The sequence below is a fragment of the Embleya sp. NPDC001921 genome, assembly GCF_053594475.1.
On sequence record NZ_JBSFEO010000027.1, the window covers coordinates 1 to 57,671 of the forward strand.

Annotated in this window: 47 protein-coding genes, 2 tRNA genes and 1 pseudogene (1 of these 50 running past the window's edge); 7 read left to right on the plus strand and 43 right to left on the minus strand. The window is 70.7% G+C overall.

The features are described 5' to 3' along the window. Positions 1–374: 374 nt before the first annotated feature. Entirely contained in the window at positions 375–1,514 is a 1,140-nt protein-coding gene (locus tag ACWCPW_RS28325) for an LLM class flavin-dependent oxidoreductase (RefSeq protein ID WP_395862830.1), read from the minus strand. A 129-nt stretch (positions 1,515–1,643) separates the two neighbouring features. Here ACWCPW_RS28325 and ACWCPW_RS28330 point away from each other — a divergent pair, with 129 nt between their 5' ends. Continuing rightward, complete coding sequence (locus tag ACWCPW_RS28330; RefSeq protein ID WP_395862832.1) at positions 1,644–2,219, plus strand: helix-turn-helix transcriptional regulator; 576 nt, start codon at positions 1,644–1,646, stop codon at positions 2,217–2,219. A gap of 105 nt (positions 2,220–2,324) precedes the next feature. Here the strand turns inward: ACWCPW_RS28330 and ACWCPW_RS28335 are convergent, their stop codons facing one another. The 9 genes from ACWCPW_RS28335 to ACWCPW_RS28375 form a co-directional block, all read right to left on the minus strand. Then, positions 2,325–2,966: a histidine phosphatase family protein gene (locus ACWCPW_RS28335; protein ID WP_449764547.1), complete on the minus strand. Its 642-nt coding sequence runs from the start codon at positions 2,964–2,966 to the stop codon at positions 2,325–2,327. Further along, positions 2,963–3,376 (minus strand): ribosome silencing factor, encoded by a 414-nt coding sequence (rsfS, locus tag ACWCPW_RS28340; protein ID WP_020549744.1) that lies wholly within the window; start codon positions 3,374–3,376, stop codon positions 2,963–2,965. Before rsfS ends, ACWCPW_RS28335 begins: the two co-directional genes overlap by 4 nt. A gap of 158 nt (positions 3,377–3,534) precedes the next feature. Next, positions 3,535–5,697 (minus strand): LCP family protein, encoded by a 2,163-nt coding sequence (locus ACWCPW_RS28345; protein ID WP_449764431.1) that lies wholly within the window; start codon positions 5,695–5,697, stop codon positions 3,535–3,537. Further along, positions 5,694–6,296: a nicotinate-nucleotide adenylyltransferase gene (nadD, locus tag ACWCPW_RS28350; protein WP_395862838.1), complete on the minus strand. Its 603-nt coding sequence runs from the start codon at positions 6,294–6,296 to the stop codon at positions 5,694–5,696. Before nadD ends, ACWCPW_RS28345 begins: the two co-directional genes overlap by 4 nt. Positions 6,297–6,317: 21 nt before the next feature. Further along, positions 6,318–7,151 carry a carbohydrate ABC transporter permease gene (locus ACWCPW_RS28355; RefSeq protein WP_449764432.1) on the minus strand — a complete coding sequence of 278 codons (834 nt, stop codon included), beginning with the start codon at positions 7,149–7,151 and terminating at the stop codon, positions 6,318–6,320. After that, on the minus strand, positions 7,148–8,080 hold the full coding sequence (locus ACWCPW_RS28360; RefSeq protein ID WP_449764433.1) for a carbohydrate ABC transporter permease: 933 nt from the start codon (positions 8,078–8,080) through the stop codon (positions 7,148–7,150). Before ACWCPW_RS28360 ends, ACWCPW_RS28355 begins: the two co-directional genes overlap by 4 nt. Beyond that, positions 8,077–9,363 carry an extracellular solute-binding protein gene (locus ACWCPW_RS28365; RefSeq protein WP_449764548.1) on the minus strand — a complete coding sequence of 429 codons (1,287 nt, stop codon included), beginning with the start codon at positions 9,361–9,363 and terminating at the stop codon, positions 8,077–8,079. Before ACWCPW_RS28365 ends, ACWCPW_RS28360 begins: the two co-directional genes overlap by 4 nt. Before the next feature lie 186 nt (positions 9,364–9,549). Then, positions 9,550–10,998, minus strand: coding sequence for a TerD family protein (locus ACWCPW_RS28370; protein WP_449764434.1), 1,449 nt, complete (start codon positions 10,996–10,998; stop codon positions 9,550–9,552). A 139-nt stretch (positions 10,999–11,137) separates the two neighbouring features. After that, positions 11,138–11,287: a hypothetical protein gene (locus ACWCPW_RS28375; RefSeq protein WP_449764435.1), complete on the minus strand. Its 150-nt coding sequence runs from the start codon at positions 11,285–11,287 to the stop codon at positions 11,138–11,140. A 159-nt stretch (positions 11,288–11,446) separates the two neighbouring features. On the opposite strand from ACWCPW_RS28375, the gene ACWCPW_RS28380 reads away from it, so the two are divergent. Then, the gene (locus tag ACWCPW_RS28380; RefSeq protein ID WP_449764436.1) at positions 11,447–12,517 is read left to right on the plus strand and encodes a M48 family metallopeptidase; all 1,071 of its coding nucleotides are present in this window, start codon (positions 11,447–11,449) and stop codon (positions 12,515–12,517) included. A 7-nt stretch (positions 12,518–12,524) separates the two neighbouring features. Here the strand turns inward: ACWCPW_RS28380 and ACWCPW_RS28385 are convergent, their stop codons facing one another. From ACWCPW_RS28385 to ACWCPW_RS28395, 3 genes are all read right to left on the minus strand, one after another. Further along, positions 12,525–13,574, minus strand: coding sequence for an SCO2583 family membrane protein (locus ACWCPW_RS28385; RefSeq protein ID WP_449764437.1), 1,050 nt, complete (start codon positions 13,572–13,574; stop codon positions 12,525–12,527). Positions 13,575–13,639: 65 nt separating this feature from the next. After that, on the minus strand, positions 13,640–14,305 hold the full coding sequence (locus ACWCPW_RS28390; RefSeq protein ID WP_449764438.1) for an SCO2584 family spore wall biosynthesis protein: 666 nt from the start codon (positions 14,303–14,305) through the stop codon (positions 13,640–13,642). A 203-nt stretch (positions 14,306–14,508) separates the two neighbouring features. Beyond that, positions 14,509–15,771, minus strand: a complete 1,263-nt coding sequence (locus ACWCPW_RS28395) for a glutamate-5-semialdehyde dehydrogenase (protein WP_449764439.1) — start codon at positions 15,769–15,771, stop codon at positions 14,509–14,511. Between the two features lie 127 nt (positions 15,772–15,898). Here ACWCPW_RS28395 and ACWCPW_RS28400 point away from each other — a divergent pair, with 127 nt between their 5' ends. Beyond that, complete coding sequence (locus tag ACWCPW_RS28400; protein ID WP_449764440.1) at positions 15,899–17,449, plus strand: acyl-CoA synthetase; 1,551 nt, start codon at positions 15,899–15,901, stop codon at positions 17,447–17,449. Between the two features lie 205 nt (positions 17,450–17,654). On the opposite strand, the gene ACWCPW_RS28405 is transcribed toward ACWCPW_RS28400, so the two are convergent. From ACWCPW_RS28405 to ACWCPW_RS28450, 10 genes are all read right to left on the minus strand, one after another. Beyond that, entirely contained in the window at positions 17,655–19,394 is a 1,740-nt protein-coding gene (locus tag ACWCPW_RS28405) for an ABC transporter ATP-binding protein (protein WP_449764441.1), read from the minus strand. After that, entirely contained in the window at positions 19,391–21,103 is a 1,713-nt protein-coding gene (locus tag ACWCPW_RS28410) for an ABC transporter transmembrane domain-containing protein (protein ID WP_449764442.1), read from the minus strand. Before ACWCPW_RS28410 ends, ACWCPW_RS28405 begins: the two co-directional genes overlap by 4 nt. A 175-nt stretch (positions 21,104–21,278) precedes the next feature. Continuing rightward, positions 21,279–21,608: a hypothetical protein gene (locus ACWCPW_RS28415; protein ID WP_449764549.1), complete on the minus strand. Its 330-nt coding sequence runs from the start codon at positions 21,606–21,608 to the stop codon at positions 21,279–21,281. A gap of 117 nt (positions 21,609–21,725) precedes the next feature. Continuing rightward, complete coding sequence (gene proB / locus ACWCPW_RS28420) at positions 21,726–22,829, minus strand: glutamate 5-kinase (protein WP_395863458.1); 1,104 nt, start codon at positions 22,827–22,829, stop codon at positions 21,726–21,728. A 118-nt stretch (positions 22,830–22,947) separates the two neighbouring features. Beyond that, positions 22,948–24,390 carry a GTPase ObgE gene (obgE, locus tag ACWCPW_RS28425; RefSeq protein ID WP_449764443.1) on the minus strand — a complete coding sequence of 481 codons (1,443 nt, stop codon included), beginning with the start codon at positions 24,388–24,390 and terminating at the stop codon, positions 22,948–22,950. Positions 24,391–24,501: 111 nt separating this feature from the next. Further along, a complete protein-coding gene (rpmA, locus tag ACWCPW_RS28430) occupies positions 24,502–24,756 on the minus strand; it encodes a 50S ribosomal protein L27 (RefSeq protein WP_020550744.1) in 255 nt (84 codons plus the stop codon). An 11-nt stretch (positions 24,757–24,767) separates the two neighbouring features. Continuing rightward, positions 24,768–25,082 (minus strand): 50S ribosomal protein L21, encoded by a 315-nt coding sequence (gene rplU, locus ACWCPW_RS28435; RefSeq protein ID WP_078977259.1) that lies wholly within the window; start codon positions 25,080–25,082, stop codon positions 24,768–24,770. 209 nt (positions 25,083–25,291) lie between these two features. Next, positions 25,292–28,903 (minus strand): Rne/Rng family ribonuclease, encoded by a 3,612-nt coding sequence (locus ACWCPW_RS28440; RefSeq protein ID WP_449764444.1) that lies wholly within the window; start codon positions 28,901–28,903, stop codon positions 25,292–25,294. A 149-nt stretch (positions 28,904–29,052) separates the two neighbouring features. Beyond that, a complete protein-coding gene (locus ACWCPW_RS28445) occupies positions 29,053–29,925 on the minus strand; it encodes a TIGR03936 family radical SAM-associated protein (RefSeq protein ID WP_449764550.1) in 873 nt (290 codons plus the stop codon). Between the two features lie 71 nt (positions 29,926–29,996). Then, the gene (locus tag ACWCPW_RS28450) at positions 29,997–30,815 is read right to left on the minus strand and encodes a hypothetical protein (protein ID WP_449764445.1); all 819 of its coding nucleotides are present in this window, start codon (positions 30,813–30,815) and stop codon (positions 29,997–29,999) included. 267 nt (positions 30,816–31,082) lie between these two features. Between ACWCPW_RS28450 and ACWCPW_RS28455 the strand changes: the two genes are divergently transcribed. Continuing rightward, positions 31,083–31,580 (plus strand): hypothetical protein, encoded by a 498-nt coding sequence (locus ACWCPW_RS28455; RefSeq protein WP_449764446.1) that lies wholly within the window; start codon positions 31,083–31,085, stop codon positions 31,578–31,580. A 122-nt stretch (positions 31,581–31,702) separates the two neighbouring features. Here ACWCPW_RS28455 and ACWCPW_RS28460 read toward each other — a convergent pair whose 3' ends face one another. The 10 genes and pseudogenes from ACWCPW_RS28460 to ACWCPW_RS28505 all read right to left on the minus strand — a co-directional run bounded on the left by ACWCPW_RS28460 (position 31,703) and on the right by ACWCPW_RS28505 (position 45,497). Then, the gene (locus ACWCPW_RS28460) at positions 31,703–33,643 is read right to left on the minus strand and encodes a TIGR03960 family B12-binding radical SAM protein (protein ID WP_449764447.1); all 1,941 of its coding nucleotides are present in this window, start codon (positions 33,641–33,643) and stop codon (positions 31,703–31,705) included. A gap of 142 nt (positions 33,644–33,785) precedes the next feature. Beyond that, positions 33,786–35,036: a rod shape-determining protein RodA gene (gene rodA, locus ACWCPW_RS28465; protein WP_449764448.1), complete on the minus strand. Its 1,251-nt coding sequence runs from the start codon at positions 35,034–35,036 to the stop codon at positions 33,786–33,788. Then, positions 35,033–37,267, minus strand: a complete 2,235-nt coding sequence (mrdA, locus tag ACWCPW_RS28470) for a penicillin-binding protein 2 (protein WP_449764551.1) — start codon at positions 37,265–37,267, stop codon at positions 35,033–35,035. Before mrdA ends, rodA begins: the two co-directional genes overlap by 4 nt. 49 nt (positions 37,268–37,316) lie before the next feature. Further along, a pseudogene (mreD, locus tag ACWCPW_RS28475) lies at positions 37,317–37,823 on the minus strand (rod shape-determining protein MreD); the annotation flags it as partial. Between the two features lie 4 nt (positions 37,824–37,827). Beyond that, positions 37,828–38,877, minus strand: a complete 1,050-nt coding sequence (mreC, locus tag ACWCPW_RS28480) for a rod shape-determining protein MreC (protein WP_449764449.1) — start codon at positions 38,875–38,877, stop codon at positions 37,828–37,830. 123 nt (positions 38,878–39,000) lie between these two features. Further along, positions 39,001–40,020 (minus strand): rod shape-determining protein, encoded by a 1,020-nt coding sequence (locus ACWCPW_RS28485; protein ID WP_026218256.1) that lies wholly within the window; start codon positions 40,018–40,020, stop codon positions 39,001–39,003. A gap of 450 nt (positions 40,021–40,470) precedes the next feature. Then, positions 40,471–40,881, minus strand: a complete 411-nt coding sequence (gene ndk, locus ACWCPW_RS28490; RefSeq protein WP_020550731.1) for a nucleoside-diphosphate kinase — start codon at positions 40,879–40,881, stop codon at positions 40,471–40,473. Between the two features lie 118 nt (positions 40,882–40,999). After that, positions 41,000–41,335: a DUF4233 domain-containing protein gene (locus ACWCPW_RS28495; protein WP_449764450.1), complete on the minus strand. Its 336-nt coding sequence runs from the start codon at positions 41,333–41,335 to the stop codon at positions 41,000–41,002. Positions 41,336–41,337: 2 nt separating this feature from the next. Beyond that, complete coding sequence (gene folC / locus ACWCPW_RS28500) at positions 41,338–42,867, minus strand: bifunctional tetrahydrofolate synthase/dihydrofolate synthase (protein ID WP_449764552.1); 1,530 nt, start codon at positions 42,865–42,867, stop codon at positions 41,338–41,340. Further along, the gene (locus ACWCPW_RS28505; RefSeq protein WP_449764451.1) at positions 42,864–45,497 is read right to left on the minus strand and encodes a valine--tRNA ligase; all 2,634 of its coding nucleotides are present in this window, start codon (positions 45,495–45,497) and stop codon (positions 42,864–42,866) included. The genes folC and ACWCPW_RS28505 overlap by 4 nt, the downstream gene beginning before the upstream one ends. 355 nt (positions 45,498–45,852) lie before the next feature. Between ACWCPW_RS28505 and ACWCPW_RS28510 the strand changes: the two genes are divergently transcribed. Next, positions 45,853–46,578 carry a hypothetical protein gene (locus ACWCPW_RS28510; protein WP_449764452.1) on the plus strand — a complete coding sequence of 242 codons (726 nt, stop codon included), beginning with the start codon at positions 45,853–45,855 and terminating at the stop codon, positions 46,576–46,578. Positions 46,579–46,823: 245 nt separating this feature from the next. Next, positions 46,824–47,486, plus strand: coding sequence for a hypothetical protein (locus ACWCPW_RS28515; protein ID WP_449764453.1), 663 nt, complete (start codon positions 46,824–46,826; stop codon positions 47,484–47,486). A gap of 95 nt (positions 47,487–47,581) precedes the next feature. On the opposite strand, the gene clpX is transcribed toward ACWCPW_RS28515, so the two are convergent. The 5 genes from clpX to ACWCPW_RS28540 form a co-directional block, all read right to left on the minus strand. After that, entirely contained in the window at positions 47,582–48,862 is a 1,281-nt protein-coding gene (gene clpX / locus ACWCPW_RS28520; RefSeq protein ID WP_360304477.1) for an ATP-dependent Clp protease ATP-binding subunit ClpX, read from the minus strand. A 152-nt stretch (positions 48,863–49,014) separates the two neighbouring features. Continuing rightward, positions 49,015–49,677: an ATP-dependent Clp protease proteolytic subunit gene (locus tag ACWCPW_RS28525; protein ID WP_395862922.1), complete on the minus strand. Its 663-nt coding sequence runs from the start codon at positions 49,675–49,677 to the stop codon at positions 49,015–49,017. A gap of 139 nt (positions 49,678–49,816) precedes the next feature. Continuing rightward, positions 49,817–50,389: an ATP-dependent Clp protease proteolytic subunit gene (locus ACWCPW_RS28530; protein ID WP_020550724.1), complete on the minus strand. Its 573-nt coding sequence runs from the start codon at positions 50,387–50,389 to the stop codon at positions 49,817–49,819. Positions 50,390–51,392: 1,003 nt separating this feature from the next. Beyond that, positions 51,393–52,817, minus strand: coding sequence for a trigger factor (tig, locus tag ACWCPW_RS28535; RefSeq protein WP_449764454.1), 1,425 nt, complete (start codon positions 52,815–52,817; stop codon positions 51,393–51,395). A gap of 115 nt (positions 52,818–52,932) precedes the next feature. Continuing rightward, positions 52,933–53,008 (minus strand) — tRNA-Pro (locus ACWCPW_RS28540). A 96-nt stretch (positions 53,009–53,104) separates the two neighbouring features. Here ACWCPW_RS28540 and ACWCPW_RS28545 point away from each other — a divergent pair. Continuing rightward, positions 53,105–53,178, plus strand: a tRNA-Gly gene (locus ACWCPW_RS28545). Between the two features lie 103 nt (positions 53,179–53,281). Here the strand turns inward: ACWCPW_RS28545 and ACWCPW_RS28550 are convergent. The 5 genes in view from ACWCPW_RS28550 to ACWCPW_RS28570 are tightly spaced (each overlapping or abutting the next) and all read right to left on the minus strand, a layout consistent with a single transcriptional unit that may run on beyond the window. Continuing rightward, positions 53,282–54,469: a tyrosine-type recombinase/integrase gene (locus ACWCPW_RS28550; RefSeq protein WP_449764553.1), complete on the minus strand. Its 1,188-nt coding sequence runs from the start codon at positions 54,467–54,469 to the stop codon at positions 53,282–53,284. Continuing rightward, the gene (locus tag ACWCPW_RS28555; protein ID WP_449764455.1) at positions 54,469–54,699 is read right to left on the minus strand and encodes an excisionase family DNA-binding protein; all 231 of its coding nucleotides are present in this window, start codon (positions 54,697–54,699) and stop codon (positions 54,469–54,471) included. Before ACWCPW_RS28555 ends, ACWCPW_RS28550 begins: the two co-directional genes overlap by 1 nt. Next, positions 54,696–56,291 carry a replication initiator gene (locus ACWCPW_RS28560; protein WP_449764456.1) on the minus strand — a complete coding sequence of 532 codons (1,596 nt, stop codon included), beginning with the start codon at positions 56,289–56,291 and terminating at the stop codon, positions 54,696–54,698. The genes ACWCPW_RS28555 and ACWCPW_RS28560 overlap by 4 nt, the downstream gene beginning before the upstream one ends. Then, on the minus strand, positions 56,288–56,623 hold the full coding sequence (locus tag ACWCPW_RS28565) for a hypothetical protein (protein WP_449764457.1): 336 nt from the start codon (positions 56,621–56,623) through the stop codon (positions 56,288–56,290). Before ACWCPW_RS28565 ends, ACWCPW_RS28560 begins: the two co-directional genes overlap by 4 nt. After that, a protein-coding gene (locus ACWCPW_RS28570) for an FtsK/SpoIIIE domain-containing protein (protein WP_449764458.1) crosses the window boundary here: on the minus strand, positions 56,620–57,671 show its 3' portion. The gene runs 319 nt beyond the window's last position; the window shows 1,052 of its 1,371 coding nt (coding positions 320–1,371); its start codon lies beyond the right edge, outside the window; its stop codon occupies positions 56,620–56,622. Before ACWCPW_RS28570 ends, ACWCPW_RS28565 begins: the two co-directional genes overlap by 4 nt.

The following is a 57,671-nucleotide window of genomic DNA, read 5'->3' on the forward strand; positions in this document are numbered from 1 at the left end:
CGACGATCTCGGCGATGGGCCCGTGCGCGCGCGAGGTCACGGTCAGGCCGTCCTCGGTCTCGGCGACGTCGACGATCAGCGCCGGCGACGCGTAGTGGAGAGAAAAAGGCGGCGCCTCGCGAGCCGGCGACGAAGTCGCCCGACAAGCAGCAACGCCACCGAACACGACTCCGGCCCGCCACGCCCCACCCACGACCCCGACCCGCCACACCACGCCCCCACCCACGACCCACCCCAGCCCCAGCCCCAGCCGGCGACGAAGTCCCCAAAAAGCACAACCGGACCCGGTCCTCCGCACCGGATCCGGCCGCGCTTTCCTCGTCCGAGGCGACCACGGGGTGCGTATCACGCCCCGGACGAAGTCTCGATCCCCGTCAGGCCCCGTACTTGGCCCGGAAGTGCGGGATGACCTTCTCGCCCCAGATCCGGATCGTCTCCATGCAGTCCTCCTGCGGGATCGTGCCCATCTGGATCAGGCACATGATCTCGTCCGCACCCGCGTCGATCAGCTTCTGCACGTAGCCGATCGCGTCCTCCGCCGTCCCGTAGGCGTGGTTGATGTTGTACGTCGCGGTCGCGTTCACGGTGACCGGGATCTTCGCCTCGTGCAGCATCGCGACCTGCTGCTCGGCGGCCTCGTTGATGATCGCCACCTCGTCCCGGCCCTCGACCACGGCCTCGTCCGGGATGCCGGACTTGCCGCCGGAGAACCAGTGCGCGATCGACTGCGCGAAGAAGCGCTGCCCGCGCGCGCCGACCTGACGGGCGCGGGCGCCGTCCTCGGAGACGATGGTCGGGCACAGCGCGACCAGGTGGTCGTTGGTCACGGTCGACACGAACCGCTCGCCGGTGCGCTCCTTGATCGCGTCCCGGTAGATCTGGTTGAGGTTCGCCACCTCCTCGGGACCGGCGAAGCCGAGCACCAGCGCGCCGACGCCGTACTCCGCGGCCTCGACCAGGCTCGGCTGCTTGCTGCAGGCCAGGAACAGCGGCGGGTGCGGGGTCTGCACCGGGCGCGGCAGGATCGGGTGCGAGCCCTCGATGTCGAGCACGTCGCCGTGCCATTCGAGTTCGTCCCGCTGCCACGCGGCGCCGATGATCCGCAGCGCCTCCTCGACCTGGGCCTTGGTCTGCTCGATGTCCACGCCGCACAGCGTGGACTCCTGGAGCGTGCCGCCCCGGGCCGCGCCGACGTCGAGCCGCCCGCCGGAGAGCGTGTCGAGCATGCCGATCCGCTCGGCGACCCGGGCCGGGTGGTTGAAGTTGAACGGCATGCAGACCGCGCCGTGCGCGATCCGGATCCGGCTGGTCCGCGCGGCAACCCAGGTCAGGAAGATCTCCGGGGCGCTCATGTGCGAGTACCACTTGGTCGAGTGGTGCTCGACGGCCCAGATCCGGTCGAAGCCCATCTGCTCGGCGTATACGGCCTGGTCCACGGAGTTGAGGATGACCTCGCGCTCGTGTTCCGCCGTGGGGTTGGCCATCTGGGCTTCGAAGATCATCGAGAACTGCATGCCGTACTCCTGGTGCGCGTGGCGTGGAATACTCCAATTAGATGTATGACGACCAGTCAGGTCAATAGCCGGCTGACGTAGAATCAGAAAAAGTTGACGCGTACCGAACGCGCACCGATGGAGGCCACGATGACGGGGGATCCGCTCCCGAAGCTGCCCGCTACCGCGTGGGCCGTGCTCGGCCTCTTGTCGTTCCCGGGCGAGCGCTCCGGCTACGACCTCAAGAAGTGGGCCGACGCTTCCCTGCGCTTCTTCTACTGGAGCCCGGCGCTGAGCCAGATCTACAGCGAGCTCAAGCGCCTGGAGCAGCTCGGCTTCGCCGTCTCGCGCATCGCCTCCCAGGACGAACTGCGCAACAAGCGGCTCTACCGGATCACCGATTCCGGTCAGGAGGCGCTGGCCACCTGGGCCCGGGACACCCCGGCCGGGCCGCCGGTGCTCAAGCACGGCGTCGCGCTCCGGGTCTGGCTCGGCCACCTCAGCGAGCCGGAGGAACTGCGCAAGACCCTGGTGGAGCACCGCGACTACGCGGCGACCACGCTGGACGAGGTTCGGGCGAGCGAGGATTCGGCGCAGGACCGCTGGCCGTTCCCGGCCCTGGTGCTCAAGTGGAGCGAGCGCTACTGGCAGGCCGAGCGTGATCTCGCCGACGGCATGCTCGCCGATCTGGAGGAGCTGTACCGCAAGCAGGCCGGCGAGGAGTGACCGCACGCCTCACCTGAAGGCGCGGATGAAAAAACGATCCCGGAGTCGAGGGGCGGCACCCGTCGGGGCGCCGCCGACTCCGGGATCGTCGTGGTCGTGCGTGGATCAGTCGTCGTCGCCGATGACCGGCTCGGGCAGGGTGCCGGCGTTGTGCTCCAGCAACCGCCATCCGCGTACGCCCGGGCCCAGCACCGACCAGCAGCAGTTGGACAGCGCGCCGAGCGCGCCCCAGGTCTCCCGGGGCAGGCCCAGCAGCGCGCCGAGTCCGCAACGGATCGCGCCGCCGTGCGAGACCACCACGAGCGTGCCGTCCTCCGGCAGCTTCTCCACCGCGAGATCGATCGCCTGGGCCATCCGGTCGGCGACCTCGCTCTCCAGCTCGCCGCCGCCGCGCCGCACCGGCTCACCGCGCCGCCAGGCACCGAACTGCTCGGGGAAGGTCTCCTCGATCTCCCGATTGGTCAGCCCCTGCCACTCCCCCGCGTACGTCTCGCGCAGCGCGGGATCCAGCGTCACCGGGACGTCGACGAGCCGGGCCAGTTCGGCGGCCGTGTCCACCGCGCGGATCAGGTCCGAGGCGATGATCGCGTCCGGGCGCAGCGCGGCGAGCAGCCGGGCCGAGCGCCGGGCCTGGCCCAGGCCCGCCTCGGTCAGCGGGATGTCGGTCTGACCCTGGAAGCGTCGCTCGACGTTCCACGTGGTCTGGCCGTGCCGCCACAGCAGGACACGGCGCCCCTTCCCGCTCAGAGCGCGCCCTCCGCCGCCTCGGCGGCCTTCGCCTGCTCGTTGCCGAGCCGCACCGATTCCGGCAGCTCGATCCGCGGGCAGTCCTTCCACAGCTTCTCGAGCGAGTAGTAGGCCCGCTCCTCCGCGTGCTGGACGTGCACCACGATGTCGATGTAGTCGAGGAGGATCCAGCGCCCTTCGCGCTCGCCCTCGCGCCGGACCGGCTTGGCGCCGAGCCCGCGCAGCGCTTCCTCGACCTCGTCCATGATCGCCTTGACCTGGCGGTCGTTGGACGCGGAGGCCAGCACGAACACGTCGGTGATCGTGACGACCTCGCTCACGTCGTAGGCGACGACGTCGGTGGCGAGCTTCTCTGCACATGCCACGGCAGCCGCGGTGGCGAGCTCCAGGGCGTGGGGGGTTGCGGTCACGATTCGCTTCCTGCGGACGACAAGGGGATTACCGTTCAGGGTCTCACACGCGGGGCCTCGGACGGCCACCCGTTATTTCGCTGATCCCACGGCGGTCACCCGCCCGGGCGCGCCGCGGTCGTCCCCGAACCGGGAGTCGGGGACGACCGCGGCGGCGGCTACGGCTTGTCCGGGTTGTAGTCCTGCCCGAGCGTGACCACCACGTCGGCGAGCATCTCGCCGGTGGCCTTCTTCACCGCCGTCGCCGGCAGGGCCAGGGTCAGCGCCACCTGTTCCGCGTCCGCCTTTCGGGCGTCGTCGGCGTACTGCACCGTCGACGTCGGCTGGGTGCGCTTGCCCGAGGCGCCACCCGGGACGTACGTGACGCCCGCGTTGAGCAGCCGCGCCTGCGCGTCCGGACCGGAGGCGGGCTTGCCGCTCGCGTCCTCCACCATCACCCGGGCCGGGCCCGCCTCGACCTTGCCCTGGCGCACCGTGCCGCCGAGCAGTTCGCGCACGATGGGCAGCGCCGCGGCGGTGTCCAGGATGCCGTCCGCGGACACCGGGAGGGCCCGGACCTGCATCTGCTTCGCCTGGGTGGCCTTGGCCAGGTTGGCGAGCAGGACGCTGAGCTTGTCGTCCGGCAGCGAGGGGTCGGGCACGTTGGCCATGTTGGCCAGCAGCGACAGGACCGCGTCCGGCTGGGTCGGGAACGCGGTCAGCAGGCCCTGGAGGACCCGGCCGAACCGATCGCCGACCACCGCGGGCGCCTCGTTGGGCTGCTTGTAGCCGGCGAAGGCCAGCGCCGCGACGCCGTTCGCGGGATTGCGGCCCTGTCCGACCAGCACCTTGCCGTCCGGACCCTTGACCTCGACATCGGCATTGAGCTGGATGCCGCCGGCCAGGTCGACCAGGCCCTGCAGGACCGGCTCCGAGATCACCCACGAACCGTCCAGCCTGACGCCGAGCAGGTCGGAGAGCGCGTCCCGGGACGCGCCCGGGCCCTCGTCCGCCATGAGCTGACCGAGCGGGAACGAGCTGTTGTCGGAGTTGACGATGGTGACCGAGGACACGCTGACCATGGACGCGGTGTTCTTGGCCGGGTCGACGGTGAGCAGCACGTTGGCGGCGGCCTTGCCGTCCTTGGCGCGCAGTTGCACGAGCACGCCGCCGTTCTTGCCTGGGGCCGCGACCGACTTCTCGTCGCGCATCCAGGTGTCCCACGCGAAGTACCCGCCGACCCCGAGCAGGGCCACCGCGAGCACCACCGCGAGCGCGATCAGCCGCTGTCGGATCGCCCGACGCTTCTCGTCCCGGCGCTCGGAACGGGTCTCGGCGAAGGACAGCCAGTCGATGACGTCCTCGGCCTGCTCGCTCTCGTCGTCGACGAACGCGAACTCGTCCGAGCCGTAGCCGGGTCGGCCCGGTCGGCCGGGCCCCGGCTTGCGCGTCCTCGGCGGCGGCACCCGGCCGTCCTCGGTGGAGGCCGCGGACCGGCCGGACCCGGACCCGCGTTCGGTCGAGGACGAGGCCGAGGACGTGCGCGAGGACGTGGGGGAGGCCGTGGGCGACGGCGAAGCCGCGGGCGCGCCGGTCGCCTCCGACCGCGAGCGGGCCGGACGGGCCGGACCGGCCGGCCGCACCGGGATCGAACCCGCCGCGATCCCGGTCGAGGCGGGGTCCGTTCCGGCCGACGGCAGCGGCGCCGCGGACCCGGGCGCGGTTCGGCTCCCCGGCACCACAGGCGGCACGGGAGGCACGGGAGGCGCGGGAGGCGCCGCAGGCTGCTCGTAGTACGCCGTGGGCTGCTGCTGTTCGTAGTAGCCCTGCTGCGGGTCGGCAAACCCGCCCGCACCGCCCTGCGGCGGATACGCCTGTCCGCCCGTCGGGTCGTAGCCGTTGGGGTCGTACGCGTTCGGGTCGTAGGCGTTGGCGTCGTAGCCGCCTTGGCCCGCGCCGCCGTAGCCGTTGGGGTCGTACGTCCCCGCGCCGGTTCCCGGGTCGTACGCGTTCGGGTCGTAGCCGGTCGACTCGTAGCCGCCCGGCGCGTAGGTTTCGGGCGGATACGCGTTCGGGTCGTAGGCGTTCGGGTCGTACGGGTACTGCTGTTGCGGGGCGAAGTACACCGGCTCCAGCCCCTGCGGGCCCGACCCCGGCGCCGCCGGTGGTTGCGGGTCGTATCCCGTGAAGCCGCCGTCGGGCGCGTACGAGCCGTATCCCGGCTGTTGCCCCTGGACCTGTCCGCCGTCGCCTCGTTCGGCGCCGTAGGGCTCCTGCGCCTGTCCGCCGTCCCCTTGCTCGGTGCCGTAAGGCTCCCACTCGCGCCGGTCGTCGTTGCTCACGAAGCTCCCCGGTACAGCCGCCGCTTGCTGATGTATTGGACGACCCCGTCCGGTACCAGGTACCAGACCGGATCACCCCCGGCCACCCTTGCACGGATGTCGGTCGACGAGATGGCCAGTGCGGGGACCTCCACCAGGCTCACGCCCCCGTCCGGGAAACCCGGGTCGGACAGAGTGTGCCCCGGACGGGTGCAACCCACGAAATGCGCGAGCTCGAACATCTCGTGCGCGTTGTGCCAGGAGAAGATCTGGGACAGCGCGTCGGCGCCGGTGATGAAGAATATCTCGGTCCCCTCGGGCGAGGACTCGCGCAGGTCGCGCAGGGTGTCGAGAGTGTACGTCTCGCCCTCGCGGTCGATGTCCACCCGGCTGACCGAGAAGGTCGGGTTGGACGCGGTGGCGATCACCGTCATCAGGTAGCGGTCCTCGGGCGAGGACACGTCCTGCGCGAACTTCTGCCACGGCCGCCCGGTCGGCACGAACACCACCTCGTCGAGCCCGAACTGGCCCGCGACCTCGCTCGCGGCGACGAGGTGCCCGTGATGGATGGGATCGAAGGTGCCGCCCATGACACCGACACGTCTGTTCCGCTCGCTCATGGCGCGAGAATCTATCGGTCCCTACTCCTTGACCGCGCCCGAGGTGATGCCCGCGACGATGCGCCGCTGGAAGACCAGCACGAGAACGACGACCGGAATGCTCACCACGACCGACGCCGCGGCGATCGCGGCGGTGGGCTGCTGGAACTGCGACGCGCCGGTGAAGAAGGCCAGCGCGGCGGGCACCGTACGGGAGCTGTTGGTCGAGGTCAGCGACACGGAGAAGACGAAGTCGTTCCAGGCGAAGAAGAACACCAGGATCGCGGTGGTCACCACCGCGGGCACCGCCATCGGCGCGATCACGTAGCGAAACGCCTGCCACGCGGACGCGCCGTCGATCCGCGCGGCGTCCTCCAGGGCCCACGGAATCTGCTTGAAGAACGAGGTCAGCGTCCAGATCGAGAGCGGCATCGTGAACGACAGGTACGGCAGGATCAACCCGATCCAGGTGTCGAACAGGCCGATGCGGCGCCACATGTCGAACAGCGGCCCGACCACCGCGATGGTCGGGAACATCGCGATCGCCAGCGCGCCGAGCAGGATCAGCCGCTTGCCCGGGAACTCCATCCGCACGATCGCGTACGCCGTGCCGGTCGCGCACGCGACCGCGATCACCGTGGCGATCAGCGAGATGCCGATCGAGTTGCGCAGCGCGTCGGTGAACAGGTCGTTCTTGAAGACGGTCCGGTAGTTGTCCCAACTCCAGGTGCTGGGCAGGAACTTCGCGTTGTTGATGTCGTCGCCGCCCTTGAACGACAAGGACACCATCCAGGCCAGCGGCAGCACGGTGATCGCGATCACCACGACGGTGACCAGGACGCGGACGCCCTCGCGGGCCGGACTGGGCTGACTCACGCGGGGCTCCCGAGCTTGCTCACGTCGGTACGGAAGAGCTTGATGAACATGAACGCGATCAGCAGTACGCAGGCGAACAGCAGTACCGAGATCGCCGAGCCCAGGCCGAGCGCGGTGCGACTGACCAGTTGCCGGTAGGCCAGGAAGGACACCGTCTCGGTGTCGTTGGCACCGCCGGTCATCACGAACACGGAGTCGAAGATCCGGAACGCGTCCATCGTGCGAAACAGCAGCGCGACCAGAATCGCCTGCTTCATGATCGGCAGGGTGACCCGGGTGAGCCGCTGCCACGGTCCCGCGCCGTCCACGCGCGCCGCCTCGTGCACGTCCGGGGAGACCTGGATGAGGCCGCCGAGCAGCAGCAGCGACATGAACGGCGTGGTCTTCCAGATCTCCGAGAGGGCGATCACGAACAGCGCGGTCCAGCGGTGGTCGAACCACGCGACGTCGGTACCGAACCAGGCGTTGACGAACCCGGTGGAGGGATCGAACGCGTAGCGCCAGGCGTAGGCGGAGACGACGGTGACGATGCCGTACGGGACGAGCACGATGGTGCGCAGCGTGCGGCGCAGGTGGAGCGCGCGCTGCATCAAATGGGCGAGCCCGAAGCCGATCACGAACTCGACCGAGACGGTGACCACGGTCAGCACCAGCGTGGTCCACACGTCGGTCCACCACAGCGGGTCCTTGAGCACCACCCAGTAGTTCGACAGGCCCGCGAACGAGTTCGCGTCCGGGGTGGTCAGCCGCTTGTGGAAGAGCGAGAGCCAAACGGCGTCGATCAGCGGCGCGATCGCGACCAGGAGCATGATCAGCACGGCGGGCGCGGAGAGCAGCCACCCGGTGCGCCGCATGCGCTGGGCGTGATCGCGCTGCTTCCGGGGCTTCTTGTGCCGGGGCGCGGTGCCGGCCGTGGATACCGTGCTCACAGCAGCACCCTGTCGTGCAGGACCCCGGTGATCAGGTCGTCGGTCCTGCGCGGGGCGGTGTTCGGGTCGACGTCCGCGGGCGGGTGGTACATCCGCTGCACGGACGCGGACACGTCGTTGTAGTACGGGGTGCGCGGGCGCGGGCCGGCCTGGTCGAGCGATTCCCTGATCAGGTCGGCCATCGGCAACGCCTCGCGCACGCGCGGGTCGTCGTAGGCGGCGGCCTTGGCCGTGGTCTCCTTCGACTCCAGCATGTAGGTGATCTGGTTCTCCAGCGTGCCCGCGCAGCGCACCGCGCTCACCGCCGCCTCGGTGTGCTTGCCGTACTTGCTGACCCCCAGGGCGATGCCGCCGAACGGCGGCTTGGACGCCTTGCCCGCGTCGGTCTGCGGGTAGCGCGCCCAGCCGTAGTCGTCGAGCACCTCGCGCGAGAGTTGGCCGCCGTCGACCGCCTCGGCCGCCGCGCCGCGCGCGTACGTCCAATTGACCATGAAGCCGCCCGAGCCGGACTGGAACGTGGTCCGGGTGTCGTCCTCGATCGAGGTGGCCAGGTTGGCCGGCGCGGCGGAGGAGCGGCCCAGCCGGCGCATGACCTCAGCGGCGCGTTTGCCCGAACCGCCCTCCTGGAGTGTGGGTTTGAGGTCGACGCCCTTCTCCACGTCGCGCACGATCGCGCCGCCGGCGCCGGTGACCAGGCCGTTGACCCAGACCGTGATGCCCTCGTAGCGCTTGGCGGGCACCGAGAGGGTCTTGCCCGTCTTCTCCGCGGCGGTGATCACCTCGTCCCAGCTCACCGGACGGCCCAGGTCGAGCCCGGCCGCCGCGACGACCGACTTGCGGTACCACAGGAGTTGGGTGTTCGCCCGGAACGGCGCGGCGACCAGGCGATCGCGCCAGCCCGAGGACTCCACCGCGCTGCTGAGCATGCCCTCGGTGAGCACGGCGGCCTCGGCCGGGTCGAACGGGCGCAGGAAGCCCGCCTCGGCGAACTCCGGTACGAAGACCGGGTCGAGCGCCATCACGTCGATCGAGGAGTCCTTGGCGGCCAGGCGCCGGACCAGTTGCTCACGCTGCCCGGACGCGTCGGTGGGCAGCACGGAGACCTTGACCCGGTAGGCACCTCCCGACGCCTGGCTGCACCGGTCGGCGAGCTTTTGGTACGCCCCGTTGTCCGGCGGCACGTACCAGTTGAGCACCGGCGGGCCCGAGCTGCCGCCTCCACACCCGACGACGGAGGCGACCAGCGCGAGCGCGACGGCCCGGAGTCCGCGACGGCGCGGCATGTGGTTCACGGACTCAGCAGATCAAGCCGACCGTTCCTTTCGCTCCGATACCCCCGAATGGGGGCGTGTCGGCGCGATGCGGACCCACCCGGCCACCGCGACGGCTACGCGACCGCGTCGCGGTGGTGTGCCGGTTCGCGGCCGGTGGGCTCGGCGTACCGCGAAGGAACGCTCACGAACGAACGCTCAGTCGAGGACCGGAGTCAGCGTCCAGTCGCCGTCGGCCTCGAGTTCGATCAGGCAGGGGCCCTTGGGCAGGATCGACTCGCCCTCGTAGTCGCCGATCGCGTTGGCCAGGGTGCCGAGATAGGACTCGTCGCCGCCGTGTTCGGCGAAGGTGCCGACGATGAAGTTCCCGGTGCCCCGATGCGTCATCGCGAGCACCGTGCGCGGGCCGGCCCAGCGCACCGTCTCCGGGCCGGTGCCGGTCAGCCCCTCGGTCAGCGGCCGGGCGGCGTCCGGGCCGAACAGCCGCACGGTCCACGCGCCGTCCGCCTCGATCTTCAGGCGCGAGGTACGGCTGCTGCGTTCGTCCACCAACGCCCGGCCCCGGTAGGCGCCGATCGCGTTGGCCAGCAGTTTGTCCGTCTCCAGGTCGGCGTCCAGGGTCCACACCACGAAGTTGTCGGTGCCGCGTCCCTCGAGCTCGACCAGGAAGGGGCCGGCCTCGACCGGGCGGGTGATCGACAGGACCTTGTCGCCGCGTCCCTCGTAGACACCGGCGGGCGGGGTCTCGCCGGCGGCGGACGCCGGCAACGGCTCGGGGACGGGCGCCGGTTCGTGCTCCACCGACGAAGGCGCGGCCGGTTCGGCGACTGCCTCGGCGACTGCTTCGGTGACCGCTTCGGCGACCGGCTCGGAAGCGATCGACGCGACCGGCTCCGGCTCCGGCTCCGCTTCCACCGCCGCGGCGTCGCCGGGCTGTGCGTTCTCGGCCCGCGCGTCCTCGGACGGAGCATCGGCGGGCTTCGCGTCGGCGGGCTTCCGGTCCTCGGGCGTCGCCTCCTCCGGCTTCGCGTCCTCCGGCGTCATCTCCTTCGGCTTCGCGTCCTCCGGCCCCGGGCCGCCGGCGGGCGGGTGTACCGCCGCGTCCGTCGCCGGCTCCGCCGCCTCCGCCACGTCCTCGTGCGCCATCACCGCGGCCACGATCAGCGTCTGTTCGGGATCCGCGCCCAGATCGCGCACGAGTTGGTCCACGCCCGCCTCGTAGCCCTGGCCCACCGCGCCGAATCGCCAGCCGTCCCGCCGGTAGACCTCGGCCAGGATCAGCGCACGTTCACGGGTCAGCTCCGCGACCGGCAGCACGAAGCGCCCGATCTCGCCGTCCGCGCCGAGCAGCCGAAGCAGCGACCCGGCGCCGAACCCCGGCTCCCGCGCACCGACCGCGAACACCAGGCGGTCCACCACGTCGTCCACGGCGGACAGGTCCACATGGAACTCGGCCGTCCCGGTGCCACCGGCCACCAGCGCGACCGCGCTGATCAGCGACGCCGGCCGGGCCGTACAGACCACGTCCAGGTCCGCCGTGCCCAGGCTGAAGCAGTACGCGGCCAGGCCCTCGCCCGACACGTCGAACTCCACCCTGATGGCCGAATCGTCCAGCCTCGTCTTTTCGCCCATCACGAATGTGCGCATCGGGTCCTCCCCCAGCCGCCCCTGACCTGGCGTCACCTTAACGCGCACGGCAAAGCGCCGGGACGGCAACGGCCGGCCCGGCGATCACGGGAGGTATCGGTGGTTCCGGGCCCCGGGATCCGGATTCGACGACGGGTGCTCAGCGGTCCTTGTTGTACCGCGTCACCACGAACAGCAGGATCAGGAGCACGGCCAGCGCACCGATGCCGGCACCCACCGGGTTCAGGTTTTCGTGCTTGCCGCCTTCGTTGGCCAGCGTGGTGAGGACGGTCGTCGCGTGCGAGGTCATCCGTGGTCAGCCCTTGCGTAGTTTTTGCCGACGTGTGCGCACGACATCGTACGGGCGCCGAGAGCGGGTCGCGCGGCCAGGTTCCGGGGACGACCCTCGGCCCGGGGCGGCGGACGCGCCTAGTCTGGGGGCAGATTGGTCGAGGCTAGGGGGCTGGGTATGCCGGACGACAAGACGATCGAGACCTTCGAGGGGCGCAGGCGATTCCCCGGAATCTCCTCCCGGGCGTACGAACATCCCGCCGACCGCACCGCCCTGGTGGCGATGCGCCGGCTGAGCGGGTTCGACACGGTGCTCAAGCAGATGTCGGGCATGGTGTCCGAACGGGCCATCCGGCTCGCCTTCCTCGCGGGCTCGGTGCGCGCGGGCGAGCAGCAGTTCCGCCGGTTGCACGAGATGGTCCGCGAGTCCGCGTACATCCTGGACCTGCCCGCCGTGCCCGAGTTGTACATCACCCAGGATCCGCAGCCGAACGCGATGGCGATCGGCATGGACAAGCCGTTCATCGTGGTCACCTCGGGCCTGGTCGAGCTGCTCGACGACGACGAGATGCGCACCGTGATCGGGCACGAGACCGGGCACATCCTGTCCGGGCACGCGGTGTACCGCACGATGTTGCTGATCCTGACCCGGTTCGCCTCCGCCCTGTCCGGGATCCCGCTCGGCTCGCTGGGCGTGCACGCGATCATCACCGCGTTGCAGGAGTGGTTCCGCAAGTCCGAACTGTCCTGCGACCGCGCGGGCCTGCTGGTCGGGCAGGACCCCGAGGTGTCGATGCGCGCGCTGATGAAGGTGGCCGGCGGCTCGCAGTTGCACGAGATGAGCACGGACGCGTTCCTGGAGCAGGCCGCCGAGTACGAGGGCGCCGGCGACCTGCGCGACAGTGTGCTCAAGTTGATGAATCTGCTGGGCCGTTCGCACCCGTTCCCGGTGGTCCGGGTGGCCGCGCTGCGCAAGTGGGCGGACGGCGAGGAGTACCCGCGGATCCTCGCGGGCGAGTACCCGCGTCGTGAGGACGACCCGAACGCCTCGGTGCGCGAGGAGGCCAAGGCCTCGGCGAACGCCTACCGCGAGTCGGTACGCACCACCACGGACCCGCTGTTCGGCCTGCTCCGCGACCTCGCCGACGGCGCCGCGGACGCGGGCGGCAAGCTGCGCGACAAGTTCACCGGCCGCCGCGAGGAACCGGGCGCGGCCGCGACGAACACCGGTGGTGGCGGCGGCGCCTGACCACCCGTCAGGGCAGCCCGACCAGCCGGGCGCACGTGCCGGCCGGGGCCGAGCGGAACGGATCCACCTGCTCGGCCGCCGGCGGCGCGTCGGTCGGCGCGGGGCCGGTGAACGCGGGCCGGAACCACAGCGAACCGTCCACGTCGCACCCCTGCGGGCCGGCCACGGTCAGGATCCGCCGCACCTGGAGCAGGCCGTCGCGCACCATCGACTCGTCCAGGTGGAAGTCCCACACCCGGTGCAGCACGAAGCGGGTCCACCCCGGGCCGCCGACCTGGGCCACCGCGTAGACGAACACCACGTCGGCGGTGACCACGAGATCCGCGCGCGCGTGTTCGGCGGCGGCCAGCGTGCCCTTGACCCGTACCGGCGCGTCCAGGACCTTGACCGCGGCCGGATCGAATCGGGTGATCCACCCGGTGGGCGCGAACGTGTCGTCGTCGCGCGGGGCGATCAGCGCCGCGCCGAGCTGTTCACGCTGCTCGGCGCGCAGCAGCGGCAGCGCGGCCCACGGCCGACCCCCGGCGAGCACGCTCGGGTCGAGTTGGGTGTCCACCACGAACTCGCGGACCAGCTCCAGGGCCTGGCGCACCCGCGCCGCCGAGAAGTGCGCCGTCGCGCGGGGCTCGCCGACCGCGATCCCGGCCGCGCCCTGCGCCCAACCCGCGGCCGGGCCGGCCGACATCGGGTCGGCGGGCAGCGGACCCGGCGCGTAGCCCACCGGCGGCAGCAGCGCGACCCGATGCAGCACCGCCGGACCGATCTCCAACCGCGGCCCGGGCGCGGCGGCCCGCCGGGCGCCCAGGAAGCTCGCGCCGCCGATCACCGCCAACACGAGTAACGCGCCCAGGGCGCCGCGCAGCGTACGCACCCGCACGCCGAACACCCGGCGCTGCCGGTGCGGTCGTTTGCCCCCGTGGATCCGCTCGCGTGCCGACGGCTCGTGCAGTCCCGCCGCGCGCACGAAGGTCGCGTCGAAGACGACGGCGCTGAACTCGTCCTCGCCGTCGGGCCCACCCCGGTTCGGGCCTTCGGGGGGCACTCCCCGTCCGGACATACTCCCAGCTTAGGTCGCCCGCGAGCGGGTGGATACGCACCCGGACCAGGGGTTGCGGCCGGGGCTCAGCCGGGCCCCGAACGGGCTGCGGCGGGCACCGAGGGCACCGGCGCGGCCCCGTCAGCGGCGCCGGAGTCACCGGGCGGAACGGTGATCCGCACCTGTGACGTGTCCTGTCCGGGCAGCGGCGCGAACACCGGGTTGTTGTCCGTCGTCGCGCTCCGGCCCGAGTCCACCGACGGCTGCCGGGGAGCGGTGGGGCCCTGTGAGGATCCGCTGCGGTAGACGGCGGTGACCGCCATCGCCACCACGCCGACGCCCATCAGCAGGGCCAGCACCCAGGCCACCCCGCGCCGCCAGCGTGCGCCCCGCGCGGCCCGGGCCCACGGCTCGCCCGCGAACCAGGTCGGCACGTGCGGGAGCATCGGGCCGGGGTCGGAGGAGGAGACGGTGCGGGCCCGCCACGGGTCCTCGCCGTCGGGTGGATACGCCCCGTCGTCGAACCAGTCGGAACGCTCGGCCTGTTCGGCCTTCTTGTCGGTCCGCTCGGGCGCGGCCGGTGTGGGTGTCGGCGCAGGATCGACCGCCGCACCACGCTCGTTCGCCGAGGGCTCGTGCACGCGGGCGGCGCGCACGAACGACTCGTCGAAGACGACGGAGGAGAGCTCGTCCTCCGAGAACTCGGGAAAGTCTGGGCCGTCCGGGAACTCTGGCCCTGGTGATTCGGGCACTCCTAGACAGTATTACCGCAGGCACCCCGATGGATACCGAATCATCGGACCGGTCGGCGGCCCGAGGACGATCGAAGTCGCCCCGGGCCTGCCGATCCCGGATCGAAAGCACACCGGGCCGTCGCCGCGGCGACCGATCGGGAGCGCACGTGACGCTCGCCGCCGGCCACTGGGGAGGCCACGTGGCCGTCGCCGGCGAGCACTCAGGCGCGCACGTGGCCGTCGCCGGTGACCACGTACTTCGTGCTGGTCAGCTCGGGCAGGCCCATCGGGCCGCGCGCGTGCAGCTTCTGCGTGGAGATGCCGATCTCCGCGCCGAAGCCGAACTGGCCGCCGTCGGTGAACCGGGTCGACGCGTTGACCATGACCGCGGTCGAGTCGACCAGGCTGACGAACTCGCGGGCCGCGGCCTGCGACGTGGTGACGATCGCCTCGGTGTGTCCGGAGCTGTGCCGGCGGATGTGCGCGACCGCGTCGTGCAGCGAGGGCACCACGGCGGCGGCGATGTCGTACGACAGGTACTCGGTGTCCCAGTCGGCGTCGACCGCGGGCACCACGTCGGCCGAGTACCCCTGCACCGCGGCGTCGCCGTGCACGGTCACGCCGGCGTCCTTGAGGGCGGCCAGCGCGAGCGGCACGAACGCGTCCGCCACGTCCCGGTGCACCAGCAGCGTCTCGGCCGAGTTGCACACGCTGACCCGGTGCGCCTTGGAGTTGACCAGGATGTTCACCGCCATCTCCAGGTCCGTCCGCGCGTCGACGTAGACGTGGCAGTTGCCCACGCCGGTCTCGATCACCGGCACGGTGGAGCCCTCGACCACGGTCCGGATCAGGCCGGCGCCGCCGCGCGGGATCAGCACGTCCACCAGGCCGCGCGCGGTCATCAGCTCCTTCACCGAGTCGTGCGTCTCGCCCGGCACCAACTGGATCGCGTCGGCGGGCAGCCCGGCCGCGACGATCGCGTCGCGCATCACCGCGACGATCGCGGTGTTCGACCGGTAGGCGGACGAGGAGCCGCGCAGGAGCACCGCGTTGCCCGACTTCAGGCACAGCGCGGCGCCGTCCACGGTGACGTTGGGGCGGGCCTCGTAGATGATCCCGACCACGCCGAGCGGCACCCGCACCTGGCGCAGTTCGAGCCCGTTGGGCAGGGTCGAGCCGCGCAGCACCTCGCCGACCGGGTCCGGCAGGCCGACCACGTCGCGCACGTCGGAGGCGATCGCGGCGATCCGCTCGTCGGTCAGGGTCAGCCGGTCGATCATCGCCTCGCCGGTGCCGTTGGCCCGGGCCCGCTCGACGTCCTCGGTGTTGGCGACCACGATCTCGGCCGAGCGGGCCACGAGCGCGTCGGCGAGCGCGAGCAGCGCGTCGTCCTTGGCCCGGCGGGTCAGTGGCGCGAGGACGGCGGCGGCCTCCCGGGCGCGACGGGCGGTGTCGAGGACTGCGGAGGCTTCGCTGCTGGTCATACCGGCAAGCCTACCTAGGCGCATCGACGATCAACACGAGGATTTCAGCGGTCGAGACGCTTCCGCCCGGCGGCCGTGCCGGACACAATGACGCCTTCACGTGCTGCACAGAGGCAAGGAGCCATCCGTGACCGCTGTACAGGCCCGCCGGCACGGCGTCGCCGACCTGCTCGCGCGAACCGCCGCCCGCCTCCCGCATCGGCTCGCGATCGTGGCGGGCGAGCTGCGCCAGACCTACGCCGAACTCGACGACGCGGTCTCGAACGCCGCCGGCGCGCTCGCCGCGCGCGGCATCGGCAAGGGCGACCGGGTGGTCCTGCTCGCCCGCAATTCGCACGGCTTCGCGGTCGCCTACTTCGCGCTGGCCCGGCTCGGCGCGATCTCGGTCCCGGTCAACTTCATGCTCACCGCACCCGAGGTCGGCTACGTCCTGGAGCACGCGGGCGCGACCGCCGTCCTGGCCGGCCCCGAGCTGACCGACACCGCCGACGCCGCGTTGGCCGGCCGCGACGCGCTGCGCGTGGTGTTCGGCCCGGCGGCCCCGGGCTGGGAACCGTTCGCGGCACTGCTCGCCGAGGGCGGCCCGGTACCGGAGCTCGAACTGGACGACGACGATCCGGTGCAGATCATGTACACCTCCGGCACCGAGTCCCGCCCCAAGGGCGCGGTGATGACCAGCCGCAATCTGATCGCCCAGTACGCGACCGCGATCATCGACGGCGGGATGGCCGCCGACGACGTGGAGATCCACGCGCTGCCGCTCTACCACTGCGCGCAACTGCACTGCTTCCTGACCCCGGACGTCTACCTCGGCGCGACCTCGATCATCCTGCCCGCGCCGGATCCGGCCACGCTGCTCGCCACCGTCGAACGCGAGCGGGTGACCAAGCTGTTCTGCCCGCCGACCGTGTGGATCGCACTGCTGCGACACCCCGACTTCGACGCGCGCGACCTGTCCAGCCTGCGCAAGGGCTACTACGGCGCGGCCGCGATGCCGGTCGAGGTGCTGGCGGAACTGCGGTGCCGGCTACCCGAGTTGCGGCTGTACAACTTCTACGGCCAGACCGAGATGTCGCCGGTCGCCACCATCCTGGGCCCGGACGAGCAGGAGCGGAAGGCCGGATCGGCCGGGCGTGCGGGCCTGAACGTGCAGACCATCGTGGTCGACGAGCAGGACCGGCCGGTGCCGCCCGGCGAGGTCGGCGAGATCGTGCACCGGGGCCCGCACACCATGCTGGGCTACTGGAACGACCCCGAGCGCACCGCCGAGGCCTTCCGCGGCGGCTGGTTCCACAGCGGCGACCTCGGCGTACTCGACGACGAGGGCTACCTCACGGTCGTCGACCGCAAAAAAGACATGGTCAAAACCGGCGGCGAAAACGTGGCGGGCCGCGAAGTGGAGGAAACCATCCACACCCACCCCGCCGTAGCCGAAGCCGCGGTCTTCGGCGTCCCGCACCCCTACTGGATCGAAGCCGTAACCGCCGTGGTGGTCCCCCGCCCCGGCGAGTCGATCACCCAAGACCAGGTGATCACCCACTGCAAAGCCCACCTCGCGGGCTTCAAGGTCCCCAAATACGTGGTGATCGCCGACTCCCTCCCCAAAAACCCAAGCGGCAAAATCCTCAAACGCCAACTCCGCGAACAACACGCAACCCTGTCCACCACCAACCCCTGACCCCACACAAAACACCGACCGAGCCCCACCCACCCAGCCCGTGCGACGCTTGAGCACAACCAGCCCGGCCGGCGCTTGAGGCCAAATAGCCCGGCCGGCGTTTGAGGCCACTCAGCCCGGCCGGCGTTTGAGGCCAACCCAGCCCGTGCGGCGCTTGAGCACAACCAGCCCGGCCGGCGCCTGAGGCCAACCACCCCAACCCGACTCACCCGTGCCAAGACCGCCAAAGCGCAGCATACGCACCGTCCGCCGCGATCAACTCCCGGTGACTCCCCAGCTCCGTGATCCGCCCGCCCTCCACCACCGCAACCCGATCCGCGTCATGCGCCGTATACAACCGGTGCGCGATGGCAATCACCGTCCGCCCCGAGATCACCGCCCCCAACGACCGCTCCAGATGCCGCGCCGCCCGAGGATCGATCAGCGAGGTCGCCTCATCCAGCACCAACGTGTGCGGATCGGCCAATACCAACCGGGCCAGCGCCAACTGTTGCGCCTGCGGCGCGGTCAACTCGTGCCCCTTCGGCCCGACTTCGGTGTCCACCCCGGCCGGCAACCCCGCCACCCAGTCCGCGTCGACCGCACGCAACGCGGCCACCACCTCGTCGTCGGAGGCGGTCTCCCGGGCCAACAGCAGGTTGTCCCGCAACGTGCCGCGGAAGACGTGGTGCTCCTGCGTCACCAACGCGACCCGGCCGCGCAGTTCGTCCAGCGGCAGGCCCACCAGCGGCACCCCGCCCACCCGCACGTCGCCGGAGGTCGGCGCGTTGACCCCCGCCAACAGCCGCCCCAGCGTGGACTTCCCGGCCCCACTGGGCCCCACCACCGCGATCCGCTCGCCCGGCTCGATGGTCAGGTCGATCCCGTGCAGCACCTCGCGGCCCGCCGAGTACGCGAACCGCACGTCGCGCGCGGTCAACGTCTCGTCCACCGGCTTCGTGTCGGTGGGTTCGCGATCCGAGGGCACGTCCGCCACACCCAGCAGCCGGGCCAGCGAGGCCGCCGAGATCTGCACCTCGTCCAGCCAGTTCAGCAGCTCGTCCATCGGACCGATGATCAATTGCACGTACAACACCGCGGTCGCCACCTCGCCCAGCGAGGCCCACCCGTGCAGGTACGCCCAGCCGCCGAAGGCCGTGGTGGCCACCACCGGCAGCACGTAGCCGAAGTCGACCACCGGGAACCAGATCGTGCGCAGCCACAGCGTGTACCGCTCCGCCGCGTACGCCTGCGCGACGTCCTCGTCACCACGCCGCCTGCGCCGGTCCGCCAGCCGCAGCGCCTCGACCGTGCGCGCGCCCTCGACCGTCTCCGCGAGCGAGTCGGTCACCTGCGCCCACGCCGCGTTCTCGCGCAGGTAGCCGGCCGGCGCGCGGCGCAGGTACCAGTACGTGACCGGGATCAGCAGCGGCACCGTGATCAGCAGCGGCAGCACCAGCAGCGGGTTGAGCAGCAACAACCCCACCAGGGTCAGCACGATCGTCACCACCGCGACCAGCACCGACGGCACCGCCCGCCGCGCGGACCGCGACATCGCGGCCACGTCCCGGTTGGCCCGCCCGAGCAGGTCTCCGGAGCCGGCCCGCTCGACCGTGGACAGCGGCAGGTCCAGGATCCGGTCCACGAACTCCTCGCGGACCTGCGCGAGCAGCCCCTCGCCGAGCCGCGCCGCGGCCACCGCGGCCTGCCGCACGATCAGGGCCTGGAGCAACAGCGCGCCGGCTATCCCCAGGCCCAGCAGGTCGATCGTGCGGGTCGGGCTGTCCGCGCGGACCTTCTCGATCAACACCCCGAGCAGGCGGGGCGCGACCAGACCGGCCACCGCGGCGAGCGCGTAGAACAGGACGGTCAGGATCAGATCCCGGCGCCGCTCGCGCAGCAGCCGCACCGCGTGCCGGCCCACCTCGGCGGCCGGCGCGATCGGCAGCAGTTCCCGCGCGCTCACGCGTCCTCCAGCTCTTCGTCGTCGACCCGGGTGACCAGTGCCGCGTACTTCGGTTCGCCGGCCAGCAGTTCACGATGCGGACCGACCGCCATGACCTTCCCGTCCTCGACGTAGGCGACCTCGTCCAGCGTGTCCAGGACGAGCGGACTGGTGGTCGCGACCACCGTGGTGCGACCGCGGCGATGGGCGGCGAGCCGCTCCGCGATCCGCGCCTCGGTGTGCGCGTCCACCGCGCTGGTCGGCTCGATCAGCACCAGCGTCTGCGGATTCGCGACCAACGCCCGTACCAGCCGCAGGCGTTGCACCTGGCCGCCGGAGAACTCCCGGCCGCGCGCCGCGATCTCGGTGTCCAACCCCTCGCCCAGCGCGTCGATCACGTCCTCGGCGCAGGCCACCCGCACCGCCGCCGCCAGATCACCCGTTTCACCGTCGCCCGGCGTCAGTTCGCGGCGCAGCGGCCCGGAGAACAGACCCGCGTCGTGGTGCGCGACCAGGATCCGCGCACGCACGTCGGCGAGCGCGAGGTCGGCCAGCGGCACGTCGCCGTAGAGCACGTCGGCGTCCTCGTAGCGGCCGAGCCGATCGGCCAGCGCCGGCGCGTCCTGCGGGTCCTCGCAGGCGATGCCCAGCCGCGTGCCGGGCCGGACCACCAGGCCCGAGCGCCGGTCCACCAGGTCGCCGGGCGGCGGCCACGCGACGGGTTCGGCGGCATCGCTCACGCCCGGTTCCAGGGCCAGTACCCGAGTGACCCGCCGGGCCGCGACATGGCCGCGCACGATCCGGTCGGCGGCCTCGGTGAGGGTGGAGAGCGGCACGGTCAGGAAGGCCGCGTAGCCGTAGAAGGACACCATCTGACCGACCGTCAGTCGACCGTCCAGCGCGAACCGGGCGGCCAGCCAGGTGCCGAACGCGACGAAGAAGCCGGGCACCAGGAACTGCGCCGCCTCCAGCAGGGATTCGACCCGGGCGGTACGAACGCCGGCCACCCGCAACTGTTGCGACTCGCGCCGGTAGCGGGCGCCGAAGGTGCGCTCGCCGCCGATCCCGCGCAGCACCCGCAGGCCGGAGGCGATGTCCACGGCCCGATCGGCCAGGCCGGTCTGCAGGTCGCGGTAGTCGTTCTGGCGCCGGTGCAGCGGACGCAGCAGCAACGAGACCAGGCCCATCAGCAGCGGTACGCCGATCAGCACGAGCAGACCCAGCGGCACCGACATGTTCAGCAGCACCACCGCGACCACGCCGAGCGTGACGACCGACGCGCAGCCGCGGGCGGTGATGTCCAGCATCGAGCCGATCGCGTCCACGTCCGAGGTGCCCACGCCGACCACCTCGCCGGAGGCGATCCGGCGTTGCAGGGCGGCGCCGAGCCGCGAGGCGTGCCGGGTCACCAGTTGGATCGTGCGAAACGCGCCGTCCAGGAAGTTGGCGACCGCGTTGCGGTGGCGCATGATCCCGGTGAAGCCGATCAGGACGGCGATCCCCAACAGCGCGCCGGACCAGCCGAGCAGTCCGCGCTCGTCGCGCTCCTCGATCGCGTCGATCGCCCGGCCGACCGCGGCGGGCATCAGCGCCTGCGCGACCATCCAGACCGACGCCCACAGGATGCCCATGGTGATCGTCCGGCGACAACGAGCGGCGAGCCAGATCAGGAATCGGCCCGCCGACCGGATATCGGGATCGCCGGGGTCGGCGACGGGAAACTTACGCATTGTCCCGCGACGCTAACGCGAGAGAGTTTTTCGGGCCACGCATTATTCGCCGACACCCGCACCGCCACCCGGCCCGGCACGGCCCGAAACGGGCCGGGGACGAGATGGCCCGACCCCGCCGCCGGGCGCGGGTCGAACGCGGCCGGCCCCGGCGCTGGAGCGGCCGGTACCGGCGCTAGAAGGGCTGCACCCGGCCCGGTTGCACCGGCAGCGGAGCCGGCGCGCCGGCCCGCGTCTGGTACGTCGGGCGGTCCACCACCTCCAGGCCGATCAGCTCCCAGGGCGGCAGTCCCGCGCTCTGACGATGCTCGCCCCACAGCCGCAACGCGATCGCCGCCGCGTCGTGCAGGTTGGGCGCCTCCTCCCAGTACCGCACCTCCGCGTGGTCGGCCGCGTAGCGTCCGGCGAGCAGGAACGGGTGCTCGTGGGCGAGCCGTTCCAGCGCCCGCCGCACGTCCTCGGGATCACCCGGCTTGCCGGCGAGGGTGAGCGTGATGTGCCACATCCGGCCCGCGCCGTCGTCGGCCTCCGCCCTCGTGTTCGGCTGTCCCCAGGGACGGTCCCCACGCTCCGGCACGGCCGGCCTCCCGTCGGCGAGCTGCTGATCTTCGGTGGTCGTCGCTCAGCGGCGCAGCAGCACCAGATCGTCACGGTGGACGACCTCGCGCTCGTAGGCCGGACCCAACTCCCGGGCCAACTCTCGGGTCGATCGCCCGAACAGGCCCGGCAGTTCCTTCGCATCAAAGTTGACCAGTCCGCGGGCCACGATGTGACCGTTTTCGTCAACCAGGTCCACCGGATCGCCGGCGACGAAACCGCCCTGGACACCGGTGATCCCGGCGGGCAGCAGCGAACTGCGCCGCTCGACGACGGCCCGGACCGCACCGGGGTCGAGGGTGAGCCGACCGCGCGCGGTGCTCGCGTGGGCCAGCCACAGCAGTCGGTCGGCGGTACGAACTCCGGTGCGGTGGAAGAGCGTTCCGGTGTCCTTGCCGGCCAGCGCGTCGGACGCGAAGCGGGCCGCGGTGAGCACCACGGGGATGCCCGCCGAGGTCGCGATGCCCGCCGCCTCGACCTTGGTCACCATGCCGCCGGTGCCCACGCCGGCCTTGCCGGCCTTGCCGATCTCGATGCCTTCGAGATCCTCGGGGCCGTGCACGAACGGAACCCGCGAGGAGGTCGACTTGGCCGGGTCGCCGTCGTAGAGCCCGTCCACGTCGGAGAGCAGCACGAGCAGATCGGCGTGCACGACGTGGGCGACCAGCGCGGCGAGTCGGTCGTTGTCGCCGAACCGGATCTCCTCGGTGGCCACCGTGTCGTTCTCGTTGACCACGGGCACCGCGCCCATCGCCAGCAGCTTGTCCAGCGTGTTGTAGGCGTTGCGGTAGTGCGCGCGCCGGGTGACGTCGTCGACGGTCAGCAACACCTGGCCCACCCGCAGGCCGTAGCGCGCGAACGACGCGGTGTAGCGGGCCACCAGCAGCCCCTGGCCGACGCTCGCGGCGGCCTGCTGGGTGGCCAGGTCGCGTGGCCGGCGGGCCAGTCCGAGCGGGGCCAACCCGGCGGCGATCGCGCCGGAGGAGACCAGGACGACCTGGACCCCCTCGGCCCGCTTGGCCGCTATCACGTCCACGAGGGCGTCGACGCGATCCGCGTCCAGGCCCCCCTGGGCGGTCGTCAGCGAGGACGAACCGACCTTGACCACGATGCGGCGCGCGGAGGTCACGTCCTCGCGCGCCGCGCCGGCCCCAGTGAGCACTTCAGGCCCTGCCTTCCCCGTTCGAAAGCATCCGGAATCACCCGGAATCTTCAGGAATCACCATCATCCGAGGAGCGCCCGTCGGTCACGAGTCCGAGAACGGGTCGAACTCCTCGTACTGCGTCTCGATCGCCTCGCGCTCGCGGCGCTTGTCCACCGCCGGGCGGTGGGTCTGCAGGCGGTGGTCCTCGCCGCGTCGGCCCAGCATCTCCGCGCCGGCCGCCACGGTGGGCTCCCAGTCGAAGACCACGCCGGTGACGTCGTCGCCGATGACGACCTCGGCACCGGGGACGGCGCCGGCCGACCACAGCGCCTCCTCGACGCCGAGTCGGGCGAGCCGGTCGGCGAGGTAGCCCACCGCCTCGTCGTTGCTGAAGTCGGTCTGGCGCACCCAGCGTTCGGGCTTGGCCCCGCGCACGATGAAGGCCTCGTCGCGCCGGGTGACGGTGAAGCCGCTGTCGTCGACCGCGGTCGGCCGCAGCACGATCCGGGTGGCCTCCGGCGCCGGCGCGGCGTCGCGCGCGCCCTGCACCTGCGCGGCCATCGCGAAGGACAACTCGCGCAGGCCCGCCCGGCTGACCGCGGAGACCGCGAACACCTGGAGCCCGCGCCCCTCCAACTCGGCCTTGACCATGTCGGCGAGGTCGTTGCCGTCGGGCACGTCGATCTTGTTCAGCGCGACCATCCGCGGCCGGTCCTCCAGGCCGCCGTACGCCTTCAGCTCGGCCTCGATCGTGTCGAGGTCGCTGATCGGGTCGCGGCCGGGCTCCAGCGTCGCGCAGTCCAGCACGTGTACGAGCGCCTTGCAGCGCTCGACGTGCCGCAGGAACTCCAGGCCCAGACCCTTGCCCTCGCTCGCGCCGGGGATCAGCCCGGGCACGTCGGCGACGGTGTAGACGACGTCGCCGGCGGTGACCACACCCAGGTTCGGCACCAGGGTGGTGAACGGGTAGTCGGCGATCTTGGGGCGCGCGGCGCTGAGCGTGGCGATCAGCGAGGACTTGCCGGCGCTCGGGTAACCCACGAGCGCGACGTCCGCGACGGTCTTGAGTTCCAGGACGAAGTCGCCGGCCTCGCCGGGCTCGCCGAGCAGCGCGAAACCGGGGGCCTTGCGGCGCGGGGAGGCCAGCGCCGCGTTGCCCAGCCCGCCGCGACCGCCCTGGGCGATCACGTAGCTGGCGCCGTTGCCGACCAGGTCCTCGACGAATTCCTCGTCGCCGTTGGGCAGCAGTCGCTTGACCACGGTGCCGTCCGGCACGGGCAGGACCACGTCGGCGCCGTTGGGACCGGTGCGGTTGGCACCGGCGCCGGGCTTGCCGTTGGTGGCCTTGCGGTGCGGGTGGTGGTGGTACTCGAGCAGTGTGGTGGTGTTGGCGTCCACGACCAGCGTGACATCGCCGCCCCGCCCGCCGTTCCCACCGTCGGGGCCGCCGAGCGGCTTGAACTTCTCCCGGTGGACGGAGGCCACGCCGTGGCCCCCGTTACCCGCCGCGACATGCAGCACGACGCGGTCGACGAAGGTCGTCACGTGGATTCCTCCTCGGCTCCCCGAGCGGGGAGCGAAACACTGTGGACAAACACCCGAGGGCGGACCGCATGGGGTCCGCCCTCGGGTGTCAAAGCGAATGCCGCGGCGTGATTATTCCGCCGGGACGATGTTCACGACGCGACGACCGCGCGCGGTGCCGAACTGCACGGCACCGGCCGACAGCGCGAACAGCGTGTCGTCGCCACCGCGGCCGACGTTGGTACCGGGGTGGAAGTGCGTACCACGCTGGCGGACGATGATCTCGCCGGCGTTGACGACCTGGCCGCCGAAGCGCTTGACGCCGAGGCGCTGAGCGTTCGAGTCACGGCCGTTCCGGGTGGAAGATGCACCCTTCTTGTGTGCCATGTCGCTTCTCCCTACTTCCCGGAGTTGATGCCGGTGATCTTAAGCTGGGTGTGCTGCTGGCGGTGACCCATGCGCTTGCGGTAACCGGTCTTGTTCTTGTACTTCAGAATGTCGATCTTCTTGCCCTTGGTGTGATCGACGACCTCGGCCGTCACCTTCACACCCGCGAGGACCCACGGGTCACTCGTCACGGCTTCACCGTCTACGACGAGGATGGCCTGGAGCTCAACTGCCGTGCCCGCCGCACCGCGAATGCGGTCGACCTGGACGACGTCACCGATGGCAACCTTGTGCTGCCTGCCACCGGCGCGAACGATCGCGTACACCGTGGATCTCTCTCTCTGCAGGGTCCGAGCCCCTGAAGCCAGCCACACCGAACAGAAATCGGGGGCCTCCTCCGAAGCTTGCGATCCGGAGGGTGGTTGCTCAGGAGCCTGTGCCTAAGCACACCAAGGGCAAAGGTTACAGGATCCTCGGGGGCGAAGGCCAAACGGGTCCGTCCCGGGGTCGAACCCCGGGACGGACCCGTCGTGACTCAGCTTCCGCTCGCCGCCGAAACCGGCTCGGCGCCGTCCACGGCACCTTCCGGCGGGCCGGCGGGCCGGGTCGCCCGCCGCGACGTCTTGCGCGGCTTGGCGGCGGCCTTGGCGGGCTTGGCCGGCTCTACCTCGGCGGGGGCCTCGGCCGGGACCTCGGCGGCCTGCGCCTTGGCCTTCGCGGCGGCCTTCGTGGCCCTGGTCGCCTTCGCGGCCGGCTCCGGCGTCGGCTCGGCGACCGGCTGTTCGGCCGGCGCCTCGCTCGCCGCCGCGGCCTCGGCGGCCTCGGCGGCGACCTTCTTGGCCGACTTCCGAGGCGTCTTGGCGGCGGCGGTCTTCTTCGCCGGCGCGGTCTTGGCCGCGGCCTTCTTGGCGACCGCCTTCTTGGCGGCGGTCTTGCGCACCCGCTTGGCCGGCGCGGGGGCCTCCTCGGCCTCCTCGACGGCCTCGGCCGCCTCCACGACGTCGACCTCGACCGGCTCGGCCTCGATCACCGGCGTCTCGGCCGCAACCTCGGCGGTCGGCTCGGCCTCGACCGGCGGGGCCGGCTCCGGCTCGACGACGACCTCGGCCGTCTCGGCGGTCTCGGCGGTCTCCACAGCCTCGATCGCCTCGGCGACCTCGACCGGCTCGACCGAGCCGAGTGCGGCGACCTCGGGCAGTTCGGTGTCCACCGCGACGTCGTCGAGCTCCGGGCCGTCCAGGTCGATCGACTCGTCCGTGTCGACGATCTCGATGATCGGACCGCTGCCGTTCTTGTCGGCGCCGCCGCCCTTGTTGCGCTTGCGCCGCCCGGAACCGGCGGAGGCGCCGTTGCCGTTGCCGCCGTGGCTGTGGCCGCTGTTGCCGTGCCCCTTCGTCTCCGGCGCGTCCATGTGCACGATCACGCCGCGACCGTTGCACCGCTCGCAGTTCTCCGAGAAGGCCTCGAGCAGACCCTGGCCGACCCGCTTGCGGGTCATCTGGACCAGGCCCAGCGAGGTCACCTCGGCGACCTGGTGCTTGGTCCGGTCCCGGCCCAGGCACTCCATCAGGCGCCGCAGCACGAGGTCGCGGTTGCCCTCCAGGACCATGTCGATGAAGTCGACGACGATGATCCCGCCGAGGTCGCGCAGCCGGAGCTGGCGGACGATCTCCTCCGCCGCCTCCAGGTTGTTGCGGGTGACGGTCTCCTCGAGGTTGCCGCCCTGGCCGGTGAACTTCCCGGTGTTGACGTCGACCACGACCATCGCCTCGGTGCGGTCGATCACCAGCGAGCCGCCGCTGGGCAGCCAGACCTTGCGGTCCAGCGCCTTCATGAGCTGCTCGTCGATGCGGTACGTCGCGAAGACGTCCACCTCGCTGGTCCAGCGGGACAACCGCGGGGCCAGGTCGGGGGCCACGTGGCCGACGTAGTCGTGGACGACGTCCCACGCCTCGTCGCCCGAGACGATCAGCTTGGAGAAGTCCTCGTTGAAGATGTCGCGGATGACCCGAACCGTCATGTCCGGCTCGCCGTACAGCAGCGAGGGCGAACTGGTCGTGATCATCTTGGACTTCTTCTTGATCTCTTCCCACTGCGCCTGCAGCCGCGTCACGTCGCGGGTCAGGTCCTCCTCGGTCGCGCCCTCGGCGGCGGTGCGCACGATGACGCCCGCGTTCTCCGGCACGATCTTCTTGAGGATGGTCTTCAGCCGCGCCCGCTCGGTGTCCGGGAGCTTGCGGCTGATCCCGGTCATGGTGCCCTCGGGCACGTAGACCAGGTACCGACCGGGCAGCGAGACCTGGCTGGTCAGCCGGGCGCCCTTGTGGCCGATCGGGTCCTTGGTGACCTGTACCAGGACCGACTGGCCGGGCTTGAGCACGGCCTCGATCCGGCGCGGGCCGCTGAAGCCCGCCGCCTCGAAGTTGACCTCACCGGCGTACAGCACCGCGTTGCGGCCCTTGCCGATGTCGACGAAGGCGGCCTCCATCGACGGCAGCACGTTCTGGACCTTGCCCAGGTAGACGTTGCCGACGTACGAGGTGGCCTGCTCCTTGTTGACGTAGTGCTCGACGAGCACGTCGTCCTCGAGCACGCCGATCTGGGTGCGCTCGCCGTTCTGGCGGACGACCATCACCCGCTCGACCGCCTCGCGGCGGGCCAGGAACTCCGACTCGGTGATGATCGGCACCCGCCGACGGCCCTGCTCGCGCCCCTCGCGGCGGCGCTGCTTCTTGGCCTCCAGGCGGGTCGAGCCCTTGACGCCCTGCACCTCGTCGGTGGGGCTCTCGCTGAGCGCCTCGCGCTTGCGCGGCTCGCGCACCTTGACCACGGTGCGCTCGGGGTCGTCCTGCGGCTCGGCCGCGACGTCGTCGGCCGCACCGTCACGACGGCGGCGCCGACGCCGGCGCCGGCTGCTCGTGGTCGCCCCGGGGTCGCCCGGCTCGTCGGTGTCCTCGTCGTCGTCGGGACCGTCGCCGACGCCCTCGGCCTGCTGCTCGCCGTCCTCGTCGGAGCCGCTGTCCTCGGCACCGTCGTCACCGCGACCGCGGCGGCGACGACCGCCGCGCCGACGGCGACGGGTCGGGCGGTCGCCCTCGGTGTCGTCCTCGTGCGCTTCGGAGCCCTCCGGCTCCTGCGCGGCCTCGGGCTGCTCGGTCGTGGTGACCGCGCGGCCCACGTGCCGCTCCTGCTCGTCCTGGTAGCGCGAGTCCTGCGGCTCGGCCTCGGCCGCCGTGTGCACCTCGTCCACCGGCAGCGCACGGCGCCGGCGACGCCGACCACGCGGCTCGTCCGACTCGGTGCGGGTCTCGGGCTCGGGCTCGGCGGCGGCGGGCGCCGGGGTCGGCTCGGCCACGCGCTGGGGCTCGGCGAAGACGGCCGCCTGCGGGGCCTGGAACAGCGGCTGGAACACCGGCGGCGGCGTCTTGCGGCCGCTGCGGGTCCGCGGCTCGGGCGCGGCCTCGGGCTCCGGCTCGGGCGCGGCCTCGACGACCGGCTCGGCCTCGGCGACGGGGCTCTCCTCGATCGCCTCGGCCGCGGGCACCGCGCGCTTGCGGGTACGCCGGGTGCGTCGCGGGGCCTCCTCGGCCGGCTCGGCCTCGGTCTCCGGCTGCCCGGACTCGGCCCGGACCGGCTCGGGAGCGGGCTCGGGCACGACCTCGTCCGAGGTCGCCTCGGGAGCGACCGCCGCCCGCTTGCGGGTACGCCGGACTCGCCGGGGTGCCTCCTCGGGCTCCGGCTCGGCCTCGGTCGGCGCGGCCTCGACGGCCTCCGCCGGTGCGGCCGCGGCCTCCGCCGTGTCGGTCACCGGCGCGGTCACCCGCTTGCGGGTGCGCCGCGCACGTCGCGGGGCCTCCGGCTCGGGCTCGGGCTCGGGCTCGACCACCGCGGCCTCCTCGGCCTCCGGCTCCTCCTCGTCGGAGGGCTCGGCAACCTCGGGTGTCACGGCAGCCGGAACCGGCGCGGCCTCGGCAGAGGGCACGCTCGGCGGTCCCGCGGGTCGACTGGCGGCCCTGCGACGGCGGCGGGGTGCCGGCGTCGAGGCCGTGTCGTCCTTCGTGCTGTTGTCGTTGTCGGAAGTACCGGAGTTCACAACCCCGGGTGTACCTGATGTCTCAGGCGTGTCGTTGGGCTCGGTGTCGAGCATGCGGGTCTGTCTCCCGTCACGCTTCCGGGCGCTCCAACGCAGGGCGCCGCGCGGAAGCTTCTCTCTCACTCGCCGGTCCCGACCTTGCGGCCGTGACCGGGCGATAAGTCTGTCGGAAATTCAAGCCTTGGGCCTCGTGTACCCGGTCGTCACCGATTCGAGGCTTCGACGACGGGTTCTGCACCGCCCTGCGGGCCGGTCCGGAGTACCTCGTCCCCCTGCGAGGTGTGCTCCACCGCCGATGCTGCTGCGCGGTCGGGCGCGAGCGGGTCGGTCACCGAATCGGTCGCGGTGTCGAGCGGCCCCTGCGCCAGGCGGGTGACCGCGGCGGCGGTGGGCGTAACAAGTTCGGCGACCATGCGAAGACCGGACAGAACGTCGTCGGGTCGAACGGCGGGTGTGGTGTGCCGGACAACCAGTCGCAGTATCGCACAAGGTGCGGCACTACCCGCATCGACACCAGGGTGACCTGCGTCGTTCCCGTCGGGGGTGGTGACGGTCAGCGCGATCACCGCCTCGCGGGCGTCGAATGTGCGCATTCCGTTCTTGCTCATCCGCTGGACCTCGACGGTCTCCGCGGCCAGGAACACGCCGACCGCCCGCTCGGCCTCCTCGCGGGTGACCCCGGCGAGAAGCAGCTCCCAGACCGACGCCTCGAGGCGTTCGGGCAGGTTGCCGCCGTGTGCCTCGACGATCTCGAGCACGTCGAGACCGCTCGGCAGCGAGGCGTCGAGCAGGTCCCGCAACCGCGCCGGGTCACAGTGCGTGGCCACGCCGATCTCGAGGTACTCGGCCTCGCTGGCGACGCCCGTGGGCGCCGCTCCCGCGTAGGACACCTTGGGGTGGGGGGTGAAACCGGCGGAGTAGGCCATCGGCACTTCCGCCCGACGCAGGGCCCGCTCGAACGCGCGCTGAAAATCCCGGTGGCTGGTGAACCGGAGGCGGCCGCGCTTGGTGTACCGGAGGCGCAGTCGCTGGACCGTCGGCGCGGGCGGCGGTCCCTCGGGCGTACGTCGTGCCAGTTTCGCTCAGTCCTTGGCTCAAGTGGGTGGGCAGAAGTCGTTCCAAGACTACGGCCATCGGAGGGGTCGGGTCAGCGGCCCCCGATTCCGATGGCTCGCAGCACCTCCGCGGTGGCCCGGCCGATCGGCCGCAAAATGGTGCGGCCGACCCAGCGCAGCGGCGCCACGACGACGAATCGCCACACGGCGCGGATGGCCCTGCCGATCGGCGTGAGCACGTTGCGCCACGCCCAGGACACCGGCAGTACCACCAGGTGGTGCCAGACCACGGCGATGCCCCGACCGATCGGGGCCAGTACGGCCCGCCACAACCAGGACAGCGGCCGGACGATCAGGAAGTTCACGACGGCGGTGGACACGTCCCACGCGAACCGCAGCGCCTGCAGCGTCACGCGTCCGACCGGACGCAGCACGTACCGCCACAGCCACGTCGCGGGCTTGAGCAGCACGTACCTGAACAGGAAGACGAGCGGGCGGATCAGCAGGTGGGTGACCACCCACGCGATCGCGTTGCCGATCGGGACCAGGATGTAGCGGCCGACGAAGCTGAGCACCGGGTACAGGAACCAGTCCCACAGCAGGATCTTCAGGCCCTTGAGGATCGGCCGCAGGAACCAGGTCCAGAACAGGAACTTGATGCCCCGGCCGATCAGGCACAGCAGCTCCCACAGCAGCCGCAGCGGGACCACGATGATCAGCGCGATGATCCGGGCGGGCCAGCGGACCACCGCGTACAGGCACCCCTCGCCCGGTTCGGGGCCGCCGGCCGTGCGGGTGCCTTCGGCGCGCTGCTGCCAGGTCGGTTCGGGCCGGGTCGGCGGCCCCGGTGGGTGATTGCTCGTCGACGGCGTCCACGGCGCCGGTTCCGGTTGCTCCCCGTTTGCATTCACCCGGGAAGATTAGTGGCCCCGCCACCGACAAGGAGGCGGGGCCACCATTGCTGCTTCGTGTGACCATGCGACTACTCGATGGCGGGCACCGGTGGTCCGGCTCGATCGCGCGTCGACCCCGCGCCGCCCTCGGCGCACTCCGTGCCGCCGACGAGGCAGGCGAGCCCGAACCGCGCCCGAAGGGCTGGGCAGCTTCCGCCTGTTGGTGCAGGGTGTAGGCCTGAAGGGTCCCGCACTCTTGCGACGACCTCGTGAAGGCGGTGCGCAGTGGCAACTTGGAAGCAGATCCCGGAGATCGTCCGACTCTTGGTGAAGAATTTCGGTCAACGGACCACCCAAGAACCGGCAGGACCGAAATACGAGAACAAGAAGGAGACGCCTGGCCAGACTTTGACCCGCGTCGCCCCCAACGCACTGCAGCACATGCCCAAGCCCTCGGAACCCGCGGCAAGGCCGAGTGAAAAGACCATGTCCCCGCAGCCTGAGCTATCGGTGGCCGAAGCGGCACAAGCCATGAGGGAGAGCCTCCGCCGGGACACCGCCGCGTTCCGAAAGTATCAATTGCTCGAAGAGAAGCCCGCCTCCCCAGCCAAGGCGCCGGACGCCGACCGGTCGGCGTCGAAGAGCGCTGCCACGGGCTTCGTGCCCGCCGCGGACGGCAAAACGTCCGCCCCCGTGGAGGTCGACCGCGACGAAACGACGCGCGGCCTGGACGTGAGTGGGGGCAGCACCGAGAGGAAGCTGAACAACAACCGCGAAAGGTAACGCGGCATCCCGCACCGCCTTGCCCACCGCGGCACCCCGCACGGAAACGAAAAGCGGCCGGACTCGTCGCCCGACCGCCTGTTCGTTCCGAGCCCCCGGAGGGCCCGCGCCTGGTCCCGGTGCTAGCCCTGCGCGGCCGGTTGCTTGACCGACAGCGGCAGAAGCTTCTGCCCGGTCGGGCCGATTTGAATGGACGTGTCCATCTGCGGACATACGCCGCAGTCGAAGCAGGGGCTCCAGCGGCAGTCGTCGACCTCGGTTTCGTCGAGGGCGTCCTGCCAGTCCTCCCACAGCCAGTCCTTGTCCAGGCCGGAGTCGAGGTGGTCCCACGGGAGCACCTCGTTCCACTCGCGTTCGCGGGTGGTGTACCAGTTCAGGTCCACCGGCTCGTCGGACAGCGCCTCGTCGGCGCAGCGCACCCAGCGGTCGTAGCTGAAGTGTTCGCTCCAGCCGTCGAATCGGCCGCCGTCCTCCCAGACCGCGCGGATGATCCGGCCCACCCGGCGGTCGCCGCGCGAGAGCAGGCCCTCGATCGCGCCCGGCTTGCCGTCGTGGTAGCGGAAGCCGATCGACTTGCCGTACTGCCGGTCCGCGCGGATCGCGTCGCGCAGCTTGTGCAGCCGCGCGTCCGTGGCGGCGGGGTCGAGCTGCGGGGCCCACTGGAACGGGGTGTGCGGCTTGGGTACGAACCCGCCGATCGACACCGTGCAGCGGATGTCCCGGCTCCCGGAGACCTCGCGGCCCTTCTGGATGACCTTCTTGGCCATGTCCGCGATCTGCAGCACGTCCTCGTCGGTCTCGGTGGGCAGGCCGACCATGAAGTAGAGCTTCACCTGGCGCCAGCCGTTGCCGTACGCGGTGGCGACCGTGCGGATGAGGTCCTCCTCGGACACCATCTTGTTGATCACCTTGCGCAGCCGCTCGCTGCCGCCCTCGGGGGCGAAGGTCAGACCCGAGCGGCGACCGTTGCGGGTCAGCTCGTTGGCCAGGTCGATGTTGAACGCGTCCACCCGGGTGGACGGCAGCGACAGGCCGATCTTGTCGTCGGTGTAGCGGTCCGCGAGGCCCTTGGCCACCTCGGCGATCTCGGTGTGGTCGGCGGAGGACAACGACAGCAGGCCGACCTCCTCGAAGCCGGTCGCCTTCAGGCCCTTGTCGACCATCTCGCCGATGCCCTTGATGCTGCGCTCGCGCACCGGCCGGGTGATCATGCCGGCCTGGCAGAAGCGGCAACCGCGGGTGCAGCCGCGGAAGATCTCCACCGACATGCGCTCGTGCACCGTCTCGGCGAGCGGCACCAGCGGCTGCTTGGGGTAGGGCCACTCGTCCAGGTCCATCACGGTGTGCTTGGACACCCGCCACGGCACGCCCGAGCGGTTCGGCGCGACCCGCTGGATCCGGCCGTCGTCGAGGTAGTCCACGTCGTAGAAGCGCGGCACGTAGACGTTGCCGGTGACCGCGAGGCGGAACAGCAGTTCGTCCCGACCGCCCGGCCGGCCCTCGGCCTTCCAGGCCCGGATGATGTCGGTGATCTGGAGCACGGCCTGCTCGCCGTCGCCGACCACGGCGCAGTCGATGAAGTCCGCGATCGGCTCGGGGTTGAACGCGGCGTGTCCGCCGGCGAGCACGATCGGGTGGTCCTCGGTGCGGTCCTTGGCCTCGATCGGGATCCCGGCCAGGTCGAGCGCGTTGAGCATGTTCGTGTAGCCCAGCTCGGTGGAGAAGCTCAGCCCGAACACGTCGAACGCGCCGACGGGTCGGTGGCCGTCCACGGTGAACTGCGGCACGTCGTGCTCGCGCATCAGCTTTTCCAGGTCGCCCCACACCGCGTAGGTGCGCTCCGCGAGCACGTCGGCGACCTCGTTGAGGACCTCGTACAGGATCATCACGCCCTGGTTGGGCAGGCCGACCTCGTACGCGTCCGGGTACATCAGCGCCCAGCGGACCGTACACGCGTCCCATTCCTTGACGGTCGAGTTGAGCTCGCCACCGACGTACTGGATGGGCTTCTGCACCTGGGGCAGAAGCGGCTCCAGACGCGGGAACAGGGACTCGACGGGCATGGCGGTCCTTCCGATGGGGCTGGGAGGGGGATCGACCTCCCAGCCTAACGCGATCCGGGCGGACCCCCTACCGAGATGCCCGGTGGGAGCCCGCCCGCGACGGTGGCCGACAGCCTGTGCGAGGCCGACGCGCCGGCTCGGCTCAGGCCGACTTGAAGGCGCCGGCGTGCCGCATGTGCACCGACTGCAACAGCCCTATCCCCATCCAGATCGCGAACATCGAGGATCCGCCGTAGGAGACGAACGGCAGCGGCAGCCCGGCCACCGGCATGATCCCCAGGTTCATCCCGATGTTCTCGAACGCCTGGAAGGCGAACCAGGCGACCACGCCGGCCGCGACGATCGTGCCGTACAGGTCGTCGGCGTGCAGCGCGATCCGGATCCCGCGCCACAGCAGGATCCCGAACAGCGCGATGATCACGCAGCAGCCGATGAAGCCCAGTTCCTCGCCCGCCACCGAGAACACGAAGTCGGTCTGCTGTTCGGGCACGTACTGGCCGCTGGTCTGCTCGCCGTGGAACAGCCCCTTGCCGGTGAGCCCGCCCGAGCCGATCGCCAGCCGGGCCATCACGGTGTTGTAGCCGACGCCGCCCGGATCGAAGTCCGGGTTGGCGAACGCCCGGAACCGATCGATCTGGTATTCGCTGAGCAGCCCCAGACGCACCACCGCGACCGCGCCGGCCGCGGCCATCATGATCAGCGCGATCATCCAGCGTGCTCGCGCGCCGGACGCGAGCAGCACGCCGAGCACGATCATCGCCAGCACCATGACCGAACCGAGGTCGGGCATCAGCATGATCACCGCCATCGGCACGGCGGCCACCACCAGCGCCCAGAACACCGCCTTGTCACCGGGCCGGGCCAAGTCCCCGGTGTCCACCCGCTCGGCCAGGATCATCGCCATGCACAGGATGATCGCGATCTTGGCCAACTCGGCGGGCTGCACCGAGAAGCCCGCGCCCAGTTGGATCCAGGCCCGCTGACCGTTGATCGTGCTGCCCAGCGGACTGAGCGCGGCCATCAACCCGAGCACGGCGACGATCCCGACGAACGGCGCGAAGGCCCTTATCCGACGGTGACCGATTATCGCCACCACTGTCGCCAGCACCAGCCCGATCGCCAGGTTGAGCAGGTGCCGCTTGAAGAAGAACTGCGGATCGCCGCCGGTGAGTCCGCGCCGATTGCGGGTCGCGGACCACACCAGCAGCGAGCCCACCACGGACAGCGCGAGCGCCGGGCCCAGGAGTATCCAGTCCAGCCGACGCACCGGGGCGTCGCGCTGGATGATCTGCCGGGTGATCGACCGGCGCGGGGTGAACACCGGCGCGAGTCGGCCCAGGTCCGGCGTACCGAACCCGGCCACCCGCGAGGCGGGTCGCAGTTTCAGGCTCATGTCCCTCTCCCGGTCCGGTAGACCACACGATCGGGCGGCAGTGCCCCGGGCGCGGACATCGCGGTAGTGGTGGGAGCGTTGTTCCCGCCGGGGCGCGGCGGCAGCAGATGGGCGGCGGGCACGACGGTGCCGTCCTCCTTGACGTGCGGCAGCCCCGTGGGCGGGGCGGGCAGCAGCGCCTTGGCCGGGTCGATCGCGCCCTTGTCGTCGACGCCGAGCAGCGCCTCGTAGATCTTGCGTACGGACGGACCCGAGGTGCCGGAGCCGGTGCCGCCCTGGCTGACCATCATCACCACGGCGTACTGCGGGCCCTCCTTGGTCCCGCCGTAGGTGGCGAACCAGGACGTGCTCTGCTTTCCGTACACCGAGCCGGTGCCGGTCTTGGCCGCTATCGGCATCTGCGCGTTCGGCCAGTTGGCGAACACGCCGGCCGCGGTGCCGTTCATCTCGACGCCGATCAGCGCGTTCTGCAGGTACTTCAGCGTCGCGTCGCTTATCGGCAACCTGGCCGCCGCCTGTGGCTGGATCTCGCGCACGAGCCTGCCGTCCGGGCTGACCACCGCCTTGCCGATGGACGGCTTCCACAACGTGCCGCCGTTGGCGATCGCCGCGTACACCCGGGCCATCTGCAACGGGGTGACCGTGGTGTCGCCCTGGCCGATCGCGAAGTTGATCGCGTCACCGGCGCGGAACTGCCACCCGTCGACGCAGTTCTCCTTGGCGATCTTGTCCACGTAGTCGTTGCCGGTGTTGCCCTGCTTGCACCACGCGTCCTTGTTCTGCTCCCAGTTGCGCTTCTTCCAGGCCCGGTCGGCGATCCGTCCGCCGGACTCGCCGGGCAGGTCGATCCCGGTGGGGGCGCCCAGGCCGTAGTCCTTGGCCATGGTGACCATCGGGTCCTTGGGGTTCTTGCCGAAGATCCCGCCGTCCTTGAGCCACATGTCGTAGCCGATGCCGTAGAAGACGGTGTTGCAGGAGACCTCCAGCGCGCGCTGGAGCGAGATCGGGCCGTAGCCCCTGGACTCCAGGTTGTTGAAGGTCGTGCCGCCGACCGAGATGCTCGGCGAGCAGTCGTAGTTGGCCTTGGTCGAGTAGCCCGACTCGGCCGCGGCCGAGGTGGAGATCACCTTGAAGATCGAGCCCGGCGCGAACTGACCCTGGGTGGCCCTGGCCACCAGCGGTACGCCGGCCTTCTCGTCGGTGAGCGCCTGGTAGTCCTGCGGTGAGATGCCGCCCACCCATACCGACGGGTCGTAGTTGGGCGCGCTGGCCATCGCGATCACCCGGCCGGTCTTGATGTCCATCACCACGGCCGCGCCCGCGTCGGCGATGAAGTTCTTGTGCGTGTTGCCCGCGTCGAAGGTCGCCCGGGCCCGCTTCATCGCCTCGTCCAACTGCTGCTCGGTGATCGCCTGGATCTTCGCGTCGATGCTGGTCACCAGGTGGTTCCCGGGCACCGGCGGGGTCTCCGAGACGGTGCCGGTGACCCGGCCGAGGTGGTCCACGGACAGCCCGGTGACCCCGGACTTGCCGCGCAGGTCCGCGTCGTAGCTGCGCTCCAGACCGCTGCGGCCGACCTCGTCGGCGCGCTGGAGGTCCTTCTTGCCCTCGGCCTTCTGCTTGCTCAACTCCTCGTCGGAGACCGGCGAGAGGTAGCCCACGACGTGCGCGCCGTTGGCCCCCTCGGGCGCCGGGTACTGCCGCACGGCGGTGGGCTCGGCGGTCACCCCGGGGAAGTCCTCGCGGTGCTCCATGATGGTCAGCGCCTGCTCGGTGGTGGCGTTCTCGGTGACCGGGATCGGCTGGTACGGCGAGCCGTTCCAGCACGGCTTGGGCACGTTGCGCTCGCACAGCCGAGTGCGCGCCTTGAGTTCGTCGGCGGGCAGTTGCAGTACGTCGGCGAGCCGGGTCAGCACGGCGGCCCCGGAGTCGGCCATCCGCAGCAGCTCGGTGCGGCTGACCGAGACCACCAGCGCGGTGCGGTTGTTGACCAGCGGGAGGCCCTTGTCGTCGAGGATCTGACCGCGCACGGCGGGGGTCACCACGTCCCGGACCTGGTTCTGCGACGCGGCCGCGGCGTAGTGGTCGCCCTCGCGGATCTGCAGGTACCACAGCCGGCCGAAGAGGGTGATCATCAGCGACAGGACCAGGATCTGCAGGATCACCATGCGGGCGCGCACGCTGTGCGCGCCGTCTCCCTTGGAGCGACCGGCGTTGCGCAGGCTGGGCATGCGTTTACGCATCTTGGGCGTTCACCCCCTACCGGGACAGGCCCGAGAGCATCGGTTTCGGATCCACCTTGCGGGCCAGCGCCATCACCCACGGCACCACGAACGGCGCCAGGATCGCGTCGTAGACCACCGCGGTCAGCAGCAGCTTGGTCAGCCCCACCTGGCGCACCGCGCCGTCGCCGACCAGCGCGCCGACCGCCGCGTACAGCACGGTGGTGCCCGCCGCGGCGACCGCGACCACGGCGATCGGCGCGAGCACCGAGCGTCTGGGGCTGCGCGAGACGAACAGCCCGGAGACGTACCCGGCCAGGCACAACACGAAGGCGTACCGGCCCGCCGCGTGGTCGGCGGGCGGCGCGAGGTCGGCGCACAGGCCGGCCGCGAAGCCGATCACGCAACCGGCGGTGGGCCCGTACGTCAGCGCGAGCCCGACCACCACCAGGAGCAGCAGGTCCGGCACCGCGCCGGGCAGACCGAGCCGGGCGAGCACGCTCACCTGGACCACGAGCGCGACGACGATCAGCAGCGCGGCGTAGAACACGCGGGAGATCCGCACCGTCTCAGTCCCTTCCGGTCGGTGGGGTCGCGCCGCCGGGCGGCGGTTTGCGGCGTGCGTCGGCGGCGTTGGCGTTGTTGGTCCGGGTCCCGCCGGCGGGCGGCTTCGCGGCCGAGGCGCCCTTGGGCGGCTCGGTGCTCGCGGGCGGTGCCGGCGGCGCGGGTGGCGTACTCGGCGGCGCGGCCGCCTCCTGGACCGGCGGTGGCAGCACCGCGTCGCGCGGGTCGGTGCGCGGCGGTTCGATCACCACGCCCACCGTGTCCAGGCCGGAGAAGCGCACGTACGACCGCACCTCGACGCTGCGGGTGAGTTCGCCCGGGGTGTTGCGCACCTCGGCGACCTCGCCCACCGGCACGCCCGGCACGAACGGCTTGCCGCCCTGCGAGCCGAAGGTGACCAGCCGGTCGCCCTTCTTGACCCGGGCCTGCCCGTTGAGCAGCTTGAGGTTCATCGGCTTGTCGCCGCGTCCCGAGGTGATCCCTATCTCCATCGACCCGGCCAGGCGCGTGCCGACCGCGAACCCGGGGTCGGTGGCGAGCAGCACCGTCGAGGTCATCGGACCCACCTGGGTCACCCGGCCGACCAGACCGTCGCCGTTGATCACGGTCATGTCCGGTTTGATGCCGTCGCCCGCGCCCGCGTCGAGGGTGACCGTCCAGGAGAAGCCCTGGGCGGGCCCGATGGCGACCACGCGCGCGGGCTTGATCTTGTACTGCCCGGCCGTGGAGACCTTGAGCAGTTTGTCCAATTCGGCCGCGCGATTGCGGTCGAACTCGATGTTGTCCACCTGTTGACGAAGCTTGGCGTTCTCGTCCTGCAGGCGCTTCTTCTCGCTCTCGTGGGATCCCGCGTCCTTGACCGCGTTCACGGCCCGGCCGACGGGGTCCACTGCGGCGGACACGCCGCGTTCGGCGGGGCCGAACACGGCCGAGGCCCAGTCGCGGACATTCGCGATGGGCGAGTTCCGGCCACCGCGGATGTCCACGGTGATGAGGGCGAAAGAGATCGCTAGCAGCAGCACGAGGACCAGCCGACCGTGCCGGGAGTCCCTCACGATGCGCGCCCGCCCCTTTCGTACGTTGCGGCGCTTGTGGGCAGTTGTGGGCAGTTGGGGTGTGTGGCCGCGCCGGACCGGTTCCGGGGGCGGTGGGCCGGCCGACCACCCCCGCGTCCCGGGTCAGCGGCGCGGTTGTGCGTCCAGTACCTGCTGGAGCTTCTCGTACTCCTCGACGCACTTGCCCGCGCCCAGGGCCACCGAGTCCAGCGGGTTGTCGGCGATGTGGATCGGCATACCGGTCTCGGTCCGCAGCCGCTCGTCGAGGCCGCGCAGCAGGGCGCCGCCTCCGGTGAGCACGATGCCGCGATCCATCACGTCGCCGGCCAGTTCGGGCGGACACTGGTCCAGCGTGCTCTTGACCGCGTCCACGATGGTGTTGACCGGTTCCTCGATGGCCTTGCGGACCTCGGAGGTGGAGATCACGATCGTCTTGGGCAGGCCGCTGACCAGGTCGCGGCCGCGAATCTCGCTGTGCTCGTCCTCGCCGAGGTCGAAGGCCGAGCCGATCGACATCTTGATTTCCTCGGCACTGCGCTCGCCCAGGAGCAGCGAGTATTCCTTCTTCACGTAGGCGATGATCGCGTTGTCCAACTCGTCGCCGGCCACCCGGATCGACTGCGCGGTGACGATGCCGCCGAGCGAGATGACCGCGACCTCGGTGGTGCCGCCGCCGATGTCGACGACCATGTTGCCGGTCGCCTCGTGCACCGGCAGACCTGCGCCGATCGCGGCGGCCATCGGTTCCTCGATGATGTGCACGCTGCGCGCGCCGGCCTGACTGGACGCCTCGACCACCGCGCGGCGCTCGACGCCGGTGATGCCCGAGGGCACGCAGATCACCACGCGCGGACGGGCCAGGTACCGGCGGCGGTGCACCTTGAGGATGAAGTAGCGCAACATCCGCTCGGTGATCTCGAAGTCGGCGATCACGCCGTCCTTGAGCGGTCGGATCGCCACGATGTTGCCGGGCGTGCGCCCGATCATCTTCTTCGCCTCGGCGCCGACCGCCAGGATGCCCCCGGTAGTGGTGTTCTTGGCGACCACCGACGGCTCGTTCAATACGATGCCGCGGCCTCTGACGTACACCAGCGTGTTGGCCGTACCGAGGTCGACCGCCATGTCACGACCGATGAACGACAAGTTGTTCGCCATATAAAGAACCTAGGGCCTTCCCGAGCTCGTAGCCATGAGGACATGAGCCGGCCGAGGGACGTCGCACCGACGACACCGGATCGACCGACCAACATCGTAGGCACGGTGTACCGGCGGCAGAACCACGACGTACCGGGGCACGGCTGCACCCTCCATCCACCATGACGTGATCACGGGGTGAGGGGTTGCGTGCCACGCGCGGCAAGTGGAGGGATTTCCCTCTAACAGCGCACGGTCGACGCCCGATCGGCGTCCCGGCAGGTCGTGCGGAGGTCCGCACGGCGTGGTCACGAAAAAAATCGATGTCCCGCGCGGCCCGCGCGCGTCGCGCGAGCTTCGCACTTCATCGCGACACGTTCGTCACGGTGGGAATCGACACGGACGGGTCCGGCACGGCGCGTGGGGTTGTCGAACACCCCGGGCGCCGCGACCGGACGCTCAGGCGTGCTCGGGGAAGAAGTTCTTGATCTCGCGCTCGGCGGATTCCGGCGAGTCGGAGCCGTGCACGATGTTCTCCCGGGTGATCGTGGCGAAGTCGCCGCGAATGGTGCCCGGCAGGGCCTTGATCGGGTCGGTGACGCCGGCGAGCACGCGGAAGGACTCGATCACCCGCTCGCCCTCGACGATCAGCGCCACGGACGGGGCCGAGGTCATGAACTCCACGAGCGGGGCGTAGAACGGCTTGCCCTCGTGCTCGGCGTAGTGCCGCTCGATCGTCTCGCGGTCCATCACCCGCAGATCGAGCGCGGCCAGGGTGAAGCCCTTGCGCTCGATACGGCCGATGACCTCACCGACGAGACCACGCCGGACTCCGTCCGGCTTGACCAGGACGAGCGTGCGCTCGGACACGTTGGCTCCTTGCTTCCTCGAAAAGGGGGTACGGGCACAGACCTCGCGACCCGACGAACGGTCAACGCCCCGAGCCTATCCGGGGTAACGCATCAACCTTTCGGCCGTACGCCCTCAGTCACTCGGCGGTAGCCATCCGGGCCGCCTTGGCGGCGTCGATGATCCGCCCGACCCGGACGCAGCCGTACCAGATGGCCGCGAACACCACACCGATCAGGAACATCATCGGGACCACGAAACCGGTCAGGAACAGGCCCAGTTGCAGCACCCAGCCGGCGGTGATCGCCCACGGTTCCTTGAGCTTGGCGCACAGCAGGACGCAGACCAGAGCGGACGGCCCGGCGACCGCCCACAACACGCCGGTGGAGATGTCGGTGAGTCGCATCGCCACCAGCGCGGCGAGGCAGATCACCATGGCCTGGCCGATCAGGTGGGTCGAACACAGCGCGCGCATGCTCAGGCGTCCCTTCCGTTGCGATGGCCGGCTCCCCCGGTGTCGGCGCCCTTGAGCAGCACCCGGGCCTCGCCGACGGTGACCACGGAGCCGGTGATCAGCACGCCCGCACCGCCGAGGTCGCCCTCCTCCTCGGCCAGCGTGACCGCGGCCTCGATCGCGTCCGGCAGGGCCGGTTGCACGTCGACCCGGTCCGCGCCGAACACCTCGACCGCGAGCGCGGCCAGTTCGTCCGCCGGCATCGCGCGTGGCTGCGAGTTCTGCGTCACCACGACCTCGGCGAGCACCGGTTCGAGTGCCTCCAGCACGCCTCGCACGTCCTTGTCACCCATCACGCCGACCACGCCGACCAGGTGCCGGAAGTCGAACGAGTCGGTCATCGCCTGCGCGACGGCCAGCGCGCCCGCCGGGTTGTGCGCGGCGTCGATCAGCACGGTGGGGCTGCGCCGGACGATCTCGAGTCGGCCCGGCGAGGTGACCGAGGCGAACGCCTCGCGGACCAGGTCCGCGTTCAGCGCGCCACCACTGGTGAGCCCGGGTCGATCGGCCACGCCGACGCCCATGAACGCCTCCACGGCGGCCAGCGCGACCGCCGCGTTGTGCGCCTGATGGCTGCCGTGCAGCGGCAGGAAGACGTCCTCGTACTCCCCCGCCAGGCCGCGCAGGGTGAGCAACTGGCCGCCGACCGCCAGGTCGCGCCGGACCACGCCGAACTCCATGCCCTCGCGGGCCACCGTCGCGTCCACCTCGACCGCGCGTCGGATCAGCGCCTCGGCCGCGTCCACCGGTTGTTGCGCCAGCACAACCAGGCTGTCCTTCTTGATGATCCCGGCCTTCTCCACCGCGATCTCGCCGGGCGTGCCACCGAGCCGGGCGGCGTGGTCCACCGCGATCGGGGTGACCACGGCGACCGTGCCGTCCACCACGTTGGTCGCGTCCCACGTGCCGCCCATGCCGACCTCGACCACCGCGACGTCCACCGGCGCGTCGGCGAACGCGGCGTACGCCATCCCGGTGATCACCTCGAAGAAGGACAACCGGTGCGGCTGGGCGGCGTCCACGATGTCGATATAGGGCTGGATGTCGCGATAGGTCTCCACGAACCGCTCGGCGCTGATCGGCTCGCCGTCCAGGCTGATCCGCTCGGTCATCGACTCGACGTGCGGGCTGGTGTAGCGGCCGGTGCGCAGTTGGAACGCGCGCAGCAGCGCCTCGATCATCCGGGCCGTGCTGGTCTTGCCGTTGGTGCCGGTGATGTGGATGACCGGGTACGCCCGCTGGGGTTCACCGAGCACGTCCATCAGCGCGACCACGCGGTCGGTGGACGGGTCGAGCTTGGTCTCGGGCCAGCGCCCGATCAGCTCGGCCTCCACGGCGCGCTGTGCGGCCGCTGCCTCGGCGGGGTCTGTCACTGGTGTCACCGGTTCCGATCGAGTTCTTCGGGGGTTCGGGGTCGAGCCGCGGGTGCCGGCTCGCCGATCGTCCGCGCGGCCCGGGTGGGTGTGCCCGGGCCGCGCGGCCGGTCGGTTCAGGCGGTGGGCAGCCGGTCGAGCTGGCCCTTGATGCGTTCGATGTCGGCCTCGGCTCCGGTCAGCTTGTCCCGGACCTTGTCCACCACGTCGGCGGCGGCCTTGGCCAGGAAGCCGGCGTTGCCCAGCTTCTTGGTGTTCACGTCGCGGACCTTCTCGGCCTCGGCCAGGTCCTTGGCCAGTCGCTTGCGCTCGGCGGCGAAGTCGATCGCGCCGGACAGGTCCAGCTCGATCACCGCGCCCGCGACCGGGAAGGACGTGGTCGCCGTGAAGCCCTCGCCGGCCGGTGTGCAGCGGGCGAGTTGCCGCAGCGCCGCCTCGTGCGCGGCGATCGCGGTGCCCGCGAGCGAGATGTTGGCCGGCACCCGCTGGCCGGGCTTGAGGCCCTGGTCCGAGCGGAACCGGCGAACCTCGGTGATCACCTGTTGGAGCGTGGTGATCTCGGCCTCGGCGGCCGGGTCGGCGAACCCGCTCGGGGTGGGCCACTCGGCGGGCACGAGCGACTCGCCGCCGGTGAGCGTGGTCCACAACTCCTCGGTCACGAACGGCACGATCGGGTGCAGCAGCCGCAGCGTCACGTCCAGGACGTGGCCCAGGACGCGCCGGGTGGCCTGCGCGGCGGCCTCGTCCTCGCCGTTGAGCGGCAGCTTGGCCAGCTCGACGTACCAGTCGAAGACCTCGTCCCAGGCGAAGTGGAAGAGCGTGTCCGAGAGCTTCGCGAACTGGTAGTCCTCGTAGTACGCGTCCACCTCGGCCACGACCGCGTCCAGCCGGGACAGGATCCAGCGGTCGGCCGCCGCGAGTTGCTCGGCGGCCGGCATCGGGCCCTCGACGGTCGCGCCGTTCATCAGCGCGAACCGGGTCGCGTTCCAGATCTTGTTGCAGAAGTTGCGCGAGCCCTGGACCCAGTCCTCGCCGATCGGCACGTCCGTGCCGGGGTTGGCGCCGCGGGCCAGGGTGAAGCGCAGCGCGTCGGTGCCGTACGCGTCCATCCAGTCGATCGGGTCGACCACGTTCCCGAACGACTTGGACATCTTCTTGCCGAACTGGTCGCGGACCAGGCCGGTGAGCGCGATGGTGTGGAACGGCGCCCGGCCGTCCATCGCGTACAGGCCGAACATCATCATCCGGGCGACCCAGAAGAAGATGATGTCGTGCCCGGTGAGCAGCACGTCGGTCGGATAGAACTTGGCCAGGTCGGCGGTCTGCTCGGGCCAGCCCAGCGTGGAGAACGGCCACAGCGCGGAGGAGAACCACGTGTCGAGCACGTCGGTGTCCTGCGTCCAGCCCTCGCCGGTGGGCGCCTCGTCGTTCGGGCCCACGCAGACCGTCTCGCCGTTCGGGCCGTACCAGACCGGGATCCGGTGGCCCCACCACAACTGGCGCGAGATGCACCAGTCGTGCATGTTGTCGACCCAGCCGAAGTAGCGCCCGGCCAGCTCCTGCGGGTGGATGGCCACCCGGCCGTCGCGCACCGCGTCGCCGGCGGCCTTGGCCAGCGGCTCGACCCTGACCCACCACTGCATGGACAGGCGCGGCTCGACGGTGGTCTTGCAGCGCGAGCAGTGCCCGACCGCGTGCGTGTACGGGCGCTTCTCGGCGACGATCCGACCCTGCTCGCGCAGCGCGGCCACGATCGCGAAGCGCGCCTCGTAGCGGTCCAGGCCCTCGAACGGGCCGTGCACGGTGACGATCGCCCGCTCGTTCATGACCGAGGGCATCGGCAGGTTGTGCCGGCGGCCGATCTCGAAGTCGTTCGGGTCGTGCGCCGGGGTCACCTTGACCGCGCCGGTGCCGAACTCGGGGTCCACGTGCTCGTCGGCCACGATCGGGATCCGCCGCCCGGTGAGCGGCAGTTCGATCTCGGTGCCGACCAGGTGCGCGTACCGCTCGTCGTCGGGGTGCACCGCGACGGCGGTGTCGCCGAGCATGGTCTCGGCGCGCGTGGTGGCCACCACGATCGCGGCGTCGCCGTCGCCGTAGCGGATCGAGACCAGTTCGCCCTCGTCGTCCTGGTGCTCGACCTCGATGTCGGAGATCGCGGTCAGGCAGCGCGGGCACCAGTTGATGATGCGCTCGGCGCGGTAGATCAACTCGTCGTCGTAGAGCCGCTTGAAGATGGTCTGCACGGCCTGGGACAGGCCCTCGTCCATGGTGAAGCGCTCCCGCGACCAGTCGACGCCGTCGCCGAGGCGACGCATCTGGTCGAGGATCTTCCCGCCGTACTCTTCCTTCCACTGCCAGACCCGGTCCACGAACTCCTCGCGGCCCAGGTCGTGCCGGGACTTGCCCTCCTTGGCCAGCTCGCGCTCGACCACGTTCTGGGTGGCGATGCCGGCGTGGTCCATGCCGGGCAGCCACAGCGCCTCGAAGCCCTGCATGCGCTTGCGGCGGGTGAGCGCGTCCATCAGCGTGTGCTGGAACGCGTGGCCCAGGTGCAGTTGTCCGGTGACGTTCGGCGGCGGGATGACGATCGTGTACGGGGGCTTGTCACTCTTCGCGTCGGCCTCGAACCAACCCGCGGCTACCCAGCGCTCGTACAGCTTCCCCTCTACCTCGGCGGGGGTGTACTGGGAGGGAAGGGCCTGCGGCTGCTCGGTGGCAGCGGCTGCGGGAATGGTGTTCTCGGTCACCGCCCCAGTCTACGGAAGGCGCGCGGGCGCCTTCGACGCGGCGGCGGTGGGGCGCCGGCGGTGGAGCGGGCGGGCGGCGACGGGGCGGCGGGCACGGCGGAGGCGGAGGCATATCGGGGCGAACGGCGGCGGGCGACCGGGCGGCGGTGGCGCGGCCGGCGCGGCGGCGGGCGCGGATCGCTTTCGCGCCGGAGACGTCCCGCCCTTGTCACCGTGCTGTCACCGCGACCCCACCGGTGGCCGGGCGCCGCTAGCTTGCGCGGTGGGCGGTATCCGGTTTCGACGATGGGGGCATCGGTCGAAGCGTCGGGAGCCGGCCCGATATCCGTGAAATCGTGAATCCGGGGGGATCTTCGTGCGCACTCGCACCTCGACACTGCTCACCACCATCGCCGCCGTCACCGTCTCGGTGCTCGGGGCATCCGTGCTGACGGGTTGTCAGGCCGACGACGACAAGGCCGTCACGAGCGGCCCGGCGGTCGCCACGACGGACCAACCGGCCAAAGCCGGGACGACCGCTGCCGTGACGCGCCCGGCGGAGTTGCCCGCCGACAAGGCCAAGCCGACCGCGTCGGCGCCCGCGACGTCGGCCCCGTCCGGACGGCCGTCGAACTCGACCGGTGTCCGCAGGCTCCAGGCCGCAGACCGGGCCGGCGGCCTGGCCCGGCTGACCGACGGGCCCACCGACGTTCCGGTCGACCCGGGCGAGGTGCGCGACCGCGTCAACAACGTGGTGGTCGCGGCGTACGGCTCGACCGGGACCGGCCCGCGTGCGGTGCTGTTCGTGGGCGTGGACGGGATGACCGGCGTCGACGGCAAGCGGTTGGAGCACATGCTGCGCGGCATGGTCGAGTACGTGAACGGCAGCGGCGGCAGCGTCCCGGACGGGGTCACGATGAAGTCCTACGACGCCGGTCCGCTGGGCGGCACGCTGGAGTGCATGCCCGGTTCGGCCGCGGGGCCCGCGGCGATCTGCGGGTGGGCGGACCGGTACACGACGGCCGTGGCGTACTTCGAACAGTCGTCGGCGGATCAGGCCGCAGCGAAGTTCAAGGCGATGCGCGCGGATCTGGAGAAGTAGCGGCGGGGCGGCCTCGCTGGAGAAGTAGCGGGCGGCGGGACCACCTCTTCGGGGAAGGAGCGGCGGCGGGCCCGCCTCGGCTTCGTCGGCGGGGCCGCGTTCGTCGGCGGGGCCGCGTTCGTCGGCGGGGCCGCGTTCGTCGGCGGGGCCGCGGCGGAACGCGCGTTCGCGCGTCGCCTCGCGGCCCTACCGTCGTTGTACCGGGTACCGATGACGTACGGCCGAGCCACGAGGTGGTGGGGGCGATGAGCGACGGGTACGGCGGCCGGCAGGGATCCGGGACGAGTGGCGCGGGATACCCGAGCGGCCCACCGACCGGCGCTCCGCATCCGAACGATGGCTCCCGGGACCGGGCCGCGCTGCTCGTGGGCGTGCTCGGCAGCGCGGCGGTGGTCGTGGTCGCGGTGGTGGTCGTCGTACTGCTGCTCGACTCGGGCGGCAGCGGCGGCGGTCCGAATCGGCCGCGTGGCCTGCCGACCGCGCCGGCCGGCGTACGCGTCGCCGGACCGCTCGTGATGCCGGCCACGATCGAGGCCCGAGGCCCGGTCGCGCAACAGGAGTTGCCCGGAACGGTCGGCGAACTCAACGCGACGATGGGGCGGACCCTCGCCGACGTCCGGACCGAGGTCTTCGGCGGCGGGCAGACCAGCGAGACGGTGCTGCTGACGCTGGCGACCAGGCGGGACACGGCACCGGCGGCGTACGTCCGGGACTTCGTGCCGGCGGTGTCGCTGACCGAGGAGCCGGCCGTACCCGGCCCGCCGGGGTTGCTCCGCTGCTGGAGCAACCCCACCACGGCGATGTGTCTGTGGGGCGACGAGCACGATCTCGTCTACGTCAGCGACGGTGCCGGTGTCGCACACGCCCGGCTGGTGATCGCGAACGTGTACGCGGGCACCGCCCGATAACCGTTCCGGGTGCCTCCGGCCGCCGTCCCGGGCGCTTTCCGGCCGCCGTCCGGTGCGGGTCGGTACGGGTCGGTGCCGGTCGGTGCCGGTTCGACTCAGGCGCTCTTGTCGCGCCGCTCGCGCTTGACCACGTCGCGCGGCACGAGCGTGGGATTGACGTGCTTGAGCACCACCTGGTCGGTGACCACGACGCGGGCCACGTCCTTGCGGGACGGGACCTCGTACATCACCGACTGGAGCACCTCTTCGAGGATCGCCCGCAGGCCGCGCGCACCGGTGCCGCGCATGATCGCCTGGTCGGCGATCGCCTCCAGCGCCTCCATCTCGAAGTCCAGCTCGACCCCGTCGAGTTCGAACAGCCGGCGATACTGCTTCACCAGCGCGTTCTTGGGCTCGGTCAGGATCTGGATGAGCGCCTCGCGGTCCAGGTTGTGCACCGAGGTGAGCACCGGGAGCCGGCCGATGAACTCCGGGATCATGCCGAACTTGAGCAGGTCCTCGGGCATCACGTCGGCGAACGAGTCGGCGCTCTCCACATCGCGCTTGGAGCGGATCTGCGCGCCGAAGCCGATGCCCTTGCGGCCGACCCGGCCCTCGATGATCTTCTCCAGGCCGGCGAACGCGCCGCCCACGATGAACAGCACGTTCGTCGTGTCGATCTGGATGAACTCCTGGTGCGGGTGCTTGCGCCCGCCCTGCGGCGGCACACTCGCGGTGGTGCCCTCGATGATCTTCAGCAGCGCCTGCTGCACGCCCTCACCGGACACGTCGCGCGTGATCGACGGGTTCTCGCTCTTGCGAGCGATCTTGTCGACCTCGTCGATGTAGATGATCCCGGTCTCGGCCTTCTTGACGTCGTAGTCGGCCGCCTGGATCAGCTTCAGCAGGATGTTCTCGACGTCCTCGCCGACGTAGCCCGCCTCGGTGAGCGCGGTCGCGTCGGCGATGGCGAACGGCACGTTGAGCATCCGGGCCAGGGTCTGCGCCAGCAGCGTCTTGCCGCAGCCGGTCGGCCCGAGCAGCAGGATGTTCGACTTGGCCAGTTCGACGCCGTCGTCCCGGGAGGCCTTGGCCGACTCGCCGGCCTGCACCCGCTTGTAGTGGTTGTACACCGCTACCGAGAGCGCCTTCTTGGCGACTTCCTGCCCGACCACGTAGCCGTCGAGGAACTCGTAGATCTCCCGCGGCTTGGGGAGCTCCTCGAACTTCAACTCGGAGGACTCGGAGAGCTCCTCCTCGATGATCTCGTTGCACAGGTCGATGCACTCGTCACAGATGTAGACACCCGGACCGGCAATGAGCTTCTTCACCTGCTTCTGGCTCTTTCCGCAGAACGAGCACTTGAGCAGGTCGCCACCGTCACCGATGCGTGCCACGAGGTGCATCTCCTTCGCCTGGGCCCCGGATGTCCCGGACCTGGTGCCTGGTCTTTCGACGGTACCCCGCCGGAATCTCCGATCCCCCGGTTTTGACCATCAACCGGTCACCGTTGTCCGGTCGGCGGCAAGCCGCCGACCGGGCGGGGACACTAGCCGACGACCTTCCGAGGTGCGGTGATCTCGTCGATGAGGCCGTACGCAAGCGCCTCTTCGGCCGTCAGAATCTTGTCGCGCTCGATGTCGTCGCGAACCTGCTCGATCGGCCTCGTGCTGTGCTGCGCGAGCATCGTTTCCAGCATGGTGCGCATGCGCTGGATCTCACGAGCCTGGATCTCCAGGTCGCTGACTTGCGCGCGCCCTGTTTCACTGTACGGCTGGTGGATGAGGATGCGGGAGTTCGGCAGCGCCATTCGCTTGCCCGGAGTTCCCGCGGCGAGCAGAACGGCGGCGGCGGAGGCCGCTTGGCCCATGCACACCGTCTGGATGTCGGGGCGCACGAACTGCATCGTGTCGTAGATGGCGGTAAGCGCCGTGAAGGAACCGCCGGGCGAGTTGATGTAGATCGAGATGTCCCGATCGGGGTCCATCGACTCGAGCGTCAGGAGCTGCGCCATCACGTCGTTCGCGGAGGCGTCGTCGACCTGGACACCCAGGAAGATGATCCGCTCCTCGAACAGCTTGGTGTAGGGGTCCTGCTCGCGGAAACCCTGCGACGTGCGCTCGATGAAACGCGGCAGGACGTAACGGCTCTCGGCGCTGCGCGAGGCCAACGGTGCCAGGCCCTCGGGCCGGTGGAACAGATTGTCATTCATGGAAATCTCAGCCCTCCGGGACTGCGGACTCGACTCAGTGGCTGGGCGACTGGAGGCCGACTCACGCTGTTTCCCAGCCGGGGTCGGCTGGCGGATCAGCGGTCGGCCGGCTGGGTTCAGCTGTGTACAGCCGCCGGTATCAGCTGGTGCTGCCGGTGTTGGGAACCTCGGCCGCACTGCGAACCACGTGGTCCACCAGGCCGTATTCCTTGGCCTCCTCGGCGGAGAACCAGCGGTCGCGGTCCGAGTCGTGCTCGATCTTCTCGGGGGTCTGCCCGGAATGGTGTGCGATCAGGCGAGTCATCTTGCGCTTGGTGCGCAGGAGCTGCTCGGCCTGGATCTTGATGTCCGACGCCGAGCCGCCGAGACCGGCGGACGGCTGGTGCATCAGGATCTCGGAGTTGGCCAGCGCGATGCGCTTGCCGGGGGCTCCGGCGGTCAACAGGAACTGGCCCATGGAGGCGGCCAGGCCCATCGCGACGGTCGCGACATCGTTGCTGATCCACTGCATCGTGTCGTAGATCGCCATGCCGGCGGTGATGGAGCCACCGGGCGAGTTGACGTAGAGCCAGATGTCCTTTTCCGGGTCCTCTGCGTTCAGCAACAGGAGCTGGGCGGAGATCGCGTTGGCGATCTGGTCCTCGACCACCGAGCCGAGGAAGATGATCCGCTCGCGCAGCAACCGGTTGTAGACCTGGTCGTCGAGCCCCATCCCACCCGGCTGAGATGCACGCGAAGTGGGCACCGCGAGCCCCGGAGTCACGATCTGCGGATTCGTCACGTATCCACCTGCTCGTTTCCGACGGCAATCCCGAGCCGTCACGAAGTCGACCTTGGGAGGCACCTGCGTTCGTGGCGGGTGACCCCCTTCGTACAGCGACCCTAACGCGCGGATCGTCGCAGGCCATCCCAGACTCAGGACTGTTCGCCCAGAGCGCAGCAAGGCGGCATCCGGGCGGTATCGGGGTAGTCGCGCGCGGATCGAGCGAGGCCGGGACAACCTTCCGGTCCCGGGGACCGTGCGAGCTCGGTGGGCAACCGGCCGCTCTGGTGGTCGCGACCAAGGGTCTCCGGCGCCAGGGCCAGTGTCCTCCGCCGCGCGGGCGGCAAGCGGGTCGCCGGGCGAGGGCGAGGGCGAGAACGGCTGCCACGGGCCGCCGATCGCACGAGCCCGATATCGGACATCGACTCGACTCTCGCGGAGGCTCCTCGGGGCCGTCGAAGGCGTCTTCGAGGCCGTCGGCAACCTGCCGACGTGCGCGCCCCGTACGAATCGGCGCGACACGGATCGCGACACCGGCCCCGCACGGTGGTTCGCCCGCGCGAACGCGTCTCCGCCACCGTCGCCGCACCACGCACCTGCCGCACCCACCGAGCGGACCGGTCTCCGAAACCCGGCCGGCGGCCCCGCGTCCACACCGACCGTACGACCGCCTCCAGGCGTACTCCGAGCGCGGGAGCCCTCCCCTCCCCAGCCCGCACCCGCCCGCGCGCCCCTCGACGTACCGCAGATCGAGGACCACGGCCGGACCCCAGCCCGCACCCGCCCGCGCGCCCCGCGCCCGAAACGCACTTCGGGCCCGGTCTCCGCCGAAGCGGGGACCGGGCCCGAAGCGTCGGGTCCTACTCCCTACACGTACTGCGTGCGCCGCGAGTCACCACGGCCGGCCATCGCGAGTCGCGAGGGCGTCGCGAGGGTGTCGCGCGGGTGTGGATCAGGCCTCGGCCTTCTCCTCCGCGGACGCGTCCGACGCGGGAGCAGCTTCTTCGGCCTCCGCGTGGTCGTGGCCCTCGTGGTTGTCCGCGTCGTCCGCGTGCAGGTCGACACCGAGGCTGACCTCGTTGCCGGACACGTCCTTGGCCTTGGCGCCCTTGGCGATGACCTCGAGGGCCTTGCCGCGAGCAACCTCGCCGACCAGGACCGGCACGTAGCCGGACTGCATGACCTGCTGCGCGAACTGGTCCGGGCTCATGCCGGACTGCTGCGCCCGCTGGATGAGGTGCTGGGTCAGCTCTTCCTGGTTGACGGAGAGCTGCTCCTTCTTCACGACCTCGTCGAGCACGAACTGGGCGCGCATGCCCTTGCGGACGCTGTCCTGGAGCTCGGTCTCGTACTCCTCGGCGGTCTGGCCCTGGATCTCCAGCCACTTGCCCAGGTCCATGCCCATCATGCCGAGCTGCTGCTCGAGCTGACCACGACGCTGCTCGATCTCCTCGGTGACGATGCTCTCCGGCAGCGGCACCTCGATCTGCTCCAGCAGGGCTTCCAGAACCTTGTCCCGACCCTCGTTCTGCTGGTCGTGCAGCTTCTGGTGGTCGAGCTTCTCGCGCAGGTCCGCCTTCAGCTCGTCCAGCGTGTCGAACTCGCTGGCGAGCTGCGCGAAGTCGTCGTCGAGCTCGGGGAGCTCCTTGGCCTTCACGGTGGTCACCTGGACCGAGACCTCGGCGGTCTCGCCGGCGGCGCTGCCACCCTGGAGCTCGGTCTCGAAGGTCTTGGTCTCGCCGGCCGACGCGCCGATGACGGCGGCGTCGAGGCCGTCCAGCATCGTGTCGCCGCCGATCTGGTACGACATCGCCTTCGCGACGCCGTCCTCCAGCACCTCGCCGTTGACCTTGGCCTCGATGTCGATGACGACCGTGTCGCCCTCGGCCGCGGCCCGCTCGACGGTGTTCAGCGCACCGAAGCGGTCACGCAGCTCTTCGATCTTCTCGGCGACGTCCTCGTCGGTGACGGTGATGTCATCGACCTCGACCTCGATGCCGGAGTAGTCCGGCAGCTCGATCTCGGGACGGGTGTCGACCTCTGCGGTGAACTTCAGATCGGCACCGCCGGCCAGCTCGGTCACGTCGGTGACCTCGGTGACCTCGGGCTGGCCCAGGACGCGCAGCTCGTTCTCCTCGACGGCCTTGCCGTACGAGGAGGAGAGGATCTCATCGAACGCCTCGACGAAAACGGCCTCACGGCCGAAGCGCTGGTCGATGATGCGAGCCGGGATCTTGCCCTTGCGGAAGCCCGGGACCGTCACCTGCTTGCCGATCTTCTTGTACGCCGCGTCGAGGCTGGGCTTCAGCTCCTCGGAGGGAACCTCGACGGTGAGCCGAACCCGGGTCGGGTTCAGCGTCTCGACGGCGCTCTTCACGGTAAGGGTCTCCTTGCTGCGGGCTGTTCTTCCGGGCCTGTGCATCTTGCCTGACGGCACACTGAAGGTTCAGAACCGGCGTACCGATCCATCCTGCAGCGAATCCATGATGTGGTGGTCGGGGCGGGGAGACTCGAACTCCCGATCTCCTGCTCCCAAAGCAGGCGCGCTAGCCACTACGCTACGCCCCGTGGCGCCCGATGAAGTCTAGAGGACGACACGCTAGAGTCTGCACTGGCCGCGCACCAATCCGCTAACCTAGGCGCCACGTGCACGCCACACCAGCTGCGGGTGTAGCTCAATGGTAGAGCCCTAGCCTTCCAAGCTAGTGGTGCGAGTTCGATCCTCGTCACCCGCTCCAAAGGTAAAGGCCCAGGTCAGAGGCAGGTTCTCTGATCTGGGCCTTTGTCGTGCCCGGGTGCTTGAGGGGCGTCGTGCCAGATTCGTGCCAGAAGGCCGGGACGTTAGTCCCCCGCCGCCCGACCTTGGTCCCGACTCTTCGAGCTCTTCGGAGTGGTTTTTTCGGCCCCCGCCGGCCTGCGAACCGCCCGCACCTTCGCACTGAGAGCGTCGGCAATCTCACGATCGCGTTCGTTTGTCGCGTGTTGGTAGATCAACGCGGCCCGGGGTGACGCGTGTCCCATGCGCGCCATCAGTTCCCGGGTGCTCGCACCGGTCGAAGCAGCGAGGGTGTTACCCGTGTGGCGTAGGTCGTGGAAGTGAACTTCCGTGACTTTCGCCTTGCGAAGCGCCCGCTTCCACACCCGATTGAAGTTGTTGCGCCGGATCAGGCCGCCGCGCGGACCGACGAAGAGCAGGCCGTCCGGGGTCTTCTCGGCGAACCATTCGAGATGACTCTTGATATCCGGAAGGATCACCTCCGGGATGGTGATCCAGCGCTTGCCGGCTTCGGTCTTGGGGTCCTTCTCGTACAAGGTGCCCTTGTTGCTCTGGGCGCCGACCCGCCGGACGCGGATGCGCGCGTTCTCCAGGTCGACGGCCTTGCGGCGGAGGCCGGCCAGTTCGCCGAGGCGGAGACCGAGGAACGTGGCGATCAGGACCATGGCGCGGTAGCGGGCATCGATGGCATCGGCGACGCGGAAGACTTCGTCGATGGTGAGAGTGGGACGTTCGGGAGTCTTCTCGTCGCCGGCGCCCTTGATCCGGCAGGGATTGCGCTTGATCGCGTCGTCCGCGACCGCCGTGTTGAGGATGCCGCGGAGGAGGCGGTACGACTTGGCGACGGTCGACTGACCGCGCCCGTTGTCGAGGAGGCGTTGGCGCCACGCCCGGACGTGCGGAAGCTTGATCTCCTGAAGCTCTCGGTCGTTGAACGTCGGCCCGATGTGCAGCCGAAGCAGGATTTCGTACAGCTCGCGCGTGCTCACCTCAAGCTTGGGGTGCTCGGCGATCCACGCGGTCGCGTACTTCCCGAACTTCTGCTTGCCGGCTTCCGGGTCGCGCCAGTCTTCGCGGCGGATGTCCGTACGGATCTCGGCGAGGTGGTCCTCAGCTTCGCGAAGGGTCTCGAAGGTGCGGTCGGCCGGGATCATCTCGCCGGTTTCCGGGTGTGGATAGCGAACCTGGAAGCGACCGGAGGGGAGCTTGCGGATAGCGCCGAAGTCGCGGCGTCGGCCCCTGTCGTTGGGCATCAGGCAGCCCTCCCCCACGGCCGAGCCGCGCGGGGCATGCGGGGTTCGACCGTGCCCGCCGCAAGGAACGCGTCCAGGACTTCATCCGGGATCCGGACGTATCGGCCGACGCGAACGAAGGTGATGCGCCGCTCGGCGATCAGGCGACGGATGTACCGCTCGCCGACGTTCAGTCGTTCGGCGGCTTGGGGGACGGTCAGGAGCTTGGTCTTGAGTGGCTTGACGGTCATGCGGCCCTCCCCCGGACAGTTGCCGAAACACCGAGCGCCCCGTCAGAGCGGGCTTTCGCGTCGTCCATCGCCTTGCGCCACCGCACCCGTTCGGCCACCGCCCGAAGGAGGCGATGGGACAGCGGTGCGACGTCCGGGTCGTCACGGCCGACCGGTTGCCACATGAAGCGATTGGGGTCGGGGGCGTCGGCGGCTTGGCCGATGAGGTCCAGGACCCAGGCCCGGCGTTCGGTCTTGTGGTCGGCCATGGTCTTGCCGGACCACTTTCGGGAGACCAGGACACGTCGGCCGCCGTAGCCGAGGTGGGTGCGGCGGTGTGCCTTCGACTTGCAGCAGCCGGGACGCAGGCCCGCGCGGGCGTTCTTCGGCTGGACTCCGTAGAGGAGCCAGTTGGCGCAGGTGGGCGAGCAGGGCTCGTAGCGGAGGGCTTCGACGAGTCGGTCCACGTGTGCGTGCTGGGCCCCGCTCTGGGCTTCGTGGGACTCGTGGGCGGACTTGTTGAGGTACTTGGTCAGGTAGCCGATGCAGCGGCGCGCGTCCGGGGAGCCGACCAGGACGCCTTTCGCGTCGACCTGGGTCCCGAATCGGGCGACGTGGATCGGTTCCGCGTCGTCGGCCAGGTCGTCCAACGCCTCATGCCAGGTGCGGAGTTCGACGCCCTTCGTCGGGTCGAGGTAGGCGCCGGCCTCCGTGTCCCAGACAGGTGGAAGGTCGGTTGAGTAGATCGGTTCGTCGCACGCAGGCCACCACACCTGGTGATAGGTGGCCGCCGCCACCTGGCGGAGTTCGGCGCGCGAGACCGTGCCGCGGATCGCCAGGTGGATATGCGGAGCCAGCCGCCGTTGGTACTCGACCGCGGCGAAGTACTGCACGTCGAAGCCGACCAGGCGCCGCAGGTTCTGTACGAACCGATCGACCAGCTTCGAGAAGTGCAGCGCGTCCCGGGCAGCCGCCCGGTAGTCGTACGCCGAGGCATCCACGGGCGTGCCGTCGCGGCGTACACGCCCGTACGACGGCAGCGTGAGGGTGACGAACAGAGACGGCCGGAAGACCTTGCCGTCGGGCGCGGTGTACGCCCTGCCGACCGTCCGCGAGTCGACCTCCCGGCGAGGCAGGTCCGGAGCATCCTGCCGCCGCCGCGTGGACCGCACCCGCCGCGAGACCGGGTCGGGGTCGATGTTGCCCCGTACGCCGGAGTCGGCCAACTCGGCGTCGACCGCCGCCAAGTCTTCGGCGAGTTCGTCCCGCTCGTCGCCGCGCGCCAGTTCGTGCTTCCTGGTCCAGTCGGCCCGCAGTTCGGCCAGCAAGCGCTGTTCGTCGGTCGGGTCGTCGGCTTCCTGAATCGGTTCCTCGGTCAGATGCCATCCTTCCCGACACTGCGCCATCCGGAGCCGCCGCTTCCGCTCAGCGCAGGTCGGGCACACGCTCGCCAGTGTTGCCCCGCAGGGCACGTCGACCACAGTCGTCTCACCGGTCACGATGTCGGTGCGTCGAAGCGTGATCGGGCGGACGCAGACGCCGTGCTCTTGGGCCACGGCCCGGACGACTTCGCGGGCGAGGGGCATTCGGGCGCGTTCGGCTCGCGTGCTCATCGGGTGCTCCCGTCGAGCGTGGTCCACACGATCACCGCGTGGCCGTGGATGGTGCCCACGACGTCGATCCGGGTGTGTTCGCCGATGTACGTGTTGTTGCCTTCGACGCGCGTGGTCACCGCGTCGTCCATGGCTGACGCCCACCGCTGCATGTCCTGTGCGGTCCCCCCGAACAGGTGGATCTTGACCGACCACGCGAGATTCGCGCACGACCACCCGAGATCCACCGAGGTGGCCGGTGGCAGGGTCGGCCGGCAGCCGATGAAGTCCGCGACGCACCGCAGCACGGTCACGCCCCGGGCCATGTCCGCGTCGTACTCGTTGCGCCTCATGCCGCGCCCCCGAAGCCACCGGCCGAACGACCGTAGTCGCGCACCATCGCGTCGATCGCGTCGTCGGAGACGAACGCCGCCCGCACCCGCACCGGTTCCGGCTGCGTCTCCCGCTTGACGTAGCCCACGCCCGCGCCGATCTCCGGGTCCGGGGAGATCAGGTCGGCCGCCGCACCCCGCTCCCTCGCGCCGTTGCCCAAGACCATGTCGACCTGGTTCGGCTCGTCCAGCCGCAGCGCGATCCGGTCCGGGAACAGGTTGCGGATGTTCATCACCTCCTTGCGCGGATCCTGCAACGCCCCGATCACGCAGAACCCGACCGAACGGCCCTGGGACGTCAGCGTGGCGATCGCGGCATCCGCCCGCTTCCGCAGGTCCCGATCGGTCTGATACGCCGTCAGGAACGCCAGTTCGTCCACGATCACCACGACGAACGGGCAGGACGCCGAGGGTTCGTGCTTGCGGACCTTGCCCGCGAAGGTCTGCGCGCGCGTGTTCATCTCGACCGCCGCTGCTTCCAGGAGTTCGACCATCGCCGCCGGCTCACAGGCGTACCGCCGGAACAGCGACCGGCCGTAGGACAGTTCCATGCGCTTGGGATCGCACGCCCACAACTGCACGATGCCCACCCGGGCCGCCGGCAGCAGCGCCCGCACGACACCCCACAGCACCGAGCCCTTCCCCGCACCGGTCACGCCCGCGACCAGGACGTGAGTGCCGTGCAGCCGCAGCCGCCACGGCGACCCGTCGTCACACCGCCCGATCTCCGCCGACGCGAACTCCGGCCGCCATGGGTCCTCCCTCTCGGCCCCGGCCTTCCCGTACCTGATCGAGGCCAGCGCCGCCGCGCGCTTGACGACGTCACCCAACCCCGGCATGGGCGGCGCCTCGAACGATTCGGCCAACGGATCCGCGAACCAGGCCCGCAGGACCACCACTCCACGCCCGGGGGACGATGCCTCGACCCGGAAGACACCCCAGGTGTGGGCGATGCCCTCCACGTGATCGCCGAGGTTCTTCGGGGTCTGCCCCGGCAACAGTGAGACCG

What these genes read in the sequence shown, in the direction of transcription:
- ACWCPW_RS28325 (WP_395862830.1), bottom strand. Translation starts at nt 1,514, where the DNA reads ATGCAGTTCTCGATGATCTTCGAAGCCCAGATGGCCAACCCCACGGCG.
- ACWCPW_RS28330 (WP_395862832.1), top strand. Translation starts at nt 1,644, where the DNA reads ATGACGGGGGATCCGCTCCCGAAGCTGCCCGCTACCGCGTGGGCCGTG.
- nadD (WP_395862838.1), bottom strand. Translation starts at nt 6,296, where the DNA reads ATGAGCGAGCGGAACAGACGTGTCGGTGTCATGGGCGGCACCTTCGAT.
- ACWCPW_RS28365 (WP_449764548.1), bottom strand. Translation starts at nt 9,363, where the DNA reads ATGCCGCGCCGTCGCGGACTCCGGGCCGTCGCGCTCGCGCTGGTCGCC.
- ACWCPW_RS28370 (WP_449764434.1), bottom strand. Translation starts at nt 10,998, where the DNA reads ATGCGCACATTCGTGATGGGCGAAAAGACGAGGCTGGACGATTCGGCC.
- ACWCPW_RS28375 (WP_449764435.1), bottom strand. Translation starts at nt 11,287, where the DNA reads ATGACCTCGCACGCGACGACCGTCCTCACCACGCTGGCCAACGAAGGC.
- ACWCPW_RS28380 (WP_449764436.1), top strand. Translation starts at nt 11,447, where the DNA reads ATGCCGGACGACAAGACGATCGAGACCTTCGAGGGGCGCAGGCGATTC.
- ACWCPW_RS28385 (WP_449764437.1), bottom strand. Translation starts at nt 13,574, where the DNA reads ATGTCCGGACGGGGAGTGCCCCCCGAAGGCCCGAACCGGGGTGGGCCC.
- ACWCPW_RS28395 (WP_449764439.1), bottom strand. Translation starts at nt 15,771, where the DNA reads ATGACCAGCAGCGAAGCCTCCGCAGTCCTCGACACCGCCCGTCGCGCC.
- ACWCPW_RS28410 (WP_449764442.1), bottom strand. Translation starts at nt 21,103, where the DNA reads ATGCGTAAGTTTCCCGTCGCCGACCCCGGCGATCCCGATATCCGGTCG.
- ACWCPW_RS28415 (WP_449764549.1), bottom strand. Translation starts at nt 21,608, where the DNA reads ATGTGGCACATCACGCTCACCCTCGCCGGCAAGCCGGGTGATCCCGAG.
- rpmA (WP_020550744.1), bottom strand. Translation starts at nt 24,756, where the DNA reads ATGGCACACAAGAAGGGTGCATCTTCCACCCGGAACGGCCGTGACTCG.
- ACWCPW_RS28440 (WP_449764444.1), bottom strand. Translation starts at nt 28,903, where the DNA reads ATGCTCGACACCGAGCCCAACGACACGCCTGAGACATCAGGTACACCC.
- ACWCPW_RS28460 (WP_449764447.1), bottom strand. Translation starts at nt 33,643, where the DNA reads ATGCCCGTCGAGTCCCTGTTCCCGCGTCTGGAGCCGCTTCTGCCCCAG.
- rodA (WP_449764448.1), bottom strand. Translation starts at nt 35,036, where the DNA reads ATGAGCCTGAAACTGCGACCCGCCTCGCGGGTGGCCGGGTTCGGTACG.
- mrdA (WP_449764551.1), bottom strand. Translation starts at nt 37,267, where the DNA reads ATGCCCAGCCTGCGCAACGCCGGTCGCTCCAAGGGAGACGGCGCGCAC.
- ACWCPW_RS28495 (WP_449764450.1), bottom strand. Translation starts at nt 41,335, where the DNA reads ATGCGCGCGCTGTGTTCGACCCACCTGATCGGCCAGGCCATGGTGATC.
- ACWCPW_RS28515 (WP_449764453.1), top strand. Translation starts at nt 46,824, where the DNA reads ATGAGCGACGGGTACGGCGGCCGGCAGGGATCCGGGACGAGTGGCGCG.
- ACWCPW_RS28525 (WP_395862922.1), bottom strand. Translation starts at nt 49,677, where the DNA reads ATGAATGACAATCTGTTCCACCGGCCCGAGGGCCTGGCACCGTTGGCC.
- ACWCPW_RS28530 (WP_020550724.1), bottom strand. Translation starts at nt 50,389, where the DNA reads ATGGGGCTCGACGACCAGGTCTACAACCGGTTGCTGCGCGAGCGGATC.
- ACWCPW_RS28550 (WP_449764553.1), bottom strand. Translation starts at nt 54,469, where the DNA reads ATGCCCAACGACAGGGGCCGACGCCGCGACTTCGGCGCTATCCGCAAG.
- ACWCPW_RS28555 (WP_449764455.1), bottom strand. Translation starts at nt 54,699, where the DNA reads ATGACCGTCAAGCCACTCAAGACCAAGCTCCTGACCGTCCCCCAAGCC.
- ACWCPW_RS28560 (WP_449764456.1), bottom strand. Translation starts at nt 56,291, where the DNA reads ATGAGCACGCGAGCCGAACGCGCCCGAATGCCCCTCGCCCGCGAAGTC.
- ACWCPW_RS28565 (WP_449764457.1), bottom strand. Translation starts at nt 56,623, where the DNA reads ATGAGGCGCAACGAGTACGACGCGGACATGGCCCGGGGCGTGACCGTG.